At 36.0% G+C, this 57,671-nt stretch carries 52 protein-coding genes (2 of these 52 running past the window's edge); 17 read left to right on the top strand and 35 right to left on the bottom strand.

Annotation, left to right across the window (positions count from 1 at the left end; translation table 11 throughout):
* A protein-coding gene (locus tag OK18_RS07485) for a TonB-dependent receptor (RefSeq protein WP_053327603.1) crosses the window boundary here: on the bottom strand, positions 1-1,217 show its 5' end (the start). The gene continues 1,495 nt to the left of window position 1, outside the view; the window shows 1,217 of its 2,712 coding nt (coding positions 1-1,217); its start codon is at positions 1,215-1,217; its stop codon lies beyond the left edge, outside the window.
* 451 nt (positions 1,218-1,668) lie between these two features.
* Between OK18_RS07485 and OK18_RS07490 the strand changes: the two genes are divergently transcribed.
* Positions 1,669-2,550 (top strand): cupin-like domain-containing protein, encoded by an 882-nt coding sequence (locus tag OK18_RS07490; protein WP_053327604.1) that lies wholly within the window; start codon positions 1,669-1,671, stop codon positions 2,548-2,550.
* A gap of 41 nt (positions 2,551-2,591) precedes the next feature.
* On the opposite strand, the gene OK18_RS07495 is transcribed toward OK18_RS07490, so the two are convergent.
* The 17 genes from OK18_RS07495 to OK18_RS07575 all read right to left on the bottom strand — a co-directional run bounded on the left by OK18_RS07495 (position 2,592) and on the right by OK18_RS07575 (position 17,843).
* On the bottom strand, positions 2,592-3,374 hold the full coding sequence (locus OK18_RS07495; protein ID WP_053327605.1) for a T9SS-dependent choice-of-anchor J family protein: 783 nt from the start codon (positions 3,372-3,374) through the stop codon (positions 2,592-2,594).
* Between the two features lie 128 nt (positions 3,375-3,502).
* The gene (locus tag OK18_RS07500; protein WP_053327606.1) at positions 3,503-5,227 is read right to left on the bottom strand and encodes a M14 family metallopeptidase; all 1,725 of its coding nucleotides are present in this window, start codon (positions 5,225-5,227) and stop codon (positions 3,503-3,505) included.
* A gap of 186 nt (positions 5,228-5,413) precedes the next feature.
* On the bottom strand, positions 5,414-6,145 hold the full coding sequence (locus OK18_RS07505; protein WP_053329317.1) for a metallophosphoesterase family protein: 732 nt from the start codon (positions 6,143-6,145) through the stop codon (positions 5,414-5,416).
* A 1-nt stretch (position 6,146) separates the two neighbouring features.
* A complete protein-coding gene (locus tag OK18_RS07510) occupies positions 6,147-6,689 on the bottom strand; it encodes an RNA 2'-phosphotransferase (protein ID WP_053327607.1) in 543 nt (180 codons plus the stop codon).
* Positions 6,690-6,698: 9 nt separating this feature from the next.
* Positions 6,699-7,643 carry an ADP-ribosylglycohydrolase family protein gene (locus OK18_RS07515; RefSeq protein WP_316932813.1) on the bottom strand — a complete coding sequence of 315 codons (945 nt, stop codon included), beginning with the start codon at positions 7,641-7,643 and terminating at the stop codon, positions 6,699-6,701.
* Positions 7,640-8,326: an SIR2 family NAD-dependent protein deacylase gene (locus OK18_RS07520; RefSeq protein WP_050021774.1), complete on the bottom strand. Its 687-nt coding sequence runs from the start codon at positions 8,324-8,326 to the stop codon at positions 7,640-7,642. The genes OK18_RS07515 and OK18_RS07520 overlap by 4 nt, the downstream gene beginning before the upstream one ends.
* Positions 8,327-8,357: 31 nt before the next feature.
* Positions 8,358-8,993, bottom strand: coding sequence for a DUF4291 domain-containing protein (locus OK18_RS07525; protein ID WP_053327608.1), 636 nt, complete (start codon positions 8,991-8,993; stop codon positions 8,358-8,360).
* A 208-nt stretch (positions 8,994-9,201) separates the two neighbouring features.
* Positions 9,202-10,272, bottom strand: coding sequence for an adenylosuccinate synthetase (locus tag OK18_RS07530; protein ID WP_053327609.1), 1,071 nt, complete (start codon positions 10,270-10,272; stop codon positions 9,202-9,204).
* A 3-nt stretch (positions 10,273-10,275) separates the two neighbouring features.
* Positions 10,276-11,130, bottom strand: coding sequence for a hypothetical protein (locus OK18_RS07535; RefSeq protein ID WP_053327610.1), 855 nt, complete (start codon positions 11,128-11,130; stop codon positions 10,276-10,278).
* 3 nt (positions 11,131-11,133) lie between these two features.
* Positions 11,134-11,469 (bottom strand): hypothetical protein, encoded by a 336-nt coding sequence (locus OK18_RS07540; RefSeq protein WP_053327611.1) that lies wholly within the window; start codon positions 11,467-11,469, stop codon positions 11,134-11,136.
* Between the two features lie 81 nt (positions 11,470-11,550).
* Positions 11,551-12,117, bottom strand: a complete 567-nt coding sequence (locus OK18_RS07545) for an NADAR family protein (protein WP_053327612.1) — start codon at positions 12,115-12,117, stop codon at positions 11,551-11,553.
* A 260-nt stretch (positions 12,118-12,377) separates the two neighbouring features.
* Positions 12,378-13,073 (bottom strand): NUDIX hydrolase, encoded by a 696-nt coding sequence (locus OK18_RS07550; protein ID WP_053327613.1) that lies wholly within the window; start codon positions 13,071-13,073, stop codon positions 12,378-12,380.
* 104 nt (positions 13,074-13,177) lie between these two features.
* Positions 13,178-14,974 carry a translation elongation factor 4 gene (gene lepA / locus OK18_RS07555; protein WP_050021769.1) on the bottom strand — a complete coding sequence of 599 codons (1,797 nt, stop codon included), beginning with the start codon at positions 14,972-14,974 and terminating at the stop codon, positions 13,178-13,180.
* Between the two features lie 118 nt (positions 14,975-15,092).
* Entirely contained in the window at positions 15,093-16,112 is a 1,020-nt protein-coding gene (locus OK18_RS07560; RefSeq protein ID WP_053327614.1) for a YajG family lipoprotein, read from the bottom strand.
* A 98-nt stretch (positions 16,113-16,210) separates the two neighbouring features.
* Complete coding sequence (locus tag OK18_RS07565) at positions 16,211-16,720, bottom strand: hypothetical protein (protein WP_053327615.1); 510 nt, start codon at positions 16,718-16,720, stop codon at positions 16,211-16,213.
* Between the two features lie 8 nt (positions 16,721-16,728).
* Positions 16,729-17,274 carry a hypothetical protein gene (locus OK18_RS07570; RefSeq protein WP_050021767.1) on the bottom strand — a complete coding sequence of 182 codons (546 nt, stop codon included), beginning with the start codon at positions 17,272-17,274 and terminating at the stop codon, positions 16,729-16,731.
* Between the two features lie 17 nt (positions 17,275-17,291).
* Positions 17,292-17,843, bottom strand: a complete 552-nt coding sequence (locus OK18_RS07575) for an RNA polymerase sigma factor (protein ID WP_050021766.1) — start codon at positions 17,841-17,843, stop codon at positions 17,292-17,294.
* Positions 17,844-18,043: 200 nt separating this feature from the next.
* On the opposite strand from OK18_RS07575, the gene OK18_RS07580 reads away from it, so the two are divergent.
* The 4 genes from OK18_RS07580 to porW all read left to right on the top strand — a co-directional run bounded on the left by OK18_RS07580 (position 18,044) and on the right by porW (position 22,550).
* Positions 18,044-18,793 carry a Rossmann-like and DUF2520 domain-containing protein gene (locus tag OK18_RS07580; RefSeq protein WP_053327616.1) on the top strand — a complete coding sequence of 250 codons (750 nt, stop codon included), beginning with the start codon at positions 18,044-18,046 and terminating at the stop codon, positions 18,791-18,793.
* On the top strand, positions 18,783-19,301 hold the full coding sequence (locus OK18_RS07585; protein WP_050021765.1) for a KdsC family phosphatase: 519 nt from the start codon (positions 18,783-18,785) through the stop codon (positions 19,299-19,301). Before OK18_RS07580 ends, OK18_RS07585 begins: the two co-directional genes overlap by 11 nt.
* A gap of 9 nt (positions 19,302-19,310) precedes the next feature.
* Positions 19,311-19,865, top strand: coding sequence for a Maf family protein (locus OK18_RS07590; protein ID WP_050021764.1), 555 nt, complete (start codon positions 19,311-19,313; stop codon positions 19,863-19,865).
* 87 nt (positions 19,866-19,952) lie between these two features.
* Positions 19,953-22,550 carry a type IX secretion system periplasmic lipoprotein PorW/SprE gene (porW, locus tag OK18_RS07595; protein WP_053327617.1) on the top strand — a complete coding sequence of 866 codons (2,598 nt, stop codon included), beginning with the start codon at positions 19,953-19,955 and terminating at the stop codon, positions 22,548-22,550.
* 50 nt (positions 22,551-22,600) lie between these two features.
* On the opposite strand, the gene tsaB is transcribed toward porW, so the two are convergent.
* The 7 genes from tsaB to rpiB all read right to left on the bottom strand — a co-directional run bounded on the left by tsaB (position 22,601) and on the right by rpiB (position 29,344).
* Positions 22,601-23,272 carry a tRNA (adenosine(37)-N6)-threonylcarbamoyltransferase complex dimerization subunit type 1 TsaB gene (gene tsaB / locus OK18_RS07600; RefSeq protein ID WP_050021762.1) on the bottom strand — a complete coding sequence of 224 codons (672 nt, stop codon included), beginning with the start codon at positions 23,270-23,272 and terminating at the stop codon, positions 22,601-22,603.
* Between the two features lie 85 nt (positions 23,273-23,357).
* Positions 23,358-24,107, bottom strand: a complete 750-nt coding sequence (locus tag OK18_RS07605) for an SDR family NAD(P)-dependent oxidoreductase (protein WP_053327618.1) — start codon at positions 24,105-24,107, stop codon at positions 23,358-23,360.
* A 70-nt stretch (positions 24,108-24,177) separates the two neighbouring features.
* Positions 24,178-24,549: a YraN family protein gene (locus OK18_RS07610; RefSeq protein WP_053327619.1), complete on the bottom strand. Its 372-nt coding sequence runs from the start codon at positions 24,547-24,549 to the stop codon at positions 24,178-24,180.
* A 21-nt stretch (positions 24,550-24,570) separates the two neighbouring features.
* The gene (locus OK18_RS07615; RefSeq protein ID WP_053327620.1) at positions 24,571-25,500 is read right to left on the bottom strand and encodes a S66 peptidase family protein; all 930 of its coding nucleotides are present in this window, start codon (positions 25,498-25,500) and stop codon (positions 24,571-24,573) included.
* On the bottom strand, positions 25,497-26,183 hold the full coding sequence (locus OK18_RS07620) for a LysE family translocator (RefSeq protein ID WP_050021760.1): 687 nt from the start codon (positions 26,181-26,183) through the stop codon (positions 25,497-25,499). Before OK18_RS07620 ends, OK18_RS07615 begins: the two co-directional genes overlap by 4 nt.
* A gap of 261 nt (positions 26,184-26,444) precedes the next feature.
* Positions 26,445-28,598, bottom strand: coding sequence for a ribonuclease R (rnr, locus tag OK18_RS07625; RefSeq protein WP_053329319.1), 2,154 nt, complete (start codon positions 28,596-28,598; stop codon positions 26,445-26,447).
* Between the two features lie 311 nt (positions 28,599-28,909).
* On the bottom strand, positions 28,910-29,344 hold the full coding sequence (gene rpiB / locus OK18_RS07630; RefSeq protein ID WP_050021759.1) for a ribose 5-phosphate isomerase B: 435 nt from the start codon (positions 29,342-29,344) through the stop codon (positions 28,910-28,912).
* 636 nt (positions 29,345-29,980) lie between these two features.
* On the opposite strand from rpiB, the gene OK18_RS07635 reads away from it, so the two are divergent.
* Positions 29,981-31,171, top strand: coding sequence for a phosphoglycerate kinase (locus tag OK18_RS07635; protein WP_053327621.1), 1,191 nt, complete (start codon positions 29,981-29,983; stop codon positions 31,169-31,171).
* A gap of 1,196 nt (positions 31,172-32,367) precedes the next feature.
* Here OK18_RS07635 and OK18_RS07640 read toward each other — a convergent pair.
* The 6 genes from OK18_RS07640 to OK18_RS07665 form a co-directional block, all read right to left on the bottom strand.
* Positions 32,368-33,189 (bottom strand): class I SAM-dependent methyltransferase, encoded by an 822-nt coding sequence (locus tag OK18_RS07640; protein WP_053327622.1) that lies wholly within the window; start codon positions 33,187-33,189, stop codon positions 32,368-32,370.
* 115 nt (positions 33,190-33,304) lie between these two features.
* Positions 33,305-35,167: a tRNA uridine-5-carboxymethylaminomethyl(34) synthesis enzyme MnmG gene (gene mnmG, locus OK18_RS07645; protein WP_050021757.1), complete on the bottom strand. Its 1,863-nt coding sequence runs from the start codon at positions 35,165-35,167 to the stop codon at positions 33,305-33,307.
* A 145-nt stretch (positions 35,168-35,312) separates the two neighbouring features.
* Positions 35,313-35,732, bottom strand: coding sequence for an rRNA maturation RNase YbeY (gene ybeY, locus OK18_RS07650; protein WP_053327623.1), 420 nt, complete (start codon positions 35,730-35,732; stop codon positions 35,313-35,315).
* A 4-nt stretch (positions 35,733-35,736) separates the two neighbouring features.
* Positions 35,737-37,893, bottom strand: a complete 2,157-nt coding sequence (locus OK18_RS07655; protein ID WP_053327624.1) for a patatin-like phospholipase family protein — start codon at positions 37,891-37,893, stop codon at positions 35,737-35,739.
* Between the two features lie 2 nt (positions 37,894-37,895).
* The gene (locus OK18_RS07660; protein WP_053327625.1) at positions 37,896-40,343 is read right to left on the bottom strand and encodes a bifunctional UDP-N-acetylmuramoyl-tripeptide:D-alanyl-D-alanine ligase/alanine racemase; all 2,448 of its coding nucleotides are present in this window, start codon (positions 40,341-40,343) and stop codon (positions 37,896-37,898) included.
* 175 nt (positions 40,344-40,518) lie between these two features.
* Positions 40,519-41,106 carry a thymidine kinase gene (locus OK18_RS07665; protein ID WP_053327626.1) on the bottom strand — a complete coding sequence of 196 codons (588 nt, stop codon included), beginning with the start codon at positions 41,104-41,106 and terminating at the stop codon, positions 40,519-40,521.
* Positions 41,107-41,167: 61 nt separating this feature from the next.
* On the opposite strand from OK18_RS07665, the gene OK18_RS07670 reads away from it, so the two are divergent.
* The 4 genes from OK18_RS07670 to fabG all read left to right on the top strand — a co-directional run bounded on the left by OK18_RS07670 (position 41,168) and on the right by fabG (position 45,722).
* Positions 41,168-42,613, top strand: a complete 1,446-nt coding sequence (locus tag OK18_RS07670; protein WP_053327627.1) for a hypothetical protein — start codon at positions 41,168-41,170, stop codon at positions 42,611-42,613.
* Positions 42,614-42,615: 2 nt separating this feature from the next.
* Entirely contained in the window at positions 42,616-43,290 is a 675-nt protein-coding gene (gene rsmI, locus OK18_RS07675; protein WP_053327628.1) for a 16S rRNA (cytidine(1402)-2'-O)-methyltransferase, read from the top strand.
* Positions 43,291-43,296: 6 nt separating this feature from the next.
* The gene (locus OK18_RS07680; protein WP_053327629.1) at positions 43,297-44,811 is read left to right on the top strand and encodes a WG repeat-containing protein; all 1,515 of its coding nucleotides are present in this window, start codon (positions 43,297-43,299) and stop codon (positions 44,809-44,811) included.
* Positions 44,812-44,978: 167 nt separating this feature from the next.
* On the top strand, positions 44,979-45,722 hold the full coding sequence (fabG, locus tag OK18_RS07685) for a 3-oxoacyl-[acyl-carrier-protein] reductase (protein WP_053327630.1): 744 nt from the start codon (positions 44,979-44,981) through the stop codon (positions 45,720-45,722).
* A gap of 82 nt (positions 45,723-45,804) precedes the next feature.
* On the opposite strand, the gene OK18_RS07690 is transcribed toward fabG, so the two are convergent.
* The gene (locus tag OK18_RS07690) at positions 45,805-46,842 is read right to left on the bottom strand and encodes a GMP reductase (protein WP_050021754.1); all 1,038 of its coding nucleotides are present in this window, start codon (positions 46,840-46,842) and stop codon (positions 45,805-45,807) included.
* Between the two features lie 61 nt (positions 46,843-46,903).
* On the opposite strand from OK18_RS07690, the gene OK18_RS07695 reads away from it, so the two are divergent.
* Genes OK18_RS07695 through OK18_RS07705 form a run of 3 tightly spaced genes read left to right on the top strand, consistent with a single transcriptional unit; the run spans position 46,904 to position 49,305 of the window.
* The gene (locus OK18_RS07695; protein ID WP_053327631.1) at positions 46,904-47,659 is read left to right on the top strand and encodes a prolipoprotein diacylglyceryl transferase; all 756 of its coding nucleotides are present in this window, start codon (positions 46,904-46,906) and stop codon (positions 47,657-47,659) included.
* Complete coding sequence (locus tag OK18_RS07700; RefSeq protein ID WP_050021752.1) at positions 47,656-47,892, top strand: hypothetical protein; 237 nt, start codon at positions 47,656-47,658, stop codon at positions 47,890-47,892. The genes OK18_RS07695 and OK18_RS07700 overlap by 4 nt, the downstream gene beginning before the upstream one ends.
* Positions 47,893-47,901: 9 nt before the next feature.
* Positions 47,902-49,305, top strand: coding sequence for a radical SAM protein (locus OK18_RS07705; RefSeq protein WP_053327632.1), 1,404 nt, complete (start codon positions 47,902-47,904; stop codon positions 49,303-49,305).
* 213 nt (positions 49,306-49,518) lie between these two features.
* On the opposite strand, the gene surE is transcribed toward OK18_RS07705, so the two are convergent.
* The gene (surE, locus tag OK18_RS07710; RefSeq protein ID WP_053329320.1) at positions 49,519-50,307 is read right to left on the bottom strand and encodes a 5'/3'-nucleotidase SurE; all 789 of its coding nucleotides are present in this window, start codon (positions 50,305-50,307) and stop codon (positions 49,519-49,521) included.
* 315 nt (positions 50,308-50,622) lie between these two features.
* Positions 50,623-50,793, bottom strand: a complete 171-nt coding sequence (locus tag OK18_RS07715) for a lmo0937 family membrane protein (protein WP_050021894.1) — start codon at positions 50,791-50,793, stop codon at positions 50,623-50,625.
* Positions 50,794-51,126: 333 nt separating this feature from the next.
* On the opposite strand from OK18_RS07715, the gene OK18_RS07720 reads away from it, so the two are divergent.
* Positions 51,127-53,256 (top strand): carboxy terminal-processing peptidase, encoded by a 2,130-nt coding sequence (locus OK18_RS07720; protein ID WP_053327633.1) that lies wholly within the window; start codon positions 51,127-51,129, stop codon positions 53,254-53,256.
* A 52-nt stretch (positions 53,257-53,308) separates the two neighbouring features.
* On the opposite strand, the gene OK18_RS07725 is transcribed toward OK18_RS07720, so the two are convergent.
* The gene (locus OK18_RS07725) at positions 53,309-53,812 is read right to left on the bottom strand and encodes a superoxide dismutase family protein (protein WP_050021893.1); all 504 of its coding nucleotides are present in this window, start codon (positions 53,810-53,812) and stop codon (positions 53,309-53,311) included.
* A 222-nt stretch (positions 53,813-54,034) separates the two neighbouring features.
* Between OK18_RS07725 and OK18_RS07735 the strand changes: the two genes are divergently transcribed.
* From OK18_RS07735 to OK18_RS07745, 3 genes are all read left to right on the top strand, one after another.
* Positions 54,035-54,673, top strand: a complete 639-nt coding sequence (locus OK18_RS07735; protein WP_053327635.1) for a 4'-phosphopantetheinyl transferase family protein — start codon at positions 54,035-54,037, stop codon at positions 54,671-54,673.
* A gap of 176 nt (positions 54,674-54,849) precedes the next feature.
* Positions 54,850-57,096 carry a TonB-dependent receptor gene (locus OK18_RS07740; protein ID WP_053327636.1) on the top strand — a complete coding sequence of 749 codons (2,247 nt, stop codon included), beginning with the start codon at positions 54,850-54,852 and terminating at the stop codon, positions 57,094-57,096.
* Positions 57,097-57,144: 48 nt separating this feature from the next.
* A protein-coding gene (locus OK18_RS07745; RefSeq protein WP_053327637.1) for a hypothetical protein crosses the window boundary here: on the top strand, positions 57,145-57,671 show its 5' portion. 133 nt of this gene lie beyond the right edge of the window; only the first 527 of its 660 coding nucleotides appear in the window; its start codon is at positions 57,145-57,147; the stop codon falls past the right edge of the window.

Consider the following 57,671-nt stretch of genomic DNA (forward strand, 5'->3'; position numbering starts at 1 on the left):
CTGTCACCATTCCAATATTGAGAAAATGTTGTGGTATTTTTAAAGAAGCCTTTTTTAGCATTTTTAGTAAAAATAAGCTCTCCTTTCAGCTTATCGGTATAAAAGTTATTGATGAATTTATTGGCATATTGAGCATTTTGCTGGAAGTCATTTGTTGTACTTTCAGACTCTCTTTCTACAGCATTATTGGTATAATTGGCGTTAGCCTTAAGCTCCCATTCTTTATTTTTGTCAATATTGGTAAGATAATTGGCCGAAAGATAATGCACACTATTCATCAAATATCTTTTTACGGGAAGAGCGGGTACACTTGCGTTTTCCACATTCAGCCAGTTATTCTGCGAGACATTGCTCCTTCTTCCTTCCCAGCTGCTTCCGAATGCCAGAATATTCCCTTCGCTCTCTACCTGCTCGCCCATATTATTGGTTTTATAATTGACTACCCATTGGCTTTTCTGCCCGAAAAACATAGGGGTAAGCTTTACGTTCCAAAGCCATGGTTCACCAAAACCTGTTCCTACCTCTCCTCTGCCGGTCATCGTCACAGAATTCTTAAGTTTGATATTAATGGCTGCCTGATCCGATGGAACTTTGTCCTGAAGAATTTTTACCGGCTGATGGTTTTCAAGTACTTCCACTTTTTGTACCGCATCTTTGGGAAGCGAATTGTTGATGGTACCATAACCCCCCTCCATGAGGTCTTTCCCATTGACATAGAATTTATTGATTGCATTTCCCTGGTAGAGAATTGTACCATCTTTATTGACTTCAATTCCGGGAATTTTTTTCATCACATCCGCCAGTGTCCTGTCATTTTTACTGTTGAAGGCTTTAAGGTCATAAGAAATGGTATCTCCTCTCGCAGTGATCATTTTAGTTTTCAGCTGTACCTCCTTTATTTCGGTAGCCTCAGACTGCATTTTGAAATTAAGAACCTGGTCACTATTACTGATCTGCTTTGTAAGGGGTTTCTGGTTGAACGCTTTTACTTTAAGATCAACATTGGCCTCTGCAGAAGTAAAGGTTACTTTATATTCTCCTTTGGCATTGGTGATTCCGTAGGCGAGGATAGCATCTTTACCAGGCTCTTCAATAATAACACTTGCACTTGGTATAGCCACCCCGTCATCGTCTGTAACCTTACCAGATACTGTTTTTTGTGCAAAAGCTGATGTTATAAAAAAAAGCATCAGGAATAAAGAGGTAATCTTTCTCATGTTTGTTATTTGCCTAATTAGTTATTAATTGTACTTTTTCGTTACACTTTTCTTAAGATCAGTTTAAATTTGAAAAGTTAAACCCATATCACTACAAAAATAGTTATATTTTCCATATTTCTATTTTCCCATTCCCAATGGTAACAGAACCGGGCAGTTTGTTACTTATAATGTAAGGGAAAGAAGATAGTAAATAAAAAGTAATTCACGGTCTATCTGAAATTTTTTCCATCTTTTATGATTTAAATAAAATAAGGTTCATCCCACTTCAACATTTTAAGGTTATAGTATATCTATATTTTCTTTAATGCAAAAACATGCAGCTTGTATGAACAGGGTATTTTATTTTAATCTGAATAGTAAACAATGATTTGAATCATAGATAAAAAAAAATTTAAACACGTGTTCATATATTTTTAATTTAATAATTTTGTAACATAAAATATATCAAATGGGAATAATTTTAAAGCCTATAGATGTTGTAGATGACATTTCAAAAGAAGATTTCTACGAAAAATATCTAAAGCCAAGAAGGCCCGTTGTCATCAGGAATATGGCAAAAAAATGGCCTGCTTACCAAAAATGGACGATGGAATATATGAAGGAGGTTGTAGGAGATGTGGAGGTCCCGCTATATGATAGCTCAAAGGCTGATCCTTCTGCTCCCATCAACGCTTCTGCTGCGAAAATGAAATTCGGGGATTATATAGACCTTATCCAACGGGAGCCTACGGATCTCAGAATTTTCCTTTTCGATCCTATAAAGTATGCCCCGAAACTTTTGGAAGACTATATTTCTCCTAAAGAATTAATGGGAGGTTTCCTGGATAAATATCCCAATATGTTTTTTGGGGGTAAAGGCTCTGTAACATTCCTTCATTTTGATATTGATATGGCTCACATTTTCCATACTCACTTCAACGGAAGAAAACATATCCTTCTTTTTGACTATAAATGGAAGGAAAGGTTATATCAGATTCCTTATGCAACATATGCTCTGGAAGATTATGACATCGAAAATCCTGATTTTACCAAATTCCCTGCTTTGAATGGTGTAGAAGGAATAGAATGTTTCCTTGAACATGGTGATACGCTATTTATGCCTACCGGATGGTGGCATTGGATGAAATACCTGGACGGTTCTTTTTCCATCTCACTAAGGGCATGGGACAAATCATGGGCCGTAAAGGCACATTCGTTATGGAACCTGACGGTACAGCGTAAGTTTGACGACATAATGAAGTCTAATTTCAAAAAGAAATATATGGACTGGAAGGAGAAAGTCGCCATTAAAAGAGCAGAACTAGCCTTAAAAAGAGGTTTACCAAGATAAAATAAAAGACGTTTCGGTTGAAACGTCTTTTTTATTGGGGATTATTCTTTTATTATTTTATAAATTTTTTCTTTCCCTTCTTCCTTGATTTTAAGTAGATAATTACCTGTAGACAGATCGCTTACATTGATTGTGGCATTAGCTGAGTTCATCTTTTCTTTTTTCTGTAATTTTCCGGTGAGATCAAACAGGCTTATTTCTGAGATTTTGCCTTCACTTTTGATCGTTAAAATATCTTTCACCGGATTAGGATAGACGGAGGCTTTATGTTTAGTTACGTCAGCAACACTTAGATTATTTCCGGATACCTCAAAATCATCTATTCCGACGAACCAGATATCGTTCGTGGATGAATAGAATGCGATATGAATTGTTTGTCCAGCATAAGGAGTTAAATCATATGTATATTGGGTCCACGTTTCGGGTGGTGTTACCAAAGCCGCCAGTGTATCGGTAAGCGCTGCTGCTGTCGGAGTCGTTGTTGATATTCTGACATCAAATTTTTCAGCGAGTCCGGAGCCTCTGTTTCGGGCCCAGAAAGTTAATTTATCTGATACTCCTGCCGTTATGGTTATTGCAGGGCTTACAGCATAATCATCATGTGCAGTGCTTCCATATTTCAAACCTAAAAAATGAGACCCGGAATGCGGGCTATTAAAGTTGCTATCATAAGTGCTCCATGTTTTCCAGGTTCCGGGATCACCACCATTAATAATCGTCCAATCTGATGGCATTGTTGCTGAATCAAAACTTTGGGTATATTGCGCTACGATACCTGAAGGCAGAAGGCATAATCCCATCAATAATTGATAAATCTTTTTCATATCACGTATTTTAATACCAATTTAGTTAATTTTATTACAAAAAATTAAAAACAAAATAATATTAATTACAAAACACAAAAAGATTGTTAATCAACTATTTTTCGATTATATTTTATTTAACAAATTAATTATAAAACTCTATATATAGGATACTGTCTGAACGTTTTTTCTTCAAAATAAGGCGAATTTTTGTAGATCCAGTCCAATTGAGCAGTCCCATCTTCCAACAATTTTTTATCTGAAGCTTTTGCAGCTTCAAATGCCGCTTTCAGTTTTTTATCCTTCTTCAGCAATTCAGCGGCGGTATCTTCAAAAATATAAGCAGAATAATATTCCTTCTGAGCCAGGATTCCATCAAAAAAATTCCAGTTGAAAAATGAGTCTAACGCTTCCGGCTCAAGTGTTTCTATGATATATTTTACCCCAGACTGATCTGTAGGAACTAAATAATCTCCGGCAGCAAACCCGAGGTTCCTACTGGTGGTATCTACCGTCGTTTCATAATGCAGATAGTGGCCTTCATACGGGTTTTTAACGGTTTTAAAATCTTTAATCCTATATGATTCTACAGCAATTGTACTATCCTTCTGTAAGGGTTTCATTTGAATTCCGTTTCTTTTAAATTCATCCAAAACCCGGTATTGTGCCTGTGGGATTACATAGTATTTAGGAATTGTGATATATCCTGTAGGAACGGCTGTAGTAAACAGTTTTATATTTTTTGTAAACGGCTTATTTCTATCATAATATAATCTTGGCTTCCCGGAAATTTCACTGGGTTTATACTTTCCTTCATATCCTTTGAAATCCATCGTAGAAAATTTCGTAGAGTCAATTTTCCAACGGATTCCATATTGTTTCCCTGCCTGATATTGCTTTAAATTATCAAGGCGCAGTTGTTTTATTTTGCTGTAATCTTTATCCAGATTTTCAAGATTTACCAACATGTATTTGTAGGTAGCATCTACTCTTTTGTCATAAGGCTTCAGCATGTGGGTTTCAGGTACCGTTCCTAAAGAATTGAATAACGAAGCATACCCTGTAGAATATCTAGGAGAGTCTTCAAAAGCAGCAAAGCCTACTTCCGGAACATCCCCGTGAATGTTTACATAAGGAGTGCTTTCATAGCCTAGTTTTTTCATATCATCAAGGTTTTTAGCCTGATATACATTATAAAAATAATTGCCGAGAACATTTCCCAGACGTTCTTTAAATGTAGAAATATAGGTAAAGGTATATTGATAATCGGCTCCGTTACTGACATGGTTATCGATAAAAACATCCGGTTTCAGCCATTGATAAATCTCCTGGAAACTTCTTGCGTTTTTAGAGTCTGCTTTGATGAAATCCCTGTTCAGGTCATAGTTTCTCGCATTCCCCCTGAAGCCATACTGTTCCGGCCCATTCTGATTGGCCCTGGAATAAGATCCCCTGTTCAGCATTCCGCTGATATTATAGGCTGAAATAGCAGCAATAATAAAGTTTTGGGGAGTCTTAATTTTTTTAGTTGCAAGGTCTCTCATCAGCATCATCGTGGCATCTATTCCGTCGGGTTCTCCGGGATGGATTCCGTTATTGACGAAAAGTATGGCTTTACTTTTTCTCAGTTTATCAATATTTTTTTCAGGAAAGGGATTGTAAATTACTACATAGATAGGTTTTCCATTATCATCTTCTCCTTTTTTCAGATACTGAATACTGTTAAAACTTTTTGCCAGATCATTGTAATAAGCATTCATTTCATCATAAGTAACGGTCTGATTGCCATTTCCTTTTTCAAAAGGAGTCTGAAATGATTTTTGGGCAAAGATTAAGGAACAGCTAAGCGTGAGTAACAGATATTTCAGTTTCATTATCGGAATATATTTTCGGGATTTAAAATTAGACAATATGATTGGGTCAAAAAAAACAAAATGTAAAAATTCCAAATTCTGTTGTTTATTATTCTATAAAAACTTAAAATCTCATAGATTTTAAACCTATGAGGGTTAAAGACGAAAACATACCTCATCTTATCTTCCTGTCAAATAATGATTACCTCATCCGTTGCGTCCATTTTCATTAGGATATAAGGATGGCAGTACATCACTTTGCCAGAATTCTTTAGTATCAATATCCATAATGGATAAGGCTCCGGTAAAGGCTGCTCCGGTATCCAAATTCCAGATATTAGCTTTATTTACAGGCGTTTTACTCCCAATATGCAGGGTTGGAGTATGCCCGATAAATATTTCTTTATATAAAAGCAGTCTCTTGGGATAGAGTTCTGAATTTTTCTCAAGCTTTTTATCCATTGCAACTGCGGTTTCCCAAAGGGTTCTGTCCCAACGGTAATTGCTGGAATATACTTCTTTTTCCGGCCCATGCATAGAAGAATAGCCTGCATGAATGAACAGATAGTTTTGTTCATCGATATAGTAGTTTTTCATCCGTTGAAAGAACTCAAGATGGATGTTTCTGTCTTCTGGAGAATAGCCGGCATAGCTTTCAACAGTACTTTTTCCACCGTTAAAAAGCCATACATCCGGCTCATTTCCGGAATTGAGCCAATCTTCCGTCCAGGCATCATGATTGCCTTTAATAAATATACAATCTTGCTTTTCTGAAAGCTCAATTAAAAACCGAATCACCTGTGAAGACTCACTCCATCCATCTACATAATCTCCAAGAAAGATAAGCTGGTCATTTTCTCTAACGTCTGCCCTTTCCAAAACTTGTTGCAAGGCCTTAAGGCCTCCATGAATGTCTCCTATGACTAATGTTCTGCCCATATTACTTTGAAATATATTTTGCATCTACAAAGTCTGTCAGCCAGACTCCGTTTGCCGAAAGATAGAAAGATAACCCGTCCTCATACATCTTTCCGCTTCTGATTGTAAGAATTACAGGTTTTCCATGTCTCATCCCCACTCTTGTAGCGGTCTCTTTATCAGCACTTAAATGCACATGCTGACGAGTTCTTTTTTCAATCCCGTTGTTCAAAATGGAAGGGATATTGGTTTCCGCTGTTCCATGGTATAGGAAATCCGGTGGCTGTTGTGCTTCCAGAGCCAGGTCTATATCAATAGAATGTCCCTGACTTGCTCTGATCATGGTTTTATCTTCATTAAAAGCAAATCGTTTTTTATTATTGGTTTCCACTACCTCATCTAATTCATCTAATGTGAAACACATATTCTTTTTTGCTGATTTTTCTCTCAATTCTTCAACATTAGCCCAACCGTTCTCATCTAACTTTAAATCTATATTTTCCGGTTGATGCCTCAGAATCAGGCTTAAAAATTTACTTATTTTTTTCTTTTCTATTTCATTCATGGTTTGTATTTAATTCATTAATTTTTGTTGCAACTTACCACACAATTGCTCAATATCGCCCTTTCTCGCCAATTCATCAATCCACTCCTGAGGAATATTTTCAAAACCATAATAAATTCCGGCAAGACCTCCTGTGATGGCTCCCGTAGTATCTGTGTCTTCCCCTAAATTAACAGCTTTCAAAACAGCTTCCGGAAAATCTCCTGAGTTTAAAAAACACCATAATGAGGCTTCTAAACTATGAAGAACGTATCCGCCACTCCTGATCTCGTCTTCTGAATACCTGGAAATATCATTTTTTAACACCCGATAAAACAGTTCAATCTCTTTCGGGTTAAATCCTTGAAAATCTGAATATTCCAACACCAATTGCTGCGTAAGCGTATAGGCATCTTTTTTGCTTTTTCCATTTATTAATTGAATCGCAAAAACCACATATATAAAGCATGCAAATACAGAACGAAAATGTCCATGGGTAATTGCTGAAACTTCTTGTACGGTCTTATAGACCTTCTGGATGTCTTCTTCTTTTCTGAGATAAAAAGCAAGGGGAAGGATTCTCATTAACGATCCGTTTCCATTGTCTTCTTCAAAAATATCTCCTGAGAGCCTGGCACTTTCTCCTTTTACCAACCTTGCAATGGCATGTCTTGTAGTACCTCCGATATCAAAAAGTTTTCCATGAGCGGTCCAGTGCCCGTATTTATACCATTTTACAAAGCTCTGTCCGATCTTTTCCAGGTCGTAACTTTTGGTAAGTTCTTCCGCAAGGCAAAGCGTAAGAGAACTGTCATCACTCCAGGTTCCTTTGGGTTGATTCCAGGACATGTATTCCAGCATTTTTGTTACCGGATTTCTTTTCAGATCTTCTCTTGTTTTGAATTCTACCGGAACACCGAGGGCATCTCCAATGCAAACACCCAAAATACCGGCTTTTACTTTATTTTCTATCATGCAAGATTTACCAGCTTATCAAATAACAGTTTCATTCCCTGGGTTGCCGTTTCTTTTATCACCACAGCCCGTTGTCCGTAGCCAAATCCTGTTTCATTGGGATTGATAACAATCAGAAGACAGTCATCTTTGATATCATGGATGAGTCCTGCTGCCGGATATACCTGGAGGGAAGTGCCAATAACCAATAAAATATCTGATTCTTTTACGATTTCCCTTGCTGTCTGATATAATGGAACATCTTCTCCGAACCAAACAATAAAAGGTCTTAATTGGGCTCCGTCTTCCGCCTTGTCTCCAATGTTAATATCACCTTTCTGTTCATAAATCAGGCTTTTATCGTTGCACGAACAAGACTTGAATAATTCTCCATGAATGTGAAGAATATTGGTAGAACCTGCTCTTTCATGAAGGTCATCAATATTTTGGGTAATGATCTGTACATCAAAATACTTTTCCAGTTCTGCCAATAGCTTATGGGCATCATTAGGCTGTACTTCATGAAGCTGGCGTCTTCTCTGGTTATAAAACTCCAAGACCAAAGCCCGATCTTTTCTCCATCCTTCCGGACTTGCCACATCCGTTACATTATGGTTTTCCCAAAGACCGTCTCCGTCTCTGAAAGTTTTTATTCCGCTTTCGGCACTGATTCCGGCACCGCTTAATATGGTTAGTTTTTTCATTGGTTTATTCTAATAGTTTTTTATAAATCACTTAATCAAGGTTCAATCTTCTATTTAAAACCTCATCATCAAATAATAATGGTTTTTCTTCAGGAATTATTAAGTTTTCTAAATCATTATTTAATACAAACTGGTATTGTTGCTTCACAAAATCTGAAATATTTTCAATTAAAATAATATCATCTTTGGCAAAAGAACGTATAAATTCATTCCGCAAACCTATTTGTATTGCTCTTCGTTCCAATTTATTTCCAAATGGGTCATGATCTGGATCCCATTGTAATCTAACTGAGGATTTTTTTATATGGTCCTGCCATTCTTCTCTTGAGAATCCAAGCTTTTCATTGTAAGAAGAATATACTGCATTTTCCAGATATTTCCTGAAAGCATCTTTTTTCAAATGAATGGCCAAAACGTACTCCTGATCTTCTTTTCTTCCCCAACCATTACGGTACATCATCCAAAGAAAATTAGGTTTTATCCAAGTCATTCTTTCGAGGCTGAAACCTCCGCCAAAGAATTGTTTTTTAACAGCAAATTTTCCTATTTCTTTTCTATAGGATTGATACACTACAATCTTTTCATCATCATATTGAGCCATGATATAATGCCCTTGTTGAGGCCAAACCTTAAGCTGTTCTTTATATTTTTTTAATCTGATATTCATTATATCTCTTCAGTATCTTTTGTCATTCCTTTATTCGTCACTGTTGTTTTTTATGCTTGTCATCAAGTTTTCCAGCTCAGTACTTCTTGCTTTTTCAAAACCGTTACCTATAAACACTTTGATCACTTTAATATTTCCTACAATAATTCATTATCATTTTCGCTCCCAATTCTTTAAAGATAAAAATTAATACCTCATTTTACAGCCATCAAAAAAGCTTTTTAAAATCTTTTGAATATGGGGAATATGAACCATAAATATTATCAAATTTCACTTCCAGTTTATCCACCTTAAATTCATCATCAATCTGGTCCAGGCAAGTCACCACAAGATTTTTCTTTGTTGAACAGCTATAGGCTGCATCTAGTTTTAAAGCATAATTCAACAGTTTATAATCTAGTTCACCTACTCTGAGCTCCTTCTGGTATTCGTTAAAAGTACAGGTTTCTTCTTCATTATTTTTTAATACCATTGCGTTTTCGTTGCTCATCCATCCATTTCCGTGGCGTGTTGCATAACTTCTTGTGATATAAAACATTTCTATGGCTTCAATATTCAATTGTCTGCAGATTTCATATGCGTTTTTTGAGGTCGTATGAGCATAGGTCACATTGGGAAAAATACCATGATCCATATCCAGTAAGATCCCCTGGCTTCCTTCAAATATAAGATGATCAAATGATTTTAAATAGGAATAATCATCTATTTTCCAATCTATTAAATCTATAACTTGTAAAAAAGTCCGCAATTCTTCTTCGATCTGATGATCATCCATAAAGCCATAGTAATAAGCAATACCTTTCAACTTTTCAACCAGCATTGTTCTGGGAGCTATTAAATCTATGGCAAATAGTTTATAGGGGCTTTCGTGTCTTTTCATGGTAGCGCCTATTCCCTTTCCACAGGTACCATGTTCCAGGTTTTTTGTATTGGTCCTGTTTTGCCATATATCAAACGGTGTGGTCACTTTTGCCAATGGATGTATGTGCAGCTCTATATTTCCGCTTTTTGTTTTTAATTCTTCTCTTTCATTCAATAAGAAAATGGGATAAATTGTACAATGTTCAGTAAAATAGGACGGCAATCCGCGAAGAGCTCCACTTGCAAAACTGGAATGAATATGTTTTTTATCATCAATCATCACCGTATGTGCCGCCTGTTGGCCCCCGGAAAACCTTATCACAACTGCTCCCGGATTCTGACGGGCAAGAAAGTCAGTAGTGATTCCCTTGCCTTCATCACCAAATCCTAATCCTATAACTATTTGTGCCGTTTTCATAATTTAAAGCATTTGTATATGATCCAATCCTTCGTGATCTATTGTTTTAAACGCTTTATTTTTAAACTTTTCACAGATGATTCCTTTAATAACATCCGGAATTTCCCTGTGATCTGTGATGGATATACAGTTTTGTCCTAATAATTCCTTCCAGCCCCTATCCGCTCTTATGGCCTGATCAGAATGCAAAACACTGATATGGTATACTTCATATTTCTTTTGAGCTTCCTCCAATAATTCATAATGAGTGTAAGTTTGCTGACCTGCTCCCATTATCTCTCTAATGGCAGATGCCGGCAATACTTTCAAACAAGGTTCATCACCTACTGTGAACAACAATCCTTTTTGATTTCTTTTTTCAAAGGCATCGGTTCTGGTATGAAAAGCAGCAAAATACCAGGCTAAAAGATAACTTTCCCCGGCATTCCCGCCGCCTCCGGATTCAATATAAGTACGGGTAAGCCACATATCCAGCTCTTCATCTCCGGATTCAAATTGCCCGACTTGTAGTGGATAGTTATCACACTCATGATCGCCAATTCCCAAAAACAAAAGTGCAGCATCAGGCACTCCTCCCTGTATAATACCTCCCATCAGTTTTGGCAATCCTTCTTTAATCAACTCATGCGGAATATGCCCCATACTTCCTGTAACATCCAGGCCCAGAATAACGGGAACTGAATTGGGATGCACTTCCGAATCTCTGGACTCTCTGAAAGAAATCCCGCTTGGGATCATTGATGAATGTGCTTTTCTCTTTGCGTTCTGAGTGAAAATTTCACCTGCGGATTTTGTTCCGTAACCAGCTTTACTTGCTCTGTCATAACGAGCATCTAAATCATATCTTGTACTTCCCATGGCTTATCTTGTTTTTGCAAATAAATATTCAAATCTCTTTTGTGCTACCTCAAGCTGAATATTCAGATTTCTGATTGTTAATGATAATTCAATGTCTTTTTGAACAAATGTTTCGGAATTAAAGTCCGCAAATGTCAAGCTGTTTCTGTCCAAAGGACTGATGTCAATAAGCCCTTCCTGTTCTCGTTCAAGTCTTTTTATTTTAAGTTCGATATCTTCAACTCTGCGCCTGTAGATCAGTTGTGCATCCTCCCCGATAATCCGAGCCCTGTCTTCTCTGATCTGATCATTATTTCTTTGTAATGACTTGATAAATCTTGGTGTTAATTCACTTTTCATAACATTTATGTATTTATTACGCTAATTCATATGGACATAATTATGCTTATTTTCAATGTGATTATAATGATTTATAAAACGTTACTCATCATTAATGATTTCCCTTTCCTCTTTCAATAGATCCCTTACCTCCATTAACGCAAATCCTAGCAGATTTTCTCCATTCCATAGTAAAGGATTTTCTGCCCTCTTATCTGTTTCCAGCATTCCGATACCCCAGATTTTATCATACGGACTTGCTTCTACTAAAACTTTATTATTGGTAGACAAAAGAAATGATTTAAATCTCTGATTTTGAGAAAATTTTAAAAGATTTCCTGCTTTTACTATCTCATATTTCTGTTCATCCCAAATCTTCGGATCAAAGTTTTTTACTTTCCTGCCTAAAGTTTTTGCCTGATTGGGAGTTTTAGCTTCTAAAATCTGCTTTAGTATTTCTGAATCATTAAAAAGTCTTGCTTTTCCGGCCATCATATAATGTTCAGCAGTATTATAAACTATCCCGTTTTCTTCAAACCTTCCGGGAAACCACTGACTAAAACACGATTTTGTAATTTCATCTTTTACAGTATGTCCCCAGAAAAACAAAAACTTTAGCCTTTCTTTTTTCTGAAATCTTTCTGTAATATTTTGTACAGTATATTTCATATTGTGTTATTTTCACACAAATTTAAAAGATTATTACATTTCCCCCAAATTTATTTGTGTTATTTTTACACTAAATGACACAATTGCCTGATAATCAAATAGAAAAAAAATATAAAAACCCTGTTAATTCAGGTTTTGGTTAAAGCCATTGTAATAGCATTACATAAAAAGCGGGCTAAAGCCCGCTCTATTGATATATTTTACAGTCATAATAACTGTGAACCCCGAATTTATCAAATCCGCCGTTTTTGTGAAACAAATTATTTTATCTCAAAATAAAACCCTTGTTCTTCTAATTCTTTATACTTCTGCTGATTGAAAGTAAATAACTTACCCGGTCTTCCGCTTCCCTCTTTTTTAACGTTGTTGGTTTCATTAAGAAGCCCATAGCTCATTATTTTTTTGCGGAAGTTTCTCCGGTCTATCTCTTGTCCTAGAATAGTTTTGTAAAGATTTTCAAGGTCTGAAAAAGGAAATTCTTCATTAAGAAGATTAAAGCCGACCGGCTGGTATTGTATTTTTGTACGCAGCCTTTTTAAAGCGACTTCAATGATGCTTTTATGATCAAAGGCGACCTTAGGAAGTTTATTGATACTGAACCACTGTGCATCATCTGCATCAGAATCTGCAAACAATTCGTGATAGGAAGGATTTACAAGCCCCAAATAAGCCACAGAAACCACCCTGTTTCTTGGGTCACGGCCAACATCTCCAAATGTATAGAGTTGTTCTAAAAAATCGGGCTTTATGCCTGCCTCTTCATGTAATTCCCTTTTTACGGCATCATCCAGATTCTCATCGTCCAACACAAGACCTCCCGGAAGGGCCCAGCCTCCTTTGAAAGGTTCTATTTTTCTTTTGATTAAAAGAATCTGTAGATCCCTTTTATCGAAATACCCGAAAATAACGGCATCTACCGCGACTTTAATATCCTGTAATTTTTTTGGAGATTCCATAAACTTATTTGCGTTACGAATACACAAAGTTACTATTAAATGAATAAATACAAAATGATTTTAACAACAAATAAAAACCGTTTCGATTGAAACGGTTCATATTTTTAATCATTAAGCTTTAATACTGCCATAAATGCAGACTGTGGTACTTCCACCCTTCCGATCTGCTTCATTTTCTTCTTACCTTCTTTCTGCTTTTCCAATAGCTTACGCTTTCTGGAGATATCTCCACCATAACATTTTGCGGTAACATCCTTTCTTAAAGCCTTAATGGTTTCCCTTGCAATCACTTTTGTACCCAAAGCGGCCTGAACAGCTATATCAAACTGCTGTCTCGGAATCAGCTCACGAAGCTTTTCACACATCTTTTTACCAATATGATAAGCATTACTGTCGTGAATCAGAGAGGAAAGGGCATCAACCATATCACCGTTGATCAGGATATCCATTTTTACAAGCTTTGAAGCTCTGAATCCTATCGGATGATAATCAAATGATGCATACCCTTTTGAGATTGATTTTAATCTGTCATAGAAATCGAAAACAACTTCTGCCAATGGCATATTGAAAATCAATTCTACTCTTTCTGAAGTCAGGTAGCTTTGATTAACGATTTCCCCTCTTTTTTCAATACAAAGTGTCATTACAGCACCAACGAAATCAGATTTTGTAATGATAGAAGCTTTGATAAAAGGTTCTTCTACTCTATCCATGATTGATGGATCCATCATTTCAGACGGGTTATTGATCAGAATCGGAACTTCAGGTTCTTTTTTAGAATATCCAAAATACGATACGTTCGGTACTGTGGTGATAACGTTCATATTGAACTCTCTATCCAGGCGTTCCTGTACGATTTCCATGTGAAGCATCCCCAGGAATCCGCAACGGAATCCGAAACCAAGTGCCGCCGAACTCTCCGGTTCAAAAACCAGAGAGGCATCATTCAGTCTCAGTTTCTCCAATGAGAACCTCAATTCTTCAAAATCCTCAGAATCAATAGGGTAAATCCCGGCAAACACCATTGGTTTTACCTCTTCAAATCCTTCAATCGGTGCAGTTGCTGGTTTTTCAAAAGAAGTAATGGTATCACCTACTTTTACTTCTCTCGCATCCTTAATTCCGGAAATAATATAGCCAACATCTCCTGTTAAAATTTCTTTTTTAGGAACCTGCTTTAGCTTTAGAGTTCCTACCTCATCTGCTTCATAGGTTTTGTCGGTAGCCATGAATTTTACCTTCTGCCCTTTTTTGATGCTTCCGTTTACAACTTTAAAATAAGCCTCAATCCCTCTGAACGGGTTATAAACAGAATCAAAAATCAGAGCCTGAAGAGGAGCATCCGGATCTCCGACTGGTGCAGGAATTCTTTCTACAATCTGTTCCAGCAAGTGATGGACTCCCTCTCCTGTTTTTCCTGAAACTCTTAATACATCTTCATATTCACAACCAATCAGATTCATAATTTCATCGGTTACTTCTTCAGGATTCGCAGAAGGCAGATCAATTTTATTCAGGATCGGGATAATGGTAAGATCATTTTCCAATGCCAGATAAAGGTTGCTGATAGTTTGGGCCTGAATGCTTTGTGCGGCATCTACAATAAGAAGCGCACCCTCACAAGCCGCAATGGAACGGGAAACTTCGTAAGAGAAGTCTACGTGTCCCGGTGTATCGATCAGGTTTAAAGTATATTTTTCTCCTTTATACTCATAATCCATCTGGATAGCGTGGGATTTAATTGTAATTCCACGTTCTTTCTCCAGATCCATATCATCCAGTGTCTGAGATTGCAATTCTCGTTGAGTAACAGTATTGGTATACTCCAGAAGGCGGTCTGCCAAAGTACTTTTACCGTGGTCGATATGAGCAATTATGCAAAAATTTCGTATGTTTTTCATTTAAGAATCTTGTAATTTGCAAAGATAAGAAAATACAAGAGATTTTTTCATTCTTAGTTTTTGTTTTATTAAAACCCAAATAACAATACATTATGTGGACAAAATTAGCCTTTTTTCACTATTGGTTTTTACCAAAATTTTCCGGAAAAATGTAATTTCCTGTAAAGGGGTCAAGGTAAACTTTAGATCCTATTGTACTGCTTTTCTTACCGGATATACTGACGTCAATCACCGCACCGATAATACCTCCTATTAAACCACCTGCAGCAGCACCAATCATTGCACCATTTGTTGCTGTCTCCGGAAACAATTCTGCTTTTGTGACTTCAATAAAAACACCATCTTCATTTTTAAAAATTTCTGTATAACCTGCAGGAATAGTTTTATAGGCTATGCCATTATGTACAAAAGCATAGAAATTTCTTATTCCTTTTTTCTCCTCTCCCTTTACTGCTTTTGTAACAATTCCTTTATTATTGGTTTGTAAAGTAAATCCAGGTTCGGGAGTATGAGTAAAAAAGCTGTAATAGTCTTTGTAAGCTCCTTCTTTTAATTCGTCTGCTTTTAAAATATCAAGTTTATCTTTTAGTAAAGTAGTATAATGAGAAAGGTCATTTTCTGGAACAGTAAATTCCCATGGCTTTGCCTCATAGGATTTTTTAAACAGATCAGTAAAAATTAAGGTTATTTTTCTTGCCAGATTTTGTGCCAGATAAGGTGTGGTTCTTGATGAAACAGCAGCTACTGTATCTTTTCTATACACAAAATGATATCCATCATCTCTTTTTATAAAAGTACTTGCTCTTAATTCAAGTTTTCCGATAGAATATTTTTCTTTCCTGTCTTCTGAAATATTTAAGTTTTCCAACATAAGGACCAAATCATTGTTTCCTCTTACCGGATTGTATTTATAAAACCAATCTTTTAAGTCCTTACCGGCATCATTTTCAAAAATCACCTTTACATTATCTTTATGGTACATGACCATTCCTATTTCCTGATTGGCTCTCTGATCTATCACAGTAAAACTTTTGATGGAATTTTTGCTGTCTTTAATAGATTTTGAAAGATCTATAGTTTCTGTTTTCTGAGCATGTAATACTATAGAAAACAATAAAAAGAAAAGTATTTTTTTCATAATTTGACCTTTACTGCAAAAGTAAGAATTTGAAATACAATTAAACGGCTCTCACAAAAAGGTCTGTGAGAGCCGTCCAACATTAAAAAAATAAACTATTATGGGTTTTGTTTAGATCCCGAAGTGTTATTGTGGTTGTGAGGTTTTCTTTCATTCATTTTATCTCTCATCATACCCTCAGATTGAAACAACTTCAAGACTTTTTGACAGGGAATCACCTGCTGCATTTTATCTGCATATTTTTTCCTGTTATCTAACAGTTTCTGGCCTATTTCAAAGCTTTGCTGCAGCTTAGCTTTGGCTTCATCATCTGATAAGGTTTCAGGATTAAAGCTTGGATCAAACTGGCTTTTTATCTGCTTCTGACTTTCCAGGTATTCGTTATAAAGCTGTGTGAATTCTGCTTTATCACCCGGGTCTATATTCAGATTATCCATTATCATATTGTTTCTGAACTTCTTCAGCAATTCTTTTCTTTCTTCCGGAGAAAGATTATTGATCACCTCTTTTCTTTGCTTCGGATCCATCTTCTTCCAATCATAATCCGTCCTTTGGGCATTTAAGCCAAAACCATAAATAATAAAAAACGTAAATAATATCTTTTTCATCTTTCTTATTAATTATATAAATCCAAATAAACATCCTGAGTCGAATTACTTGCTAATTCTGCAATTTCAGAATTAGAAAACGAATCCAGATAATCATTCATCCGCGTTTCTTCTTTTTTTGTAACAGTTTTCACCGGTTGAGGGGAATCTGTTGGGTTATTATGGGTATTTTTAACGACATACCCTTTATTATTTTCCTGATTTCCAACTGTTTGATTATTATTTTCAACAGAAGTTAAATCAGACTTCAACGTTTCGTAGGCAAGTTCGCCTTCTGTCTTAGGTTCTCCTTTACTGCTATCATTAATAGCATACGCTTTCGCTGAGTTCAATCTTTTTTCAACAGAATCATTATCAGAATTGAAAACATAAGTTGCTCCAAAAATCAAAGCCAGTGATGCAGCTGCGGCATACATCCAGTTTAATTTAAAGACAGGCGCTTTCTGACTTGTCTTTATATCATTCATAACCTTTTCCTGAATATTCTCAAACAGGTCATCAGGAACTGTGTAAATGTTTTTACGCTCTAATTTTTCAATATCGAACTCTTTCATCTTTGTTTTTTCAAAAATTATTTCTCGTAATTTTCTTTTATATAATCTTCTATTTTTTGTTTGGCATAATGATAATTGGTCTTTAGGGTCCCTACAGACATATCTACAATTTTTGATATTTCTTCATAGGGTAAATCATCATAATACCTCATCATAAAAACCAGCTTCTGCTTTTCAGGCAGGCTCTGTATAGCGTTTTGCAATAATATTTGTATTTCTTCGGCATCTCTTTCCGTATTGTCGGCAACAAGATTCTGCATATGATACTCTGCATCTTCATCAGTTTTTTTCATTTTCTTCATCTTGTTTACCTGCTGCAGTGCTTCGTTGGTAGCAATCCTGTATAACCAGGTATACAGCTGGCTATCATTTTTGAACTGATGAAAATTCTGATAAGCTTTTATAAAAGTTTCCTGCAAAGTATCTTGAGCAAGATCTCCGTCTACAATTATTCTTCGTATATGCCAGTACAATCTGCTTTGATAAGCATCCATCAAGGCACGGACTCCTTTATCCTGGGTCCGTGGATTTTGCATCAACGAAATAATTTCCTCGTCCTTACTCTTCATAAGATGCTTTCCTTGTTTTGGATTACAAAAATAACTGAAAGTTAAATTATTTATTCAATTTTTACCTAAAAATCCAAAATAAATAGAAGACTCTTAGGCAATAAGCTTTTAACAACAGGCAATAAGTGTGCCTGTAATATACTTCGGATTCTGATCTCCTCCTGCTTTCCGGACTCAGCTTAAAATCTTATATTTGTTATATGCAAATTGTAATTATCGGTTCCGGAAATGTAGCCTATCATATGGCAAAAGCTTTCACCTTACGGGGGATTTCTTTAGCCCAGATTTTTGGCAGGAATGAAAAAGAATTGAATAAGATCTCTGAAGAATTACATATTCCGTATTCTGCAGAACAATTGGAAGATGCCGATCTGTATATCATCTGTGTAAGTGATAACTCAGTAGAGGAAGTTTCTAAAATTATCCGTAAAAAAGATTGTCTGGTAGCCCACACTTCCGGATCCCTTCCTAAAGAAATTCTGATTGGGGATTACAGAAAATCAAGTTTTTATCCTTTACAGACTTTTTCAAAATCAAAAGAACTGGAATACGAAAAAATTCCGTTTTTTATTGAGGCTGAAAATGAAGAGGACAAAAAAACACTTTTTGAAGTGGCTTCTAAAATTTCAGAAAATGTAATGGAAAGTAATCATGAAAAAAGAAAATACATCCATCTTACTGCTGTATTTGCCTGCAATTTTGTGAATCATCTTTTCTCAAGAGCTAAAGAAATTTCAGATTCCCAGACAATTCCGTTTGAATATTTTCTACCGCTTATTGATGAAACGGTGAAAAAAATTTATGAAATTGAGCCTAAAATGGCGCAGACCGGCCCGGCCGTAAGAAATGATAAGAGAGTATTACAATTACACGAGCAGCTGTTACAAGGTGAAAGTCTTGAAATTTATAAAACAATGAATCATTCTATTCAAAAAATGTATGAGCTATAAAGAGAAATTAAAAGATATTAAGGCATTTGTGTTCGATGTAGACGGAGTTTTTACAGATGGGAGCGTCTACCTGCTTCCGGGAGGAAATATGTGCCGGGTAATGAATGTCCTGGATGGCTACGCCGTTGTTAAAGCGCTTAAAAACAATTATTTAATAGGAGTTATTACCGGGGGAAATGATGAAATGGTAAAACATAGAATCAATTATCTTGGCATACAGGATTATTATCCAAAATCGCATAATAAGCTGGTGGATTTTGAAGATTTTAAAAAGAAATACAATCTTAGAAATGAAGAGATTTTAACCATGGGAGATGATTTACCGGATATTCATATCATGGAAAATTCAGCGATTGCTGCCTGTCCGGAAAATGCAGTTCCCGAAATAAAGGGAATTTCCCATTATATTTCGCCTAAAAAAGGAGGGAGCGGAGCTGTGCGTGATGTCATTGAACAGGTGATGAAAGTCCAGGGAAACTGGCATGATGATAATACCCAATCTGTATAACAATCCCTCATGAAATTACTTTTAGCCTCTCAATCTCCAAGAAGAAAAGAACTGCTTTCCAGCCTTGGATTTGAATTTGAAGTCGTTGCCATACATTGTGAAGAAATCCTCCCTGAATCTATAAAAATAGAAGATGCCGCGGCCTATTTATCCGAACTAAAAGCAGATGCCTTCAGGAGTCTGGTTCAGGGCGAAACATTATTAACGGCAGATACAGTAGTTACCATTAACAACCGGATTCTGGGAAAACCAAAAGATGAGACCGATGCCCGCAATATGCTCCGAAGTCTTTCAGAAGCTACCCATCAGGTCTATACGGGAATTACAATCAAAACTGCTGATACAACCATTACAGAGACTGATGTTGCTGATGTAACCTTTGACAAAATTTCAGATGATGAAATAGATTATTACATTCAAAAATACAACCCTTTTGATAAAGCCGGAAGTTATGGAATCCAGGAGTGGCTGGGAATGGCAAAAATCAAAAAAATGACCGGAAGCTTTTATACGATTATGGGACTTCCTACTCATCTGGTTTACAAAATTTTGAAAGAAATATAAATATTATTCATTATAAAATTTTATTATTTTTACAAAATCATCAAACTGCTGATAATAAAAAGCGGATTAGCAAGTTATAATTGAATAATGAAAAAGAATATTTTATTCCTTTTAGTGATGTGCATTGTTGCTTCCTGTGCTACCAAAACAAAAAAGCCGGAGCAGCGTTCAAAGCTGTTAAAAGGATTTTCCACATATTACAATACCCTGTTTAATGCAAAAGACGCATTAAATAGCGAGTTTACGAGCAGGGATAAAAGCCATAAAGATAATTTCTACGCGCCCTATATTCCGATTCTCACCTACGAAGAGCAACCTTTGGGAAGTGATCTTGGCCAGTCTACAGCTTTTGCTGAGAACTCCATGAAAATGGCCGAAGTAGCCAATAAGCCTTCCGGAAGAAATAACCCTGGTGCTCCCAATATTCCGGGTGGCCCGGGAGATGGAAATCCTCCCGATAGACCTGAAGATAATGCAAGTAAAGGAGCTACCACACTGGAAATTGCCGAAGCCAAAGCTTTAAAAGCAATTAATAAGTATTCGGTTACCAGAAATGGAGAAGAGAAAAACAAGCAGATTTTTGATGCCTATATGATTCTTGCCCAGTCAAGAATTTATCAGAATAAGCCCTTGGAAGCATTGGACGCCCTCAATTATGTCTTTACCCATATGAAAGACGATAAGAGAATCCCGTTAGCCAGGATATATCAGGGATTGGCATATGATAAAATTAAGGATTATCACAAGGCTCATGAAACCTTTGCCAAACTCAAGGGTGAAAAGATTAATAATAATTATGCAAAACTTCTAAGTATTTATTATTCTGAATCTCTTTTGGATGCAGGAAAAAAAGAAGAGGCTGCCAAAGAGCTTGATCAGGCTTTTGAGCTAAATTCCAACAGAAAATTAAAAAGCAGAATTGCTTACTTAAGAGGGCAGGTTCTTGAAAATCTAGGGCAAAATGACAAAGCAAGAGAAAGCTTTACATCAGCCTATAAATATGCTAATGATTTTGAATTTGAAGTAAAATCACAAATTGCCATTGCGAAAACTTTTAATGGTAAAGGGGATTATAATGGAGCCAAAAATTACCTGGAAAGCATCAGTAAAAAAGGGACTTACGGCTCCAGAAAAAATGAATTTTATTACGCTTTAGGATTAATGGCCAATAAAGCCGGAAAAAAAGAAGAAGCACAGGATTTCTTCCGAAAATCTTTATTTGAAAAGGTTTCCGATCCGCAGGTCCGTGGCTTGGCTTATTACGAAATCGGAAAAGGCTATCTTGATAAGAACGACTATATCGGGGCGGGAGCCTATTATGATTCGGCACTGGCTGTAATGACCTACGAACCTTCTAAAATTCTGTTAAAAGATCAATCTGAGTACATTAAAAAAATCTCAAGAAATTATTATCTGATCAAAAAGAACGACAGTATTCTTTCCTTAGCTAAAATGAATGATGCTCAGAGAACTGACTTTTTTTCAAAATATATTGCCAAATTAAAAGCTAAAGAAGAAAAAGCCGAGCAGGAACGAAGACGCGCTGAAAGAAGTAAGGGCTTCGATACAGGAGATTATAACGCCAATTCAATTTTTGCCAATACCGGAAATTCTTTTGAGGATTTTGGCGTTACCACTAAGGGGTTTTATTTCAGTAACACAGGGACAGTAAATAAAGGAACTTCTTCTTTTAAACAAATCTGGGGAGACAGAGCGCTTGCTGATAACTGGCGTTTTTCAAAGAAAATGACCTCTTCTCTTGAAGATATGAAAAATGATGCATTAGGTGTGACTTCTACTCCTAATCCAAGACGATTTGAACCGGCTTATTATATCGAGCAGATTCCTACCGATCAGGGTAAGCTTTCCCAATTGAAGAAAGACAGGGATACTGCTTCGTTAGGACTTGGTATTATGTACCAGAACTATTTTACCAATACTCCCCTTGCTACCAAAACCCTGTATGATCTTATTGATGTAAAACCTGAAGAAAAAGTAATGCTGCAGGCATTGTATGAAATATTTGCAATGAACTATGAGAAAAATCCTCAGGCTTCGGACAGGGCTAAACAAATTCTTCTCACAGATTATCCTTATACTTCGTATGCTGAGTTTGTTAGAAATCCTAAAAATAAAACATTTGTAAAATCAACTGAAGAAGTTGAAAATGAATACAAAAAGGCCTACGCATTATTTGAATCTGAGAAATTCGGGGAAAGCAGGGATATTATAGACCAAACTATTCAGAAGTATCCTAAAGATGCCCTGGTTCCTAAACTATATCTTCTGAATGCATTTAACGCAGGAAAATCCAGTGGAAAAGAGGTAATGATTCTGCAGCTTGAACAGATTGCCCTGAATTATTCCAAAACACCTGAAGGTGTAAGGGCCAAAGAAATGCTGAATTATCTGAAAAGCGATCTTAGCTTCCAGGCTACGGATAATAAAGGAAATATGATCCCTAACCAGCCAGGAAGTGCTCCGGCCCAGCCCGGGTATAACAATGCTCCACAAATGCCAAACGGAGCTCCACAACAACCTGGAGGTACGAACCCGGCTCAACAGCCATTGAATACTATAAACGGATCCCCGCAAAAACCGGGTGCCAATCCTCAGCCCAAAGAAAAAGTAAAAAAAGTTAACGAAGGCAAACCTAATACAGGGGTTCCTCCAAGACCTCAATAAAAATAAAAGCGAAGTTTCACACTTCGCTTTTATTTTTATGCCTATCTTATTTATTGTTTCTTCTTTACACCGTGAAAGTCTTTCAGATAAAAGGGTTCGAAATAAGCTATATCTTCAAATTCCTTGTTTTCTAACTTTTCTAAAGTCTTTTTGATCAGATATTGTGCAGAAGGGAAAACATCGTCTTTAAATGTTGCAAGCGGAAGATGTATAACTTCTTTTGCTTTCCTGGCACCATCTCCTACAAATAGTACTTTCTTATCCTTCAATTCTTCAAAAGAAGTTTCATTTAAAATTTTGGCTTCAGTCACTGAAATTTCTTTTCCCGTCTGACCGTCATAAACGGCCGTATATACTTCCATTCTCCTTGCGTCTATCAAAGGTACTATCAAATCATAATTTTGCCCTAAAAAGGGATCTATCATGCTTTCAAGGGAGTTTACTGCTACTAAAGGTACCTTGAGTCCATAGCAAAATCCTTTTGCGGAAGCGGCTCCAATTCTCAATCCGGTATAAGACCCTGGTCCTTTTCCCAGGGAAACAGCTTCAATTTCACTGAGCGGAATCCCTGCTCCTTCCAGGGCCCATTCTACATAAGTATGAAGGCTTTCTGACTGTTTATAATTTTCGGAAACTTCCTCACAGATACAGAGTAATTTATCATGATCTGATACAGCTACAGAGCAGTTTTTAGAAGAGGTTTCAAGATATAGAATTTTCATTTTTTTATTTTAAGCTAAACAGCAACATTGCAAAGATCAACATCGCTTTTTGAATTTTCTACAAATTTAATTCTTTATTTTCAGACTACTTTCTATAGATTGTTCTCGGTTCTGCCTGAGCACTTGGATAGATGGTCATATCTGAAATCGTAACGTGCTTTGGTGCATTCACACAATAGGCAATGGCATCTGCAATATCTTCAGCTTTTAGTGCTTCATAACCTGCATAAACAGTGGCGGCCTTTTCGCTGTCCCCTTTGAATCTTACCAAGGAGAAATCTGTTTCTACCGCACCGGGCTGAATATTAGTTACTTTTATTCCGAATTCGGTAAGTTCCAGTCTCATTCCTTCGGAAATCACATCTACAGCTTTTTTGGTAGCACAATACACTACTCCATTGGCATAGGTTTGTCTGGCTGCTACAGAGCTGATGTTTATAATATGACCTAAATTTTTAGTTTTCATAACAAGAATGATCATTTTGGAAACATACAAAAGACCTTTTACGTTTCCGTCTATCATAGAATCCCAATCGTCTGTCTTGCCTGCGGAAAGAGGGTCTAATCCATGTGCATTTCCTGCATTATTAATCAGGACATCAATATCTTTCCAGTTTTCAGGAAGAGAATTAATAGCTGTTTCTACTTCTTCCCTGCTTCTTACGTCAAAATTCAAACTAAATATTTCGGTATATTGAGAAAGTTCAGTTTTTACAGATTCAAGAACTTCAATTCTTCTGCCGCAAATGATAATTCTGTTTCCTTGTTTTGCCAGCAGTTCTGCCGTGGATTTTCCTATTCCGGAAGTGGCTCCGGTGATCAATATTGTTTTCATAAATGTTATTTAGTATAGCAATGCATCAGTAATCAAATCTTCCAATACCGAATACTGTTACACTGATTAATCAGTTGGCATCAAATGCCTGAAAGGCATCTATTATATGGTCAATCGTTAAATTTCTTTGTTCATCCGGAAGAACGGAAATGATATCAAATCTTACTTCTTTATCACTGTTCAATTCTTCCAGATAATGATTGGCTGCCGATACTATAGACTTTATTTTAGTCCTGGTCACAGCCTCTTGTGGTAGCAGGAAGGCATCTGAAGATCTGGCCTTCACTTCTACAATGATGAGTAATCCATCTTTTTCAGCAATAATGTCAATTTCCGCTTTTTGAAAACGGAAATTTCTGAGAAGAATCCTATAGCCGTTTTTTTGAAGATAATCTGCAGCCAGATCTTCTGCTATTTTTCCAAAGTCATTATGATCAGCCATATAGAGTAGAGTGGGAGAGTATCAAAATTCTATTTTTACCTTACTATCCATTTTTATCTTAGCTTTCCCACCTATTAAGAGAGGTCTGTTGTCTTTAATATGACCATTCGGAAAGCCAAATACGACTGGAAATTTATATTTTGAAATTCTTTCAGAGATCAACTTATAGGCAAACTGATCAAAGCTTTCTTCATAGTTTTTATTATCCTTTTCATCTCCCATATTCGTCATTCCACCTACAATGAGCCCTTTGATCGTATTAAAAACTCCTGCAAGTTCGAGGCTCATGATCATACGATCCAGTGCATAGAAGTTTTCACCTATATCTTCGATAAATAAAATTTTACCTTTAAAATCAAAAGAATATTTCGTTCCCAGAAGAGCATAAATGAGGGCTAAATTCCCTCCAATCAATTCACCTTCGATATTGCCTTCTTTATTAAAATGATGTGGTTTTAAGCTGTATTTTGGACTTTTGCCTTTTAAGATATCAAAAATTAAATCATAGCTCTCTTCTGTGACTCCGAAACTCGACGTTTTGATAGTCTGCCCATGAACAGATACAAAACCTTTTTTCAAAAGATAGCTTTGTATTACTGTATTATCAGAGTAACCGATATACCATTTGGGATTTTCCGTGAATCCTTTTAGCTTTAAATGCTGTATAAGATGCTGACAACCATATCCGCCTCTGGATGCCCATATAGCTCCGATTTCTTTATCATTTAAAGCCCAGTTGATATCTTTTATTCTCTCTTTTTCTGTGCCGGCGTAATTATATCCGTTTGAATATTTAGCATAAAGGTGTTCCCCGAGAACAGGTTCAAAACCTTTATCTTTAATCATTTTGATTCCTTTTTCCAATTGAAGGGCATCAACGGCTCCCGCGGGGGAAATAACTGCAATTTTATCTCCTTTTTTAAGGGATTTCGGAAAGATATTTTTTCTCATTTTGTCTTTTGGTATTTTACTTCTTTCTTTTCTGCTTCTTCCAATTGTCTTTCAAACTGGTTGAATTTTTTAAAACTCTGTAAAAAGATAAAGAAACTGAAAATTATAAGGATAACTCCAACGACTCTCCGAATCTGGTTAGCCAGCTTCTGGGTAAGTTTATCGTGGAATTGTTTTGCGAGGAATATTTTAGCAAGATCAATCGATAGGTAAGTGGCCAATACAATGCTGATGTATAAAATAAAACTGCTGGTATCCGGATATTGATTCCTTACGGAAATCACCGTTACCAGCCAGAAAAGGATAACTCCTACATTTAAAAGGTTGAAGAAAAACCCGTTAAAAAAGGTCTTAAAATAATTTTGACCAATAATCCTTTCTTCCCCTGGCATATGCATTTTGGTTTTGGTGACCAGCATGACAATTCCATACACAAAAATAAGAATAGATGTAATTCTGTAAAATCCGGGATGTTTATCAATTAATGTCACAATATCTGAACTGGCATAATAAGCTGCTACAATGCACAGCAAATCTGCACTGATAACACCAAGATCCAATGCCAAAGCATGTCTGGGTCCCCTGGAAAAGCTGGTTTCAATAAGCAGGAAAAAAATAGGCCCTATGAAAACGAGACTCAGCATGAATCCTAATATGATGGCAGATAATACAAGTTCTAGCATTTAATACAATTTAAATGAAATAAATTTCATTCCGTTTAATACAAAGTTAGACTTTATGATTTAATTATTCAATAAAGTTGTTACTTATCAACTTTATTTTCATGGCAATTTTAGAAAGGGATTTCAGAAAGGAAGCTGAGAATGGGAAAAGGGAAGTACCTGATTCCAAATGAATAATACAGCCACTTTTTCAGAATTTTTATAAAAATAAAGAGGCCGTTCTGAATAAGAACAACCTCTTTGTATGATATCATCGGATTACTAATCAACAATTTTGAAATCCAATTGCTTTTGGATCAGATTAGCTTTTACAACTTTGATCTGCACTTCATCACCTAATTGGTATTTTTTTCCATGTCTGACTCCGTAAACTGCATGGGTTTTTGCTTCATACATATAAGAATCGTCTACCAGATCTCTTAATTTAATCAAACCTTCTGCACCATTTTCCGGGATTTCTACCCAGAAACCGAATTCAGCTACTCCTGAGATCACTCCTGTGAAAGTTTCACCAATGTGTTTTTCCATGAACTTCACCTGCATAAATTTAATGGAATCTCTCTCAGCATCTGCTGCCAGCCTTTCCATTGCACTACAGTGCTTTGCTTTTTCTTCAAGTTCAGGCTTGCTTGGAGACTTTCCTCCGTCCAGATAATGCTGAAGCAAACGGTGGGCAATCAAATCCGGATAACGACGGATAGGAGAGGTAAAATGGGTATAATATTCGAAGCCAAGACCATAATGGCCAATAGGTTCTGTAGAATATACCGCTTTACTCATGCTTCTCATCGCCAGGGTTTCAATCATGTTTTCTTCTCCTTTTCCTTTTACATCATGAAGAAGTTTATTCAGGGATTCCGCTACTTTTTTGGTATTGGCAAGATTCATTTTATAACCGAATGTGGAAACAAAGTCTCTCAATGCTTCCAGTTTTGCAGGGTCCGGATCATCATGGATTCTATAAATAAAGGTGTTATTAGTAATTTCTCCTTTTCTTGTTAAAGAGACAAATTCGGATACTTTTTTATTGGCCAGAAGCATAAATTCTTCAATCAAATGGTTAGAATCTTTACTGATCTTGAAATATACCCCGATCGGCTCATTATTTTCATCCAGATTGAATCTTACCTCACTCCGGTCAAAAGTAATAGCTCCTTTTCTGATACGCTCCTGACGCATGATTTTAGCCAGTTTATCTAATGTATTAATTTCTTCGGCTAAATCTCCTTCTCCGGTTACTATACGCTCCTGCGCCTCTTCATACGTAAATCTTCTATCGGAATGAATTACTGTTCTTCCAAACCATTGTTTCTGGATTTCTGCCTGGTCATTCAATTCAAAAACCGCTGAAAATGTATATTTATCTTCATTCGGACGGAGTGAACAAACGTCATTGCTCAACACTTCAGGCAGCATCGGAACTACTCTGTCTACCAGATAAACTGAAGTGGCTCTCTGATAAGCTTCATCATCCAGAATGGTTCCCGGAACCACATAATGGGAAACATCCGCAATATGGACCCCGATTTCCCAGTTACCATTCTCTAATTTTCTGATGGATAAGGCATCATCAAAATCCTTGGCATCTTTAGGGTCTATTGTAAATGTACAGATATCACGCATATCCCAACGCTTGGCTACTTCCTCATCGGTAATTCTCCTGTCAATCCTATCTGCATCCAATTCCACTTCTTTAGGGAATTCATAGGGTAGGCCATATTCAGCAAGAATAGAGTGGATTTCCGTCTCATGTTCTCCAGGGGCTCCCAGCACCTGAATAATTTCGCCTTCAGGGTTTTTATCTCCGGGTTTCCATTCGGTCATTTTTACAATGACTTTGTCTCCATCTTCTGCGCTATTGAATTTGGTTTTCGGAATAAAAATATCCGTATTGATTGTTTTTTTATCACAAACAACAAAACCGAAATCCTTGTGAGCTACTTTTTGGAAAGTTCCTACAAACTCCGTTCTGTTTCTTTCTAAAACTTCCAGAACGGAACCTTCAAGTTTTTTTCCTTTATAATGATAAGTTATAATAAGAACTTTATCTCCCTGAAGAGCATCTTTCACGTTTCTTGAATGTATGAAGATGTCATCTTCCACACCTTCTACATTTACATAAGCATTACCGGTTTGATTGAAATCGATAATCCCGGTTAGTGTTCCGGCAATTTTCAAATTCACAATATATTTGCCTTTTTCCACTTCCTTGATTTTTTCGGAAGCCTGCAATTTGTGCAGGGCCTGGATGACAAGTTCACGCTGCCTTGGGTTCTTATAATCTATCCCGTCGGCAATCTGTTTATAATTATAAATTTTGGAGGCATTGGCGTTCATAAAACGGAGGATCAGTCTCCCGATCTCCATTAGTTTTAAATCATTTTTATGACTTATATATTTTCTTTTTTTTGGCATTTTAATTCTTTTAAATTGTTTGGGTCTAATAAACATCCCATATTCCAAGTTTCTCTATATATCTATAAAGGTAATTCAATTTTTTGTTACTTAATATGTATAAATTACATGCAAATCCTTTTCCATTTACTTAGAACGGGAGCTTTAGTTTGTATAAATTTACTACAAATCTGGGGAAGAAAAGAGAAAAACCTTTTATTACAATATGAAAAGGTTCTGAAGAAAAATAGAACATAATTTCTATCGGACACTGCAAATGTACGAATAAAAAATAAATAAGGCTTGCCATATAATGTACAAGCCTTGTATATTTAGCAAACAGCAATTTTATCAACTCTGTTCTGGTGTCTTCCACCTTCAAATTCTGTTGAAAGGAATTTATCAGCGATTTCAATCGCCAGCTCTTTTGAGATAAATCTTGCCGGCATAGATATCATATTGGCGTCGTTATGTTGTCTTGCCAGTGTAGCAATTTCCGGCATCCAGCATAATGCACATCTTATTTTCTGATGTTTATTCGCTGTGATCTGAACACCGTTTCCGCTTCCGCAGATTAAAATTCCGAGTTCATTTTCCCCGTTTTCCACAGAGGTTGCGGCAGGGTGTACAAAGTCCGGATAATCCACACTGTCTGTGGAAAACGTTCCAAAATCCTGAACTTCAAATCGTTCTGAAAGATAGTTTTTAACAATCTCCTTATATTCATAGCCTGCATGGTCCGCTGCAATAGCAATTTTTCTTTTCATAATACTTGAATTAAGCCTTTTTAGATTTTATTTCCTTACAAAGGTAAGAATAATAACAATTCGTGTTAGTAAACCGGGAGTTAATTGTGAAAAGGTATGTTAATAAGTGTGGAAAACTTTTCTCAACTTTCTATTTTTAAAGATGAATTTATTTCGTAATAGAAAATCTTCCTGAAATATTTTATCACAACTTTCCGGAGGTTTTCTTCAGCTATCCCCAGATTTTTCCATAGTAAAATAACTAATAACTGCTTTAGATCAAAGTTATCCACAGTTGTTAATAAGTCAATAAAACAGCAGGTTTACAGAGATTTATAATGTGAGTTAAATATGAATTGAGTAAAAACTATTTGTGATAAACTTTTAAGCTAAAACTTATCCCCGAAACTAACAATACATAACAACAACTACATTATTCTTTTTTTTTAAGAGAAAAAATTGTTGATTAATGGGTGAATGGGGTTGGGGAAAGTTTTTGAAAACTTTTATTTCAATGGATCTGTTGAAAAAGTTTAAAACCTTACATTTGTGAAACGAAAATTCAATGAATTTGTGGAATCGGGCTTGCCCGGGTTTGCCAAAGGCAGACAAAACGGATAAGCAAGATTTCATGAAACCCAAAAAATAAATCTACATATGAAAACAATCAATGATTTCAATTTCAGAGATCGGAAAGCTTTGGTAAGAGTGGACTTTAATGTTCCGCAAGATGATCAGCTTAAAGTAACAGATAATACAAGAATCGTAGCAGTGAAACCTACGGTAGAGAAAATTCTTAATGATGGCGGTTCTGTCATTTTAATGACCCACCTTGGAAGACCAAAAGGGGAGGTAAAAGATGAATTTTCTCTTAAACATATAGTAGGGGAAGTTTCTGCCGTTCTTGGGCATGAAGTGAAATTTGTTGATGAATGTGTAGGAGAGAAGGCAGAAAAAGCTGCTTCTGAACTGAAGCCCGGTGAAATTTTATTACTGGAGAATGTTCGTTTTCATAATGAAGAAGAGAAAGGTGATGAAGGGTTTGCTGAAAAACTTTCAAAACTTGGAGATGCTTATGTAAATGATGCTTTCGGAACTGCACACAGGGCTCATGCTTCAACAGCTGTTATTGCTCAATTCTTTCCTTCAACTAAGTATTTCGGTTTGTTAATGGCTAAGGAACTTGAAGCTATTGACAAAGTACTAAAAAAAGGAGAAAGACCTGTTACAGCTATTCTGGGAGGGTCTAAGGTTTCAACTAAAATTACCATTATAGAAAATATCCTTCCTGCAGTAGACAATTTAATTATCGGAGGTGGGATGGCATTTACATTTATTAAAGCACTTGGAGGAAAGATCGGAAATTCATTGGTAGAAGAAGATAAGCTTCCTTTAGCGCTGGAGATTTTAGGAAAAGCAAAAGAACACAAAGTAAAAGTATATCTTCCTTCTGATGCTATTATTGCTGAAAGCTTTAGTAATGATGCAGAAAGAAAAGAAGCTGACATCTATGCAATTCCTGAAGGATGGATGGGATTGGATGCAGGCCACAAATCCAGAGATCAGTTCAATGATGTACTTTTAAATTCCAGAACAATTCTTTGGAACGGTCCGATCGGGGTTTTTGAAATGTCAAACTTTGCGGGTGGAACAATAGCTCTTGGAGATAGTATTGCTGAGGCAACAAGGTTAGGAGCTTTCTCTCTGGTAGGGGGAGGGGATAGTGTTGCTTTCGTTAAGCAATTCGGATATTCTGACAAAGTAAGTTATGTTTCTACCGGAGGTGGAGCAATGCTTGAAAGTCTTGAAGGATTGGAGCTTCCGGGAGTAGCTGCAATAAACAATTAATGAAGAACCATCAACAGTATAGCCTGCTAATAAAATTAGCAGGTTTTTTATTGTTTTGAAACCCAAACCTGCTGTTTCAGTATTCTTATTTTACGGAGAAAAAAGGCAAAAATGGGCCTCATTCTCACTTCTTTTACCATTTTATTTCTTTCTGTTCTATCTGTTTTTATTCTTATATTCATAATTTTATTATAAATATAGTGTCATTTTGATAGTTTGTAACGAAATATATCCTGTATTAATTATTCATATTTTTCCTATTTCTCTAGTCAATATGATAAAATTTTTAAGGAAATGTCTTCTCCTGTTTCTGTTATTTTTGGTTACTTTCCCTGTGGAAAATCTCTGTGCAAAGCTGTTTACTTACAATGAATGTATTTCATTTTCTAATATGTTATAATTATAAGTTATAATGATTAAGAAGCTTATTTTTACAAAAGGTAAAATAATTTTATTTTATTTTTTTTGAGTATTGCTCAATATTTCCGGTTTTTGGATTATATAATATTCTATAGTGATATTGTTTTCTACTATTCTTTATTCATTTTATTTATTAGATTTTTGATCTTGGAATTTAATTTTTTCATACCTTTTTATTGAATAGTCAACTTATGAAAAATTTTCAAAGCTTGTTTTTTGGTTAAGGATAAATTTTATATTTTTTCTATTGAAGTGTGAGTTTAAGGCATTTTATTTTTCTGAGATTTTATTTCAGAAAATTTTAAAAATTATTTTTTCTGCCTAGTTATTTTTGTTCTTATTATTTTATTAGAATTTAACAAGTCTCTAAACTTTTTTAAAATTTATAAATTATAGAGTAGGGGGATGGTTAGTTATTTCAAATAATAGCTTTTATTTTAATACAAACAAATAATCTTTTACTGTTAAAGATTTTTCAGATAACTTATGAACATGTTTTACAACAATGTGATTGAGCAGTTATTCCTATTTCTATTAATTGTCTTTTAATCCTGATCAATCTTTTTTTAAAGGGTAGAAATTATTTTTAATTAGGCTAAACAGGGTAGGGGAGTATAAAGTGCAAGTTTTGTATTTCAATTTTAAATTTTATTCAATTCACCCATTTGGTATATCCGGATAAAAATAAAACTCAGGAGTAAATTTCCTGAGTTTTTAGAATTTTTAGTTAGAAATGCCGAAAATTGACCTTCAGAAATGGCTTAAAAATCGAGTTTCTATTTTTTTTCGATAATATATATCAAACTTGAAAATTCGTTTGAAAAAAGAGCCTTTATGTTCGAAATTGTTCCGTAGATCATTGCTTTTAGCCAAAAAAGCGGTGATTTTTTATATTTTTCGCTTAGCATGGAGATGTAATAGGCATCTAGGACTAAAGGTTTGATTTTTCTCATTTTCCAGTTTGGCTTCTTTGAAATTAAATTTTCCATTCCGTTTTTAGAGAAATGGTAGATGTGTCTGGGTACATCATAAGCAGCCCAATATTCTTTATAATGTTGAGCATCATAAGAAGTAGGGTTGGGAACGGCAATAATAAGCAATCCTTTTTCTTTTAATTTCGTATGAAAAATATTGAGCATTTCATCCTGATTCTCAATATGTTCAAATACATGCCAAAGAGTAATGGCATCCAGACTCTGATTTTCAATTTTGTGAATATCATTCAGAATAATAGCTTTTGCTATTTTTCCTTCTGCGGCTTTCCTGGCATCTGCGTCCGGCTCAAAACCAAAAGTTTCAAAATCAGTTTCAATATATTTTACAAATTCCCCGGCTCCACACCCATAGTCCAGAACTCTGGATCCTTTTTTTATTCTATCTATCAGAATATTTTTTTTGTATTGCAGATTGAAAGATTGAAGGAATTTATAAAGCTTTTCTTTGAGACTTCCTGAATCCTGATGGTGGGAGATGTAATCTTCGCTCTCATAGTACCTTGAAATATCAGATGGAACAGGAGAAGTTTTAAAAACGCCTTTTGTTTCTGTTTCTTTGATTTCAAATATTTCCTGTGAAAGAAAATGATCCTTTATTTTCATTGAAGTTGTTTGCTATTATATTAAAAATTAAGATATTCAAAAAGCTGATATCGCTTCATAAATACCTTAATTTTTATTTTAAATTTTAAAATGTTTCACGTGAAACATTAATTTTTTAACGGCCTAAATACACTAGTAAAACGTTTATATCGGCCGGAGAAACACCACTTATCCTTCCCGCCTGTGCAATAGTTTTGGGACGTACGTTAGACATCTTCTGTTTTGCCTCCGCCGAAAGACTGGATAATTTAGAGTAGTCGAAATCATCTGGTATTTTAATATTTTCCAAACGGTTCAGTTTAGCTACATTTTCCTTTTCTTTTTCAATATACCCCTTATATTTGATATTAATTTCTGCTTGCTCTCTTACTTCATCACTATATTGGGTAGAAAATTCTTTAATGGCTTCAATTTCATCCAGTTTTGCTAAAGTCATGTTAGGTCTGGTAAGGATCTGAGCGGCTCTGTAGGCCTGATCTACCGGACTGCTTTCTATAGATTCCAGGATAGGGTTGATAATTCCTGGTTTTAAAGAAGTTTCCCGAAGAAACTCTTCAAGTTGTTGACTTTCAGATAGTTTTGTTTCTACTTTTCTTAATCTTTCTTCTTTTGCCAGTCCCAGCTGAAATGCTTTTTCTGTTAACCTGATGTCTGCGTTATCCTGTCTTAAAAGAAGTCTGTATTCAGCACGTGATGTGAACATTCTGTAAGGTTCCTCTGTTCCTTTTGTAATAAGATCATCGATAAGAACCCCAATATAGGCTTCATCTCTATTAAGAATGAATTCTTCTTTTTCATGAACTTTATTGTGGGCATTGATACCTGCGATTAGTCCTTGTCCTGCTGCTTCTTCATACCCTGTAGTTCCGTTGATCTGACCGGCAAAGTATAAATTGTCTATCAATTTTGTTTCTAAGGTATGCTTTAGCTGAGTAGGAGGGAAGTAGTCATACTCAATAGCGTAACCTGGTCTGAAAACTTTTACATTTTCAAATCCTGGAATATGTTTCATTGCTTTGATCTGTACATCTTCAGGAAGAGAAGAGCTGAAACCGTTTACATAGATTTCTACCGTTTTCCATCCTTCCGGTTCCACAAAAAGCTGATGTCTGTTTCTTTCTGCAAAACGATTGATTTTATCTTCAATACTCGGGCAGTATCTCGGGCCTAAGCTCTGAATTGTTCCATTGAACATGGGACTTCTGTCAAAGCCTTCTCTTAAAATATCGTGCACGGTTTCGTTTGTATACACGATATGACAGCTTAATTGTTTTGTGAGTTTAGGAGTGTCAAGATAGCTGAACTTTTGAGGATTTTCATCTCCTTTTTGTTCTTCCATTTTTGAATAATCCAGGCTTCTTCCGTCTACTCTTGGTGGGGTCCCGGTTTTCATTCTTCCGGCTTCGAAACCTAAGCTTACCAATTGTTCGGTAATTCCGAATGCTCTCGGTTCACCCATTCTTCCTCCACCTAGTTGTTTATCTCCAACGTGAATTAATCCGTTAAGGAATGTTCCGTTTGTGAGTACAACTGATCTTCCTTTGACTTCAATTCCCAGGGAAGTTATAACTCCGGTTACTTTATTATTTTCAACAATAAGCTGTTTTACCATATCCTGAAAAAAATCAAGATTGGGAGTATTTTCTAATGCTAATCGCCATTCTTCTGCAAAAAGCATTCTGTCATTCTGGGTTCTTGGAGACCACATTGCGGGACCCTTTGAGAGGTTGAGCATTTTGAACTGAATAGCTGATTTGTCTGCTACAATTCCGGAGTATCCTCCCATGGCATCAATCTCTCTTACGATTTGTCCTTTTGCGATTCCACCCATTGCGGGGTTGCAACTCATCTGTCCGATGGTCTGCATATTCATTGTAATCAATAGTGTTTTTGAACCCAGATTAGCTGCTGCTGCTGCTGCTTCACAACCTGCGTGTCCTGCACCTACTACGATTACGTCATATATTTCTGAAATCATTTTATCGCGCTTATTTAAGCTTTATACTTTATCTTTTTTACTAATGTTTCACGTGAAACATTTTTGAAGAATGTACTGCAGATAAACTTATATTACTGCTAGAATTGAGTACTTTAGATATCGGACTTTAAGTGATAATTTAATTTTAAATCTTTAAATCCCTGTATTTGGCTAAGTACAGATCTTCCATTCTCCGCATTTCTTTCTCTTCCTCTTCTGTCTTGTCTTTATAGCCTGCAAGATGCAAAATTCCATGGGCTAATACTCTTCTTAATTCTTCTTCATAATCTTTGGAAAGAGTAGAGGCATTGTCAGAAATGCGCTGCAAAGATACGAAAATCTCTGCGCTTATTGTTTTACCTTTTACATAATCAAAAGTGATGATATCCGTATAGTAATCATGCTGTAAATAATCCTGGTTAATCTTCAAAAGATATTCGTCATCACAGAAAATGTAATTGATTTCTCCAAGCTTTTTTCCTTCTGAAAGAATAAGGTCTTCCAGCCATTTTTTGTAATCATTACTTACCGACTCGGGTAAGTTTTCGTAAAAAAATTGTATCATTGTATTAAAACCAGTGTCCTAAAATAACACTGAATATGCCTTTTTGATTGTTTTTAAGTGAGTGGCTGAAATTTACTTTAATCTGCCCGAAAGGAGATTTGTATCCTGCCGTAATTCCAAGAGAGCTATAATTTACTTTAACTGCATCTTCAAATTTAATATCATTGGAAAGGTTTGCAAAGCTGAAATTCCCACTGATGAAATAATTTTTATTGAATCTGAATTGAATATCATTAGAAGCGAGTATCACATTATTGGTATGTAGCTGTGCAAAATAAAATCCTCCGAAACTTTTGAAATTAATAATATTTTGCTCAAAGATTCCACCTAGTCTATACTGGTAATATTGAGGCAAATGTTCCCCGATTGTGATTCCTCCAAATAAATTAAGACGATAAGTAAATTGTTTTCCTAAAGGAATATTTACCCTAAGATCTGCCTTTACCTGGACGATTCTTTTATCTAGCTCAGACTTTAAAAGATCAATTACTTTTCCCTCAGCAGAAAAATAGACACCTTTTGTAGGGAATTCCTTATCATCCTGAGTATCGCTTTTTAAAAATATGTAGGGATTCAGAAAACGCCCGTATCGTATATTTTCGCCGTTAATTTCCGCTCTGAAATAATCATGGCTTATACCACCACCAATTGCATACTTATCTTTCCAGACAGACTGTATATAAGCTTCATTTCTGGACCATTCCCATTTGTCTATGACATTATTGTCTACGTTTTTCAGATCAAAACTCATTCCGGAAGAGTAAATACCGAACCCCGGTATATATCCGTTGTCAATAAAATAATTCAGATAATATCTGAGCCTGTCTCCAACAATAACATCTACGGAAAGGTTTGAATTTTTAAATAAAAGTCTCTTTGCAGAATAATTCAGAAGAAGCCCGGTTTTGAAAACTTCATCGTAATGTAACCCGAACTTTAAAAAATGACGGGTATCATCCTCGGTGACATATAGCTTTAGATAATTGGCGTCATTCTCCTGTACGATATCATAATTAATAAACCGGTAGTTATTCGTTGCAACAAGCTTATCAATCATTTTGTTGATGCTTCCATATGTCTGAAGGGAAGGGAGACGTAGCCCCATTTTACCTAAAGTATAGTTTTTACCATAGATCTTGCTTCCTTCTATAGAAATACTATCTATCTTATAAACATTGGAATATATGGGATTTACGCGTTGCCTGAGGCGATCAAATGAACGTTTAGGCAATTGATCAAGTATTTGGGTATATTTCAAACCTTCCACATAGCCGCTGTCCAGAATTTTTTTCTTATCGTCATAGCTTGTAGCAGACATCCCTTTCAGATTGGGTTTGATATTGATGTCTGTATACTTATATTGTTTTCTTGTATCCTTTTTTATCCCAAAATCAATAACCTGGTTCAGGATGGCAATAATATTGTTTAAATCCTCTCTTTTTGAAAGATCCTGGTTCAGGTCCACTCCAATAACAATATCGATTCCTTTGTCCTTTAATGGCTTTGACGGATAATTGACCGTCATAGCTCCATCAATATAAATACTGTCTCCGATTTTAACCGGATCCATTAATGATGGAAATGCAGAACTTGCCATAATAGATTGTACAAGATCCCCTTTTTCAAAAATCTGCATATTCCCACTTTCCAGATTGGTAGCTACACAAAAAAAGGGAATCGGTAATTTGGAAAAATCTTCTATATTGGAAACATTTTTAAAAAGCTCTTTCAGTAAGTATACATTTCGCTGTCCGGTACTGATGGAAGAGGGAAGGGTTATCTTGCCATTCTTTAGCGGAATGGATAAAAGGTACTTATCTACGGATTTATTAAAAAAGCTGGCTTCCTGCCGGGATTTAGGATCCATAATCAGAGAATAAAAATCGGTATCCATAACGATTTTTTCTATTTCTTTACCGGAATACCCTGAAGCGTATAGTCCACCTACAATGGCACCCATACTTGTTCCTCCGATATAATCTATTTTTACTCCTAATGAGTCTAACACCTTAAGTACTCCGACATGAGAAAAACCTTTAGCTCCACCACCGGCAAGCGATAGCCCAATTCTAGGGTTTTTCGGGATCACTAAATTCTTTTTTACCTGGGAATGGATCAAAAGCAATTGGAATACGAAGAGAAGAGTCAGGAGTTTTCTCATAGTTAATCTTTTATATAAATCCGTTTCACCCGGGGTGAAATGGAGGTTAATACTTCATAGGTTATCGTTTTGCAGTAGCCTGCGAATTCTTTTAAACTTGGTTTTGCGTTAAAGACGGTAACAGTGTCACCCTCTTTTACATTAGGAATGTTTTCAATATTGATCATCATCATATCCATACAGATATTTCCAACAATAGGAGCAAGCATTTTATTAACGCCTAAGTTTCCTACCTGGTTTCCTATTAATCTTGGGATACCATCTGCATAGCCAACGGGAACGGTGGCAATTTTAGTAGGATGATCTGTTTTAAATTTTCTGCTGTATCCTACAGATTCTCCGTTTTCAACCATAGATATCTGAGAAATTACGGTTTTAAAACTCACTACAGATTGTAATTGTTTCTGTACTTCGCCGTCAGGAGATTCTCCAAGCATTCCGATACCGATTCTCACCATATCATATTGATGTGCGGTATAGCTGGTAATGCCTGATGAATTTAGAATATGACGGATAGGAGTGTAGCCCAGCTTTTCTATCAGATAAGTGGAGTTCTTTTCAAAAATGTCCAGCTGCTTAAAGGTAAATTCCTTTTCTTCAGGCATATCGGATGAAGATAAATGACTGAACAGGCTTTGTACTTTAAGATTTCTTCCACTTAAAGTTTCACTCAACAGATCTAATTCAAAATCTTTAAAACCAAGACGGTGCATTCCCGTTTCCAGTTTTATATGGATAGGGTATTTTTTATCATACCCTGATTTCTGCACTGCTTCATAAAATAAATCCAATACCCTGAAACTATAGATTTCTGGCTCAAGGTTGTATTCAATAATGGTCTGATAACTGTGCTGCTCAGGGTTCATTACTATAATAGGAGTGGTTATCCCTTTTTTACGAAGCTCAACACCTTCGTCAACATATGCTACTCCAAGATAGTCGATATGATGATGCTGTAAAAACTCAGAGACTTCATAACTTCCTAATCCATACGCATTGGCTTTTACCATAGCCATCATCTTGGTTTCCGGCTTGAGCAATGATTTGTGATAATTGATATTGTGCAGAATGGCATTTAGATTAACTTCTAAAACGGTGTCATGCTTTCTGAGTTCAAGAATATCTTTCAGCCTTTCGATTTCGAATTTTCTTGCTCCTTTCAGAAGAATAATCTGGTTTTCTATTTCAGAAAGGTGTTTACTTTCAATGAGTTCTCTGGTATCAATAAAAGTATAGGTTTTAGATTTAAATAATTCACTAAATTTTGATATTTCATCACCGATCAGAAAAACAGAATCAAAATTTTGTTCATTCACCAGTTCAGAAACCTCTTCATACAATTCTCTGGAATTGGCACTCACTCCTACAATATCCGTTAAGACTAATGATTTCTTTGGTTTATTGTATTCATTCAGAAATTGCAGGGCAGTCTTGAGAGAATCAAGGTCAAGATTAAAAGAATCGTTAATAACAATATTATTCTTAATTCCTTCAATCGCTTCAAGCCTCATTTCAACGGCTTTTAAAAGGTTGATTTTTTCGACGATCTTTTTATTTTCGATATGTAACTCCTTTAAGACGGTAATAAGCGCCAGAGCATTGGTTAATGTAGCTTCGTCTCTCTGATGGGCCGGAAAACTGATTTCTTTACCAAAATATTGAACAATAATTTGCTCATCCCTGGAAATATTGTTTTTGATGAAAACCTGATTTTCTTTTTTAAGTCCGTAGGAAATTAATTTTTTATCTGAATATAATTTTTTTATTTTTTGACATACCAGGAGGTTGTCTCCGTTATAAATAATGACTTCGGAATTTTTAAAGAGCCTGATCTTTTCATCCACAAGTTCCTCCTCCGAGGAAAAGTTGGCCGCATGGGCAGTTCCGATATGAGTTAATAAACCGATTTGCGGATGAAAAATATTTTCCAGTTTATCCATCTCATCAGGCTGAGAGATTCCGACCTCAAAAATTCCAAGCTTATGGGTATTGTTGATTTGAAGCAGGGAAAGAGGCAGACCGATTTGTGAATTAAAACTTTTGGGGCTTTTTACTGTTGGAAATTCATTCCACAGACATTGATAAAGCCATTCTTTTAAAATGGTTTTTCCATTACTTCCCGTAATTCCGATAGATTGTAATTGGGCATTTTCAAAATGATATTTGGCTAATTTTTGAAGAAATTCTATGGAATTTTCAACAATGATCCATGTAATATTTTCGAATTGGGGATCATAATGTTCGGAAATAATGATACTGATACCTCTGTGAATGGCAGCTTCAACAAATTTTTCACCGGAATTTTTATGGGTGTTGATAGCAATAAAAGCAGTATTTTTTGTGGAATAAATAATCCTGCTGTCGAAAGCTATATTTTTAATCGTTAAATTTTTATCACCCATTACCTGTGCGTTGGTGATTTCTGCAATATGTTGTACGGTATAGTTCATTGGTACCCTTTCTCCTTATTTTAAGCGAAATTGCAAAACCGTAAAACTGTTAAGAAGTGACTTATTATAAGACAACTCTTTTTGAAATTTTATGGCTGCTTTTCCCTTTCATTTTTATAGTAAATATAATGTTATGTTTTGTTACATTCAGCCTTTTTGCCGTTAGCTATTTTTGCTACTTCCTTTTCGAAAGCACTTCGTCAATAAAAACCCGGCGGCTTACAGCTTCATAGCTTTCCGTTTCACCCAATTCCACAAGATCATCTCCTTTTGAGGTTCTCATGGAATAATTGGCGAGATTCCCTGTTCTCTTACAAATAGCATGCACTTTTGTAACATATTCTGCTGTAGCCATGAGATTGGGCATGGGACCGAACGGACGTCCTAAAAAATCCATGTCTAACCCTGCAACAACTACTCTTACGCCGCTATTGGCAAGCTGATTGGCAATATCAACAATGCTTTCATCAAAAAACTGTGCTTCATCTATTCCTACCACATCACAATGGGAAGCCAGCAGGAGAATTTCATTGGGATTTTCTACTGCGGTACTGCGTATTTTATTCTGGTTATGGGAAACCACATCCTCTACAGAATACCGTGTATCCAGCTTTGGTTTGAAAATTTCCACATTTTGCCCCGCCATTTCTGCTCTTCTTAATCTCCGGATCAATTCTTCTGTTTTCCCCGAAAACATAGAGCCACAGATAACTTCCATCCAACCGCTTTGTTTGGAATGATTAATTGTATTTTCTAAAAACATTTGTTAAATTAGCCGTATATTTTTAACATCAAAAGTAAGGAATTTTAATAAGAATCTTATTATGCAAAATATCCAAGATTTAAAGGAAAAGATTTTTTTTGAAGCCAAGAATATCATTGATAATCTGGACAAAATAAACAATGTAGACGAATTACTTTCCAGGCAAGATCTTGTGGATGAGCTTGCTAACAGGATTTCTTTTTTGAAACTGCTGGAAAAAAATATAGAATATTTCATAACTGAAGATTCTTTTCAGCATTTGGAAAACCATAATGTATCTTTTACTTCCACAGATACCGATCATCATGAAGTGACCGAAGAGGAAGCCATTTTTAATAATGAGCTAAACGAAATAGATGAGCATGAACATGAAAATTTCACAAATGAAATTGAAGAAGAAGAGGTTTTCAATCATCAACTGAATGAAATTGTGGAAAACGAACTCCACGAAAATATTGTCAACTTCGTAGAAGAAAACCATGAGGAAAGCAACCAGCAAAAAAAGTCTTATCAGGAAACTACCGAGGAAGAAGCGATATTCAATAATCAGTTGAATGAGATTGATGAAAGCGAACGGGTTGTTCATTCAGGAGCAGTTTTCAGCTTTATAGATGAGGAAAAGATTCTGGCTGACTCAACGCCTGATTCGGACGAAGATATCAATGAGGATATGTTTAATGAAAACGTAACCGAGGAAGAAGCAATATTCAATAATGAACTGAATGAAATAGATGACGATGCGGCTGAATCGGAAGTAAAGGCAAAAGAGGAAACCATTCCTGAATCTAAACTTACTGAGACTATTCCAAGTATTTTTGATACTGAAATGCTGGAAGATGAAATCCTCATTGAAGAAAGTGAAGAGCAGTTTGTTACTGCCAATATCTCTATAGAGCAGGGAGAAATGGCTACTGAAACCTCCAATGTAGACAATATCCTGAGCGAAATAAAGAATGATCATGCAACGGAAGAGGTAAAAGAAGAAAGCATTCTTGCCGAAGTGTATGACAGAAGAAAAATTATAGAAATAGACAAACCTGTTCCGGAAGAAACAGATAAACATGCTTCTGATAAAAGTTTTGAAAACTTAGAAGAATATAATCAGGAGAAAAAAATAAAATTAGCCAATATCAAAGGACTGAAAATCGTTCAGAGTCTTTTTGATGATGATCATTTGGAAAGGAAAATTCCTGAAGAAAAACAAAATCCTTTAGCCAAAGAAGACACAGGAAGTATTCTGAAAACTAATGTTCCTACCCAATACATGGAATCGGAAAAGCCGAAACCTGAATTTAAACTGGATCTGAATGACAGAATTGCCTTTTCAAAAATGTTGTTTGAAGGAAGCCAGGCTGACCTGAATGATACAGTGGCCCAGCTCAACCATTTTAAAACACTGGAGGAAGCCAAAGAGTATCTGAGTGATCTTTATTATGAAAGAAAATGGAATAAAGTGGATGAATATGCACAGAGACTTTGGATATTGGTAGAAAATAAATTCTTATAAATTTGAGCGGAATCCTTTATTTTGTTCCCACACCCGTAGGGAACCTTGAAGATATGACTTTCAGGGCAGTGAATGTCCTTAAAGAAGTAGACTATATTTTATGTGAAGATACCAGAACTTCGGGAATACTTTTAAAACATTTTGAAATCTCCAAACCTTTGAAATCATATCATTTGCATAATGAACATCAGGCAACAGAGAAAGTAATCACAGACCTTAAAAACGGTCAGAATATCGCCATCATTACTGACGCCGGAACACCCGGAATTTCAGATCCGGGATACCTTTTGGCTAAAGCGGGAGCAGATCATAATATTGAAATGATATGCCTTCCGGGAGCTACAGCCCTGATTCCGGCTTTGGTAGTTTCAGGACTGCCTAATAATGAGTTCCTGTTTGCCGGATTTTTACCCCAGAAAAAAGGGCGGCAAACCAGGCTGAAACAGCTTGCTGAAGAAAAAAAGACGATTGTTCTCTATGAAAGTCCTCATAAGATTAATACAACTTTGGAGCAGATTAAAGAGTTCTTTGGAGAAGAAACAAAAGTGAGTCTAAGCAGGGAAATCTCTAAAAAATTTGAAGAAACTAAACGAGGGACTATCAATGAGTTAATTGAATTCTCCAAGAGTAAAACTTTAAAAGGAGAAATTGTTCTTATTGTCAATAATTCTATTTAATTATTCTTGAAAAAATTAGTATTTGTTTTGTGTTCTATAGTTTGTACAGCACAGACTAATCAATACACCAGGATTCTTTTATCCAAAAAAACAGGAAAGACAGTAACCTCATATTCTGAAGGATATGGTACAGTGTATGATCCTGATTCAAAAAAAGGAAGTATTGTAGACTCTTTGGGGGCCATTACCTTTGAATCCCCTTATAAAGGAAGCATATCTCATATTTTCAAAAACAGGTTTATTTTAAAATCTGAAGATAATAACAAAGTAAAATCAGCAATTATTGATGAAAAAGGAAATGAGATTATTCCATTGGACAATCAGGATTTCGATACCCCCTGGCAGAGTGAAAAATGGATTATTGTTTCCAAAGAACGGAAGGAGGCTGTGTATGATTATAATGGAAAGGAAATTATTCCCTATTCAGAAAAAATAAGACTTTCGGGGAAGGACAGGTTTTTTGTTTTGAAAGATAAAAAATGGCTGTTATATGATGATAAGGGTAAGCAGCTTAACGGGAGGGAATTTAAAGATGCCTACAGTTTTGAAAACGGAAAAGCATTAATCATCAATGAAGAGGGGCAGAGTGAGATTATCGGGCTGAATGGGGAAACGCTGCATACATTTTCAAAAAAGGTTCAGGATATCAGTGCCTATCCATATCTGATTACTAAAAATAATGTGACCGGAAAGTATGGGCTGATTGATATACAGGGAAATACTTTAGCGGATGAAATCTTTAAAGATATTACCCCGGAATATTTTGGTAAAAAAGAGTATATCTACCTGACCAAAAATAATAAAACAACGGTTTTTAACAAAAAAGACCAAAAACTTTATCCCAGCAGTTTTACCTATTTAAACCCTTTGCTGAATAATCTGTTCGCAGTGTATAATGAAAAGTCTAAAAAGACAGGAATTGTAGACCTGCAGGGAAGTATAATTTTCCCTCAGGAATATGATTTTATTAAAGCATTTACAGTTTCAGGAAGGGAGTTTATTTATCTTAAAAAAGGAAGAGAAGAACAGCTTCTGGACAAGACACTCAAAAATATTATAGGTGAAGGAACTGAAATCCTTGGATTTTATCCGGATAATCTGGTCATAAAAAAAGAAAATACGTACTATACATTTTCAGTATCCGACCAGTCTGTAATTGAATTAAAAAATATCCGGTACATTAAGAACCAGGACTTTGAATATTTTAATCCGCTTAACCTGTATTCAAAGCCTCTTGTATGCAAAAACAGTGACAACCTTTTTGGGGTCCTGAATGGGAAAGGAATGGAAATTGTACCTTTTGTGTATGAAGATATTATTGCTTTTGAAAATTCTGAAAACGAAATTGTTGTAAAAAAAGAGGGAAAGTATGGTGTTTCAAACTTCCAGAATGAACCATTGAGAGAGATTGTTTATGATAAGTATTTTTGGATGAAGGAAGTCTTGAGATTGGAAAAAGATAAAAAATCAGACTTCATTTATTTCACAAGATTTAGAGACAGATCAGAACAGCTTCAATAAAACAACAAAAAATAAATAAAATAATACAGTATTTTAATGATTTAAAGGTATTGAATGACAATTTATAATATCTTTGCAAACCGTTTAATTCTGAAAAGGAATTATGATACTAAGTAAGTCAGCTGTCACTGGCTGAATGAGTTATAAAAAAATAATCGTCAAGAGATATGAAATTATTAGAAGGAAAAGTAGCACTAATTACCGGAGCTACAAGAGGAATCGGGAAGGGTATTGCTGAATTGTATGCTCAACAAGGGGCAAAAGTAGCATTTACTTATGCCGGTTCTGTAGACAAAGCTAAAGAATTAGAAGCAGCTTTAAGTTCTGTAACCCAAATCAAAGGATATCAGTCTGACGCATCAGATTATGATGCTGCTCAAAAATTGGTAGAAGAAGTAATGGCAGAGTTTGGACAGATTGATATTCTGGTAAATAATGCAGGGATTACAAAAGATAATCTATTATTGAGAATGTCTAAAGAAGATTGGGATCAGGTGATTAAAGTAAACCTTGATTCAGTTTTCAACCTTACAAAAGCGGTGATCAAGCCGATGATGAAGGCAAGAGCAGGTTCTATCATTAATATGACTTCAGTAGTTGGTATACAGGGACATGCAGGACAAGCCAATTATGCCGCATCTAAAGCCGGTGTTATCGGATTTACAAAATCTGTAGCCTTAGAATTAGGATCCAGAAATATCAGATGTAATGCTATTGCTCCGGGATTTATTGAAACGGAAATGACTGCTGTTTTAGATGAAAAAATAGTTCAGGAATGGAGAGAAGGGATTCCGATGAAGAAAGGAGGAAAACCAGTTGACGTAGCCAATGCCTGCGTTTTCTTAGGAAGTGAAATGTCATCTTACATTACCGGACAGACGCTTAACGTAGACGGAGGAATGTTAACTTAAAAATATAAAGAGGCCTTACAATTTGTAAGGCCTCTGTTATTATTTTCCGGAATCTGCTTTATCAGCAAAATCTTTGAGGGGATCAATTAAAAACCTGGTTTTCCTGCTCCTGGACCCTGATAAATGTAGTTCGTTTAGAAAGTTCCTTCAATTGGGAAGCTCCCACATACGTACACGTAGAACGTACCCCACCTAAAATATCTTTCACGGTTTCCGAAACAGGACCCTTATAGGCTACTTTTACAGTTTTTCCTTCAGAAGCACGGTATTCTGCTACGCCTCCGGAATGTTTATCCATAGCTGTTTTAGAGCTCATCCCATAAAATAAACGGTATTTTTTACCATTTTCTTCAATCATTTCTCCGCCGCTTTCATCATGGCCGGCAAACATTCCGCCCAGCATCACAAAATCTGCGCCACCACCAAAGGCTTTCGCTACGTCTCCGGGAACTTTACAGCCTCCATCCGCGATGATATGGCCGCCTAATCCATGAGCAGCATCAGCACACTCAATAATAGCAGAAAGCTGAGGATATCCCACTCCTGTTTTTACACGGGTAGTACACACTGAGCCTGGCCCTATTCCTACTTTAATAATATCTGCCCCTACCAGCAGAAGCTCTTCTACCATTTCTCCTGTAACCACATTGCCGGCAATAATGATTTTATCCGGAAAATTGGCCCTTGCCCGCTTCACAAAGTCAACGAAATGCTCAGAATAACCATTTGCCACATCTATACAGAGAAACTCGATTTTCGGATGCTTTTCAAGGATGTGCCTGATTTTTTCTTCATCAGCTTTTCCCGTTCCGGTGCTTAGGGCAATATATTGATGGATACTTTCCGGCTGGCTTTCCAGGAAACGGCTCCATTCCTCAGGAGTATAATGCTTATGAATGGCAGTGATAATCTGTTCTTTAGCTAGCTCAGCGGCCATTTCAAAAGTTCCTACCGTATCCATATTGGCAGCAATCACCGGAATACCTTTCCATTTTTTCTTGGTATGTCGGAATGTAAATTCTCTTTCAAGATTTACTTCTGAACGGGATTTTAATGTAGACCGTTTCGGACGGAACATTACATCCTTAAACCCCAGTTTTATGTCATATTCTATGCGCATTTTATAATTATTTATCAGAATAAAGGTAGTAAATATTCTGAAATGGATTATTTTTGAGGCAATGGATTTTCCTGTAACTTTTCATATTTTCGGTAAAACGGTTCTTGCTCATCCTCTATTTGAAGCGGTTGGAATGTTTTTGGGAATGCGCTATTATTTCTATCTTAAGCGGAAATCCAAAGAGAAATTGTCTTTCAACACTTCTGCTGCAGTTTTAATCGGAGCTACAGCAGGCGCTTTAATAGGCTCCAAATTAATCGGAAACCTGGAAAATCCTTATGTCCTGTTTGAAAACTTCAGTATTCGGAAATTCTGGTCTAATAATACGATTGTTGGAGGCCTTGCCTTTGGGCTGATCGGGGTAGAGCTGGCGAAAAAAATAGTACACCACAAGGAAAGTACAGGAGATCTGATTGTTTTTCCCTTAATGTTTGCGATGATAATAGGAAGAATAGGCTGTTTTCTTACAGGAATCTATGAAGAAACCTATGGCATTCCCACCAGATCGGTCTTTGGGATGTACCTGGGTGATCAGTACCTGAGACATCCGGTTGCCCTTTACGAAATCGGGTTTTTAATGATGCTTTGGATTGTACTGCAATATATTCAGAATCAGAAGAAACACCGTTCCGGTTTTATCTTTCAGCTGTTTATGCTGAGCTATTTTATCTTTAGATTCTTTCTGGATTTTATCAAACCCCGGATAGAAATCATAGGAAATCTCGGCACCATTCAGCTGGTATGTTTATGTGTTATTATTTACTACATTTATCAGATTAAAAACACCCGGTCTTTATATTTAAAATATTCAAGATGAAAACTTTAACCATTTTAGAAGCTGGCAACCTTGCCGGAGTTGTCATTATGATCATTGGAATAATCATTTTAGGTGCCTTATTTATTTCGGTGATCGCTACCTTCGTAGTGAAACTCATTTATGAGTGGAAGGGAGACAGGAAATTCAGTAAAAAACAATTTATACAAACCATGTTAATATGCCTGCTGGTCTGTGGTCTGATCAGCGGATATATCTGTGGTGGAGGATTTTAAAACTTAATTATGCCCATAAGAAATTATACTTATTACGATTATACAATCAGCTTGTGCCCGGAATGTCTTAAAAGGGTGGGAGCAAAAATCATCATAGAAGATGAAGCTGTTTTTATGACTAAAAGATGTCCGGAGCATGGTTTTTTTAAAACCAAAATAGCTTCAGATGTTCATTACTACAAAAACATCCGGAATTATAATAAAGCTTCAGAGATGCCCCTTCATTTTGGAACGGATGTAGAATACGGGTGTCCCTATGATTGTGGGCTTTGCGTAGATCATGAGCAACACAGCTGTCTTTCGATTGTGGAAGTTACAGACCGGTGTAATCTGACCTGTCCTACCTGTTATGCCATGTCTTCTCCGCATTATGGCAGTCACAGAAGCCTGGAGGAAATAGAAGCCATGTTTGATGTCATTGTAAAGAATGAAGGCGAACCTGATGTTGTTCAGATCAGTGGAGGAGAACCAACCATTCATCCGGAGTTCTTCAAAATTATGGATATCGCAAAATCCAAACCCATTAAACACCTGATGCTTAATACCAATGGGATAAGGATTGCCAATGATCCTGGTTTTGCAGAAAAACTGGCTACTTATGCTCCCGAATTTGAGGTATATCTTCAGTTTGATTCTTTTAAGCCGGAAGTACTGGAGGATTTCAGGGGAAAAGACCTTACCTCTGTCCGTATGAAAGCTCTTGAAAAGCTGAATGAACTTAATCTTTCCACGACATTAGTTATTGTTCTGCAAAAAGGAAAAAATATTGATGAAATCGGGAAAATTATTGAATTTGCGCTGAAGCAGAAATGTGTAAGAGGAATTACGTTCCAACCGGTGGAAATAGCAGGAAGAAACAGGGATGATTCTGCGCGGGAGAAAATTACATTAACGGAGGTCCGGCAAGAAATCCTTAATCAGTTTCCACTTTTAAATTCAGATGATATCATTCCGGTTCCATGCAACCCTGATGCGCTGGCAATGGGCTATATATTAAAACTTGGAGGTGAAGTTATTCCCTTGACACGGTATATTAATCCTGCAGACCTATTGAACAATGAATCCAGAAATACGATTGTCTATGAACAGGATACAGGACTTCATATGCAGTTGCTTGATATATTCAGTACAGGGATTTCTGTAGATAAAGTAAAGCCTAAAGTGAACCAGTTATTGTGCTGTCTTCCTGAAGTATGTGCCCCTGATTTGGATTATGATAATCTGTTCAGAATTATTATTATGAATTTTATGGACGCCCATGATTTTGATGTTCGTGCTGTAAAAAAATCATGTGTTCATATCGTCAACAAGGATTTGAAGCTAATTCCGTTTGAAACCATGAACCTTTTCTACAGGGATGATAAAAAAAGTTATTTAGAAGAACTGAGAAAAGAAGATAAGGTATTATTCTAACATAGAAGTAAATTGGTCTTTCTATTGAATTTCTATATTTTTACGCGTAAACATCTGTGATTATCTGCAAAAATCTGTGATTAATCAAAGAATTTAATTTTCCCACTTCACAGATGATTGCACATAAATGAAATCTGTGTTATCTGTATAATCTGCGTGAGATAAAAAAAGCGTGAAATTTGATTTCACGCTTTTCTATTTTAAATAACAGTATTATTTAGACTCTTTTACAGTGTCAAAAACCATTACTTCTTCCAAGGTTTTCATATATTCATACGCAGTAAGATCAAACTTCACGGGTACGATAGAAATATATCCGTTTGCCAAAGCCGTTTCATCTGCATCTTCAGATTCATCCATATTGTTGAAATACCCTGTAAGCCAGTAATATTTTTTACCATGCGGATTTATTCTTTCATCAAAGCTTTCTTCCCATTTCGCATGAGCCTGTTTACAGACTTTTACTCCCTTGATTTCTTCTGCAGGAAGCTTCGGGATATTAACATTAAGAACTATTCCTCTAGGCATTGGATTTTCCAATGTTCTTCTTACAATATTCTGAATATATTCTTTAGCCTGGGTAAAATCTGCTTCCCAGCTGAAATCAAGTAATGAAAATCCAATGGCAGGAATGCCTTCTACTCCTGCTTCTACAGCCGCAGACATGGTTCCTGAATAAATGACATTAATTGACGAGTTGGCTCCATGATTAATTCCCGAAACGACAATATCAGGTCTTCTTTTCAGGATCTTATCAAGAGCCATCTTTACACAATCCACGGGTGTTCCGCTACAGGAATAGTCAGTCTGGGGACCATCAAGAGTGACCTCTTCATAGCTTAAGGTAGAATTAATGGTGATGGCATGACCTTTTCCGCTTTGAGGAGAATTTGGAGCTACTACAACGACTTCTCCGATTTCATTCATAAAATTAATTAGATTCCTGATGCCGGGCGCTGTAATTCCATCATCATTAGTAACCAGAATAAGTGGTCTTTCCATATAGTATTTAAATTTTTTAATATTACAGGATTGTTTGTTCATTTTTTTGAATAGAACAAAAGAAACCTACCTACAAATGTAGTTAAAAATAACCTGTTATAAAATATTCAATGTATTATAAACAGGTGTGTTATCTAAAAAAATGAGTCGGGAAAGTAAAAGACAGGAGATGGAATAGCGGATATAAGGTAAAAAAAACATCAGTACTCCACAGATGCTTTATTTTCTGGATAATATCGATATACTACAGCTGAAATAAAACATCTGTTAAAGCCTGATATTAAAATCGGATGAATTTTTTGATGATAAACTGAATTAATCAAGTGGCTTCCTGCCTGTAATGATATTATAAAGAATCACAACAATGGCGATTATCAGCAGAATGTGTATTAAATATCCTGTACTGATTCCCGGAATTACTCCTGCAATTCCTAAAAGCCAAACAACGATGCAGATTACTGCGACTAACCATAATAGACTTCTCATGACAATACAATTTAAAGTTATATGATTAATTACCAGCATATTTTATGCCTTTTATAGTATAAATTATATTTTTCTTACATCTTATTTTTGATTTTTAAATAAAAATTAACTCGTTGTAAAGTAAAACAGGCGGCAATTTACAGCCTTGTTATCCAGATAAAAGCTCCTGATCATAGGATATGTTTGAAATAGTGCTTATTATTTTAATAAAAATAGCCAAAACTATTCGGTATTTATAAATAAGGTATTAAATTTGATCGTTTGTAACAGCACCAGCAATATTGCTACTAATTACAATACTTAGATTAAAAAATAATAAATACAAGACAGTTTATGTGGAAAAATTTCAAACTGAATAAATTTTTACTCCTAATTCCATTAACCAGTCTAATGTTTTGTTTCAACTCGCCAAAGAATGACGATGAAAAGATGCAAACAATAATGGTGAGCGTAAAAAATACACTTTCTTATCTGCATTATAGCCCGAAAACGATTAATGATGCCTATTCGAAAGACGTTTATAAGCATTATTTCGAGTTGGTAGACCCTGCTAAAAGATATTTCCTGCAATCTGATATGGATGAATTCAGCAAGCATGAAACAAAACTTGATGATTACATCAGCCAGGGAGATCTTAGCTTCTATAAGCTCACTATCGACAGATTATATCAAAGGGTGGATGAGATTGATAAAATCACACAGGATATTTTCAGCAAGCCGATCAATTTACAGGAAGATGAAACCCTTACTCTTGAGCCGAAACTTAAAAAGACTCCAGCCAATAAGCAGGAACAGTATAATGAGTGGAAGAAGTTTATTAAATACAATATTCTTCAGGAAATTGAATCAATGAACAGTAAGGAAGAAGCTCAGAAAGAGAAAAAAGATTCCATTCAGAAATATAAGCTTAAAGATACCATCAAGCTGAAAATTTTAACGCCTGATGAGAAAATAAAAAAAGCAACTGATGAAGTGAAAGATCTTGTAAAAGATACCTTTACCAGATTTAAGAAAAGAAAGAAAATGGATTGGTTTACTGTGTATATGAATGCATATACTGAAGTATTTGATCCTCATACCAACTATTACTCTCCAAAAGATAAAGAAGATTTTGATACTCAGTTTACAGGAAAAGTAATTGGAATCGGGGCCATTATTCAGGAGAAAAAAGGAAATCTTTACTTGGGTGCCCTTACCATTGGTGCACCGGCATGGAAATCCAAACAGCTTTCAGAAGGAGATAAGATCTTAAAGGTAAAATCCAAGCCTAAAGATGATGCTGTGAATGTAGTGGGAATGCTGTCTGATGAAGCTGTGCGCCTGATCAGAGGAGAAAAAGGAACCCCGGTTACCCTTACCGTTCAGAAAAAAGACGGTTCGATAAAGGATGTAACTATGATCCGTGAAGAAGTAGCTATTGAAGATACTTTTGCAAGAAGTATTGTAGTAAATGCCCCGAACGGGAAAAAGTATGGCTTTATCAATTTACCAAGCTTCAATGCAGATTTTGAAAACTCTAAAGGAAGGAATGCTTCAGATGATATTAAAAATGAGATCATTAAACTTAAAGCCCAGAATATTGAAGGAATTGTTCTTGATCTTAGAAATAACGGGGGAGGCTCTTTAACGGAAGTAGGGGATATTATGGGGCTTTTCATGGATGCCGGCCCTTATGTTCAGGTAAAAGACGGAAACGGGAAAATACAGACCTTAAAGAACAAATATGAAGCTCCGATCTGGGCAGGTCCTCTTGTGATCATGCAAAATGAGCTTTCAGCATCAGCGTCAGAAATTTTAGCAGGTGTAATGCAGGATTATGGCAGGGCTATGGTCATTGGATCCCCACAATCTTTCGGAAAAGGTACCGTACAGACATTTGTTGACCTGAACAGATTCCTGAATACGGAAGATGATTTTGGTTCTTTAAAGCTTACTATACAGAAGTTCTATAGAGTGACTGGAGAATCTACACAGAGAAAAGGGATTGTTTCCGATATACAGATGAAAGACTTCTTTACCTATGCTGAGGTAGGAGAGCGCTATGATGATTTTGCATTAGCATGGGACAAAATTCCGGCTACAAAATTCCAGAAACTGAATTATTTCAATATTCAGGCACTGGAAAAGGCAAGTGCAGACAGAATGGCTAAAAACAGTAATTATCAGCTGTTACTGGAATCTGCCCAGTGGAGGGAAAAACTGGATAAAGAAGAAACAATTACGCTGAATATCAATAAATTCAATGAGCTGATGAAACACAGAAAATCTCAGATTGAAAAATTCAAGGCTTTAACCAAATTTGAGAATGGGCTTCAGTTTGTGATGTATCCAAGTGAAATAGAAAGAGAGAAAAAAGATGAAGCTTTCAAGAAAAAATCTGAGATGTGGATTAAAAATCTTAAAAAAGATCTTTATCTCCAGGAAGCAATGAATATTGTATCAGATATGGGAGCAAAATCATAACATAAAAAATCCGCTAATGAAAATTAGCGGATTTTTTATTGTAACAGAAAGATTACTTAATTTCTACACATCCCACACGTCCGCCTGCATTTCCTGTAGGCTGGGTATGGAAATCATCCGCTGCGGCATGTACAATAAGGCCTTTCCCGATAATGTTTTTAGACTCATCGGTACAGCCTATACACCATTTATCGGTCTTGAAAGTTAATGTTGCATTTCCGTTCTGGTCAGCAACTAAATTTCCGATGTCTCCCATATGGAAGTGTTCAGCTCCCCATTTTCCATGGTCGTTTTTAGAAGGATTCCAGTGTCCTCCTGTAGAAGTGCCGTCTGCTGCAGAACAGTCTCCTTTTTCATGAATGTGTACTGCATGGATTCCAGGAGTAAGATTGGTGATATCCAACTTCATGATCACTTCATTTCCCTGTTGGGTAAACTTTGCTGTTCCTCCGGTTTGTGTTCCGCTCTTGGCGTTTACGGCATACGTTTTTGTTGTACCGCATGAAGCGGCTAAAAATGCGCAGCCTGCCAATAATGCTAATGTTTGTACTTTCATTTTAAATGATTTAAAGTGATTTTTATGATAAATTTATAAAAGATTTTCCAAAGGGCTTTATGATTTGATGCTTTTTTCATGAGTAAAGCCGGAATAAGCTTCGTTTCAAAAGGATAAAGATGAAGGTTAAAAAAGAATTTTTTATTTCCTTCACGATATTTTTTTAATTTTAGTAAAAAATAGAATAGCTCCAGTTGTAGGATTTCATTCCCCGGTAAACATATGGTCATTTTATATACTTTTATCAGCGAAGACAAGCATCAGGATCTTGTATGCCGGTATTTAAATACTTTTTCCGAAGCTTTTAAAAATAAAATCCTGAAATACAGGAGATGGCAGGATGCTCAACTTTCACTTCTGGGAAGAGTCCTGTTACGACACGGATTGAAAAGCTATTACAATATTGAGGATGCTGAAATTGGCTTTTTATCCGGTCATAAACCATTCCTGAAAGAGCATAATATTTACTTTAATATATCACATTCCAAAAACCTGGTTGCCTGTGCTATCTCGGATTTTCCTGTTGGAATCGATGTTGAATTTTCTGACCCTTCGATTAACTATCAGGATTTTAAATTTCAAATGACACCGGCAGAATTTGAGAACGTTGATGGTTCTGCTGACAAAATCAATACTTTCTTTACCTATTGGACAGAAAAAGAGGCGGTGATAAAAGCGCATGGTGACGGCATGATGATTCCTTTGGACTCTTTTGAAATTTTACATAATGAGTGCAGTATTGATGGTAAAAAATTTTTTACAAAAAAAGTTTTTATTGATGAACAATATCTTAGCTGTATTGCCTCAAATGACCCGGTCATTAAAACTAAAGAGATTATTCTGGATAAGTTTTCAATGTAAAAGGTTTCAGTCCCTCCCAACTGAACAAACGATCCTTCCGGGAACTGTTCAGAAAAAAGAAGTTGTAGCTGTATCCAGTGATTTCCCACTCGGGAACAAAAGAATGCCTTTCAGTAATATTTTTTTTACAGGAGTAGTTTTTCAGATTATTTTTGATCCGGAAAACAATAACACCTATGAAAACACTAGGGCAAAAAATACTGCTTCTGATTTTTTTTCTGGCTTTTATGATGGGATATGCCCAGATAAAGATATCCGGTAAGGTGATCTTTAAAAACAAAGGAATCAATGAAGTAAATGTTACCTTGAAAAATACCTACGATGGAGCTACTACGGATGCCCAGGGAAATTTTTCTTTCGAAACTGCGGAAAAGGGGACCCATATCCTGACATTTACCCATCCTAAATATGAAGAAGTTGAAAAAAGTATAAATATTGATAGCCAGGAGATTATAGTGAGTGTCCAGCTTAAAGAACAGATCAGCGAAATTGATGCAGTAGTGGTTTCTGCGGGCTCTATTGAAGCCAGTGACAGGAAAAGGGCAACCGCGTTGCTTACTCCCATTGATATTTATACAACCGCAGGCGCAGACGGACAGATTTCTTCAGCTTTAAATTATCTTCCCGGTGTACAAAAGGTTGGAGAATCGGAAGGGCTATTTATAAGAGGTGGCACGGCTACGGAATCTAAGATTTTTATGGACGGGAGTCTCATCAATAATTATTTTTCCAATTCAATACCGGGAATTGCGGGTAGGGACCAGTTTAATACCTCTCTTTTTAAAGGGAATATATTCTCAAGTGGCGGATATTCTGCATTATACGGGCAAGCCTTATCGGGAGCACTGATGCTGGAAAGTGTAGACCTTCCGGATCAAAGCTCATACAATTTCGGGGTTTCTCCTATTTTTTTAAGCGCGGGGTTTCAAAAGCTAGGGAACAATAAAAACTACTCTTATGGAGCTTCTGCGGGCTATTCTCTTTTAAGCCTGATGCAAAAAGTATTTAATTTCAATACTAATTTTATCAGTGCTCCGCAAGGCCTGAACAGTGATTTTAATTTTAGAATAAAAACCAAATCCGGAGGCTTTTTTAAATATTACGGGATGTACAACTCCAATACAATGGGAGTGAAAACGGAGAGTCTGGAATCCGGATATGATTTCGCTTTAGTGAGATTAAAAGGACAGAATACTTATCACAATCTATCTTTCAGACAAAAATTTGGGAAATATCTGTTCAATGCGGGCACATCCTATGCCTATAACAGGTCAGACCTTAAATTTTCTACTGAAACCGACAATGTTGAATCGGGGCAGACAAGACTTTTAACAGACGGAAATTATATCAATTTCAAGGCCGTGCTGGAAAGAAGAATTAATAAAATAAGTGCGGTAAGGGGAGGTTTTGAACTGAATAATGCCGATGAGAAGTTAAGTTTTGAAGCAGTGAACAAGCATTATAAAGATTTGATTTCTTCTGCTTTTATAGAAACTGACCTGGGTTTCAGCAATGCCCTATCCGCAAAAATAGGAATAAGGGCAGAGAATTCATCTTTTTTGGATAAAAGTAATATTGCTCCACGTTTTGCTCTGGCTTACCGTTTTGCCAAGGATTGGACAACCAGTTTTGCTTATGGTCTTTTCTATCAAAACCCCGAGAGCAGATACATTAATGGACCTGCCTATCTTGGATTTCAAAAATCTCAGCACTATATTTTCCAGATCCAAAGGAGCTCAGAAGGCCGGAGCCTGCGTTTTGAGGCCTTTTACAAAAAATATGATGATCTGATTAAAACTTTTACGATAACCCCTGGAAAAGAACAGAATCAGCAGATCCTGACAGCATTCAGCAATGATGGATATGGTTATGCCAAAGGCCTTGAATTGTTTTGGAGGGATAATAAAAAAACATTTGAAAATATAGATTACTGGATTACATACTCCTTCCTGGATTCGAAAAGGGATTTTCTGAATTATCCGATAAGCTTAAAACCCGGTTTTGCTGCTGAGCATACTCTTTCAGCCGTACTAAAGAGATTCATTCCCGAATGGAAAATGGGAGTAAATCTATCCTACACCTATGCCAAAGGACGTCCTTATTACGATATCGTTACTACGGTTGACAATGCAACCCCGGTTAATTATATCAGGAATGAAGGACGTTTAAAGGATTATAATGCTCTCAATTTCAGTATCAATTATCTCCCGAATCTTGGTAAAAAGGGTGCTAAAGCGTTTACTGTATTTGTATTAAGTATTTCCAATATTTTAGGATCAAAGAATGTATATGGATATAATTTTTCTGTAGACGGATCCCGTAGTTCAGCCGTAGTTCCTCCGGTAAATACGTTTGTGTTTGTAGGAGCCTTTATCAGTTTTGGAGTAGATAAAACACAGGATGCTATCAATAATAATTTATAAAAGCATAACTTCGATATTTATTATAACTAACTTTTAAAAAATTATATAATGAAAAAATACATTTTAAGCTTTGCTTTAGTTCTGGTAAGCTTAACAGCTTTTGCACAGGCAGATTATGAAAAAGTTATGACGGAAAAAATTGCTAAAATCGAGACGTGCAAAACCCCGGAAGATTTTCAGGCCCTTGCCAATGATTTTCAGAGAATAGGAAGTAAGGAAAGCTCACAATGGCTTCCTGCATATTATGCAGCTTTTGCCTCCATTCAAAAAGGAAGAGTACTGATGAGAAACGGAAATATGCAGGAACTGGATGCCATAGCTGGTCAGGCGGAAAAGTATCTGGCTACAGCACAAAACCTTGCCGGAGCAGATAATGCGGAAATTCATTTGTTGCGTAAAATGGCTTTTTCCTTAAGAATGATGGTGAACCCACAACAACGGTATATGACTGATGGGGTGAGAGCGGCGGAAGAACTCAATGTAGCTGAAAAACTGGATCCGGCTAATCCAAGGATTGCCCTGATTAAAGCAGAAGATACCTACTTTACCCCGGAACAGTATGGTGGAAGTAAAAC

Source organism: Chryseobacterium gallinarum, assembly GCF_001021975.1.
GTDB classification, from domain to species: Bacteria; Bacteroidota; Bacteroidia; order Flavobacteriales; family Weeksellaceae; genus Chryseobacterium; species Chryseobacterium gallinarum.

What these genes read in the sequence shown, in the direction of transcription:
- OK18_RS07655 (WP_053327624.1), bottom strand. Translation starts at nt 37,893, where the DNA reads ATGAGAAAACTCCTGACTCTTCTCTTCGTATTCCAATTGCTTTTGATC.
- OK18_RS07610 (WP_053327619.1), bottom strand. Translation starts at nt 24,549, where the DNA reads ATGGCTGATCATAATGACTTTGGAAAAATAGCAGAAGATCTGGCTGCA.
- OK18_RS07560 (WP_053327614.1), bottom strand. Translation starts at nt 16,112, where the DNA reads ATGAAAAAAATACTTTTCTTTTTATTGTTTTCTATAGTATTACATGCT.
- OK18_RS07490 (WP_053327604.1), top strand. Translation starts at nt 1,669, where the DNA reads ATGGGAATAATTTTAAAGCCTATAGATGTTGTAGATGACATTTCAAAA.
- OK18_RS07580 (WP_053327616.1), top strand. Translation starts at nt 18,044, where the DNA reads ATGCAAATTGTAATTATCGGTTCCGGAAATGTAGCCTATCATATGGCA.
- OK18_RS07520 (WP_050021774.1), bottom strand. Translation starts at nt 8,326, where the DNA reads ATGAAAAAACTAACCATATTAAGCGGTGCCGGAATCAGTGCCGAAAGC.
- OK18_RS07740 (WP_053327636.1), top strand. Translation starts at nt 54,850, where the DNA reads ATGAAAACACTAGGGCAAAAAATACTGCTTCTGATTTTTTTTCTGGCT.
- OK18_RS07585 (WP_050021765.1), top strand. Translation starts at nt 18,783, where the DNA reads ATGAGCTATAAAGAGAAATTAAAAGATATTAAGGCATTTGTGTTCGAT.
- fabG (WP_053327630.1), top strand. Translation starts at nt 44,979, where the DNA reads ATGAAATTATTAGAAGGAAAAGTAGCACTAATTACCGGAGCTACAAGA.
- rnr (WP_053329319.1), bottom strand. Translation starts at nt 28,598, where the DNA reads ATGCCAAAAAAAAGAAAATATATAAGTCATAAAAATGATTTAAAACTA.
- OK18_RS07670 (WP_053327627.1), top strand. Translation starts at nt 41,168, where the DNA reads ATGCAAAATATCCAAGATTTAAAGGAAAAGATTTTTTTTGAAGCCAAG.
- OK18_RS07665 (WP_053327626.1), bottom strand. Translation starts at nt 41,106, where the DNA reads ATGTTTTTAGAAAATACAATTAATCATTCCAAACAAAGCGGTTGGATG.
- OK18_RS07495 (WP_053327605.1), bottom strand. Translation starts at nt 3,374, where the DNA reads ATGAAAAAGATTTATCAATTATTGATGGGATTATGCCTTCTGCCTTCA.
- ybeY (WP_053327623.1), bottom strand. Translation starts at nt 35,732, where the DNA reads ATGATACAATTTTTTTACGAAAACTTACCCGAGTCGGTAAGTAATGAT.
- OK18_RS07720 (WP_053327633.1), top strand. Translation starts at nt 51,127, where the DNA reads ATGTGGAAAAATTTCAAACTGAATAAATTTTTACTCCTAATTCCATTA.
- OK18_RS07735 (WP_053327635.1), top strand. Translation starts at nt 54,035, where the DNA reads ATGGTCATTTTATATACTTTTATCAGCGAAGACAAGCATCAGGATCTT.
- OK18_RS07725 (WP_050021893.1), bottom strand. Translation starts at nt 53,812, where the DNA reads ATGAAAGTACAAACATTAGCATTATTGGCAGGCTGCGCATTTTTAGCC.
- OK18_RS07615 (WP_053327620.1), bottom strand. Translation starts at nt 25,500, where the DNA reads ATGAGAAAAAATATCTTTCCGAAATCCCTTAAAAAAGGAGATAAAATT.
- OK18_RS07635 (WP_053327621.1), top strand. Translation starts at nt 29,981, where the DNA reads ATGAAAACAATCAATGATTTCAATTTCAGAGATCGGAAAGCTTTGGTA.
- porW (WP_053327617.1), top strand. Translation starts at nt 19,953, where the DNA reads ATGAAAAAGAATATTTTATTCCTTTTAGTGATGTGCATTGTTGCTTCC.
- OK18_RS07570 (WP_050021767.1), bottom strand. Translation starts at nt 17,274, where the DNA reads ATGAAAGAGTTCGATATTGAAAAATTAGAGCGTAAAAACATTTACACA.
- lepA (WP_050021769.1), bottom strand. Translation starts at nt 14,974, where the DNA reads ATGAAAAACATACGAAATTTTTGCATAATTGCTCATATCGACCACGGT.
- OK18_RS07660 (WP_053327625.1), bottom strand. Translation starts at nt 40,343, where the DNA reads ATGAACTATACCGTACAACATATTGCAGAAATCACCAACGCACAGGTA.
- OK18_RS07510 (WP_053327607.1), bottom strand. Translation starts at nt 6,689, where the DNA reads ATGAATGAAATAGAAAAGAAAAAAATAAGTAAATTTTTAAGCCTGATT.
- OK18_RS07540 (WP_053327611.1), bottom strand. Translation starts at nt 11,469, where the DNA reads ATGAAAAGTGAATTAACACCAAGATTTATCAAGTCATTACAAAGAAAT.
- OK18_RS07590 (WP_050021764.1), top strand. Translation starts at nt 19,311, where the DNA reads ATGAAATTACTTTTAGCCTCTCAATCTCCAAGAAGAAAAGAACTGCTT.
- OK18_RS07500 (WP_053327606.1), bottom strand. Translation starts at nt 5,227, where the DNA reads ATGAAACTGAAATATCTGTTACTCACGCTTAGCTGTTCCTTAATCTTT.
- surE (WP_053329320.1), bottom strand. Translation starts at nt 50,307, where the DNA reads ATGGAAAGACCACTTATTCTGGTTACTAATGATGATGGAATTACAGCG.
- OK18_RS07695 (WP_053327631.1), top strand. Translation starts at nt 46,904, where the DNA reads ATGGATTTTCCTGTAACTTTTCATATTTTCGGTAAAACGGTTCTTGCT.
- rpiB (WP_050021759.1), bottom strand. Translation starts at nt 29,344, where the DNA reads ATGAAAAGAAAAATTGCTATTGCAGCGGACCATGCAGGCTATGAATAT.
- tsaB (WP_050021762.1), bottom strand. Translation starts at nt 23,272, where the DNA reads ATGAAAATTCTATATCTTGAAACCTCTTCTAAAAACTGCTCTGTAGCT.
- OK18_RS07525 (WP_053327608.1), bottom strand. Translation starts at nt 8,993, where the DNA reads ATGAATATCAGATTAAAAAAATATAAAGAACAGCTTAAGGTTTGGCCT.
- OK18_RS07550 (WP_053327613.1), bottom strand. Translation starts at nt 13,073, where the DNA reads ATGGAATCTCCAAAAAAATTACAGGATATTAAAGTCGCGGTAGATGCC.
- OK18_RS07515 (WP_316932813.1), bottom strand. Translation starts at nt 7,643, where the DNA reads ATGATAGAAAATAAAGTAAAAGCCGGTATTTTGGGTGTTTGCATTGGA.
- OK18_RS07605 (WP_053327618.1), bottom strand. Translation starts at nt 24,107, where the DNA reads ATGAAAACAATATTGATCACCGGAGCCACTTCCGGAATAGGAAAATCC.
- OK18_RS07700 (WP_050021752.1), top strand. Translation starts at nt 47,656, where the DNA reads ATGAAAACTTTAACCATTTTAGAAGCTGGCAACCTTGCCGGAGTTGTC.
- OK18_RS07535 (WP_053327610.1), bottom strand. Translation starts at nt 11,130, where the DNA reads ATGGGAAGTACAAGATATGATTTAGATGCTCGTTATGACAGAGCAAGT.
- OK18_RS07565 (WP_053327615.1), bottom strand. Translation starts at nt 16,720, where the DNA reads ATGAAAAAGATATTATTTACGTTTTTTATTATTTATGGTTTTGGCTTA.
- OK18_RS07640 (WP_053327622.1), bottom strand. Translation starts at nt 33,189, where the DNA reads ATGAAAATAAAGGATCATTTTCTTTCACAGGAAATATTTGAAATCAAA.
- OK18_RS07575 (WP_050021766.1), bottom strand. Translation starts at nt 17,843, where the DNA reads ATGAAGAGTAAGGACGAGGAAATTATTTCGTTGATGCAAAATCCACGG.
- mnmG (WP_050021757.1), bottom strand. Translation starts at nt 35,167, where the DNA reads ATGATTTCAGAAATATATGACGTAATCGTAGTAGGTGCAGGACACGCA.
- OK18_RS07690 (WP_050021754.1), bottom strand. Translation starts at nt 46,842, where the DNA reads ATGCGCATAGAATATGACATAAAACTGGGGTTTAAGGATGTAATGTTC.
- OK18_RS07545 (WP_053327612.1), bottom strand. Translation starts at nt 12,117, where the DNA reads ATGAAATATACTGTACAAAATATTACAGAAAGATTTCAGAAAAAAGAA.
- OK18_RS07715 (WP_050021894.1), bottom strand. Translation starts at nt 50,793, where the DNA reads ATGAGAAGTCTATTATGGTTAGTCGCAGTAATCTGCATCGTTGTTTGG.
- OK18_RS07620 (WP_050021760.1), bottom strand. Translation starts at nt 26,183, where the DNA reads ATGCTAGAACTTGTATTATCTGCCATCATATTAGGATTCATGCTGAGT.
- OK18_RS07705 (WP_053327632.1), top strand. Translation starts at nt 47,902, where the DNA reads ATGCCCATAAGAAATTATACTTATTACGATTATACAATCAGCTTGTGC.
- OK18_RS07505 (WP_053329317.1), bottom strand. Translation starts at nt 6,145, where the DNA reads ATGGGCAGAACATTAGTCATAGGAGACATTCATGGAGGCCTTAAGGCC.
- OK18_RS07530 (WP_053327609.1), bottom strand. Translation starts at nt 10,272, where the DNA reads ATGAAAACGGCACAAATAGTTATAGGATTAGGATTTGGTGATGAAGGC.